At 72.0% G+C, this 57,119-nt stretch carries 55 protein-coding genes (2 of these 55 cut by a window edge); 20 read left to right on the forward strand and 35 right to left on the reverse strand.

Translation table 11 applies throughout. The features are described from left to right. The 8 genes in view from FBZ33_RS15605 to FBZ33_RS15640 are tightly spaced (at most 31 nt apart) and all read left to right on the forward strand, a layout consistent with a single transcriptional unit that may run on beyond the window. Positions 1 to 1,452, forward strand: partial view of a contractile injection system protein, VgrG/Pvc8 family gene (locus tag FBZ33_RS15605; protein WP_141909610.1) — the 3' portion only. It extends 135 nt beyond the left edge of the window; the window shows 1,452 of its 1,587 coding nt (coding positions 136-1,587); its start codon lies off the left edge, out of view; its stop codon occupies positions 1,450 to 1,452. Further along, positions 1,452 to 1,790 (forward strand): hypothetical protein, encoded by a 339-nt coding sequence (locus FBZ33_RS15610; protein ID WP_141909611.1) that lies wholly within the window; start codon positions 1,452 to 1,454, stop codon positions 1,788 to 1,790. Before FBZ33_RS15605 ends, FBZ33_RS15610 begins: the two co-directional genes overlap by 1 nt. Next, entirely contained in the window at positions 1,787 to 2,221 is a 435-nt protein-coding gene (locus FBZ33_RS15615; protein WP_088948415.1) for a GPW/gp25 family protein, read from the forward strand. The genes FBZ33_RS15610 and FBZ33_RS15615 overlap by 4 nt, the downstream gene beginning before the upstream one ends. Beyond that, positions 2,218 to 4,860: a putative baseplate assembly protein gene (locus FBZ33_RS15620; RefSeq protein ID WP_141909612.1), complete on the forward strand. Its 2,643-nt coding sequence runs from the start codon at positions 2,218 to 2,220 to the stop codon at positions 4,858 to 4,860. The genes FBZ33_RS15615 and FBZ33_RS15620 overlap by 4 nt, the downstream gene beginning before the upstream one ends. Continuing rightward, on the forward strand, positions 4,841 to 5,356 hold the full coding sequence (locus tag FBZ33_RS15625) for a phage tail protein (RefSeq protein ID WP_088948417.1): 516 nt from the start codon (positions 4,841 to 4,843) through the stop codon (positions 5,354 to 5,356). Before FBZ33_RS15620 ends, FBZ33_RS15625 begins: the two co-directional genes overlap by 20 nt. Next, positions 5,353 to 6,282, forward strand: a complete 930-nt coding sequence (locus FBZ33_RS15630) for a hypothetical protein (RefSeq protein ID WP_088948418.1) — start codon at positions 5,353 to 5,355, stop codon at positions 6,280 to 6,282. The genes FBZ33_RS15625 and FBZ33_RS15630 overlap by 4 nt, the downstream gene beginning before the upstream one ends. Next, complete coding sequence (locus tag FBZ33_RS15635; RefSeq protein WP_141909613.1) at positions 6,279 to 6,740, forward strand: hypothetical protein; 462 nt, start codon at positions 6,279 to 6,281, stop codon at positions 6,738 to 6,740. The genes FBZ33_RS15630 and FBZ33_RS15635 overlap by 4 nt, the downstream gene beginning before the upstream one ends. A gap of 31 nt (positions 6,741 to 6,771) precedes the next feature. Next, a complete protein-coding gene (locus FBZ33_RS15640; RefSeq protein ID WP_141909614.1) occupies positions 6,772 to 7,542 on the forward strand; it encodes a hypothetical protein in 771 nt (256 codons plus the stop codon). A gap of 54 nt (positions 7,543 to 7,596) precedes the next feature. On the opposite strand, the gene FBZ33_RS15645 is transcribed toward FBZ33_RS15640, so the two are convergent. The 7 genes from FBZ33_RS15645 to FBZ33_RS15675 form a co-directional block, all read right to left on the reverse strand. Next, positions 7,597 to 8,097 carry a hypothetical protein gene (locus FBZ33_RS15645; protein ID WP_141909615.1) on the reverse strand — a complete coding sequence of 167 codons (501 nt, stop codon included), beginning with the start codon at positions 8,095 to 8,097 and terminating at the stop codon, positions 7,597 to 7,599. A 223-nt stretch (positions 8,098 to 8,320) separates the two neighbouring features. Further along, positions 8,321 to 9,223: a PmoA family protein gene (locus FBZ33_RS15650; protein ID WP_141909616.1), complete on the reverse strand. Its 903-nt coding sequence runs from the start codon at positions 9,221 to 9,223 to the stop codon at positions 8,321 to 8,323. After that, the gene (locus FBZ33_RS15655; RefSeq protein ID WP_141909617.1) at positions 9,220 to 9,870 is read right to left on the reverse strand and encodes a hypothetical protein; all 651 of its coding nucleotides are present in this window, start codon (positions 9,868 to 9,870) and stop codon (positions 9,220 to 9,222) included. Before FBZ33_RS15655 ends, FBZ33_RS15650 begins: the two co-directional genes overlap by 4 nt. Next, positions 9,854 to 10,753 (reverse strand): carbohydrate ABC transporter permease, encoded by a 900-nt coding sequence (locus FBZ33_RS15660; RefSeq protein WP_141909618.1) that lies wholly within the window; start codon positions 10,751 to 10,753, stop codon positions 9,854 to 9,856. The genes FBZ33_RS15655 and FBZ33_RS15660 overlap by 17 nt, the downstream gene beginning before the upstream one ends. Next, positions 10,753 to 11,736, reverse strand: coding sequence for a carbohydrate ABC transporter permease (locus tag FBZ33_RS15665; protein ID WP_141909619.1), 984 nt, complete (start codon positions 11,734 to 11,736; stop codon positions 10,753 to 10,755). The genes FBZ33_RS15660 and FBZ33_RS15665 overlap by 1 nt, the downstream gene beginning before the upstream one ends. Before the next feature lie 31 nt (positions 11,737 to 11,767). Then, positions 11,768 to 13,120: an ABC transporter substrate-binding protein gene (locus FBZ33_RS15670; protein WP_141909620.1), complete on the reverse strand. Its 1,353-nt coding sequence runs from the start codon at positions 13,118 to 13,120 to the stop codon at positions 11,768 to 11,770. 19 nt (positions 13,121 to 13,139) lie between these two features. Then, positions 13,140 to 14,270, reverse strand: a complete 1,131-nt coding sequence (locus tag FBZ33_RS15675) for a LacI family DNA-binding transcriptional regulator (protein WP_141909621.1) — start codon at positions 14,268 to 14,270, stop codon at positions 13,140 to 13,142. Between the two features lie 237 nt (positions 14,271 to 14,507). Here FBZ33_RS15675 and FBZ33_RS15680 point away from each other — a divergent pair, with 237 nt between their 5' ends. From FBZ33_RS15680 to FBZ33_RS15715, 8 genes are all read left to right on the forward strand, one after another. Next, positions 14,508 to 15,836, forward strand: coding sequence for a Gfo/Idh/MocA family protein (locus FBZ33_RS15680; RefSeq protein WP_141909622.1), 1,329 nt, complete (start codon positions 14,508 to 14,510; stop codon positions 15,834 to 15,836). A 24-nt stretch (positions 15,837 to 15,860) separates the two neighbouring features. Beyond that, entirely contained in the window at positions 15,861 to 17,294 is a 1,434-nt protein-coding gene (gene uxaC, locus FBZ33_RS15685) for a glucuronate isomerase (RefSeq protein ID WP_141909623.1), read from the forward strand. Further along, a complete protein-coding gene (locus FBZ33_RS15690; protein WP_185755313.1) occupies positions 17,291 to 18,595 on the forward strand; it encodes an enolase C-terminal domain-like protein in 1,305 nt (434 codons plus the stop codon). The genes uxaC and FBZ33_RS15690 overlap by 4 nt, the downstream gene beginning before the upstream one ends. Continuing rightward, positions 18,586 to 20,079, forward strand: a complete 1,494-nt coding sequence (locus tag FBZ33_RS15695) for a mannitol dehydrogenase family protein (RefSeq protein ID WP_141909625.1) — start codon at positions 18,586 to 18,588, stop codon at positions 20,077 to 20,079. Before FBZ33_RS15690 ends, FBZ33_RS15695 begins: the two co-directional genes overlap by 10 nt. A gap of 63 nt (positions 20,080 to 20,142) precedes the next feature. Then, on the forward strand, positions 20,143 to 21,309 hold the full coding sequence (locus FBZ33_RS15700; protein ID WP_255508887.1) for a Gfo/Idh/MocA family protein: 1,167 nt from the start codon (positions 20,143 to 20,145) through the stop codon (positions 21,307 to 21,309). Positions 21,310 to 21,422: 113 nt separating this feature from the next. Further along, positions 21,423 to 22,778, forward strand: coding sequence for a polysaccharide lyase family 1 protein (locus FBZ33_RS15705; RefSeq protein WP_141909626.1), 1,356 nt, complete (start codon positions 21,423 to 21,425; stop codon positions 22,776 to 22,778). Between the two features lie 82 nt (positions 22,779 to 22,860). Then, positions 22,861 to 23,586, forward strand: a complete 726-nt coding sequence (locus FBZ33_RS15710; protein ID WP_088948431.1) for an HD domain-containing protein — start codon at positions 22,861 to 22,863, stop codon at positions 23,584 to 23,586. A gap of 185 nt (positions 23,587 to 23,771) precedes the next feature. Next, positions 23,772 to 25,265, forward strand: a complete 1,494-nt coding sequence (locus FBZ33_RS15715) for an FAD-binding oxidoreductase (protein ID WP_141909627.1) — start codon at positions 23,772 to 23,774, stop codon at positions 25,263 to 25,265. Between the two features lie 293 nt (positions 25,266 to 25,558). On the opposite strand, the gene FBZ33_RS15720 is transcribed toward FBZ33_RS15715, so the two are convergent. From FBZ33_RS15720 to FBZ33_RS15800, 17 genes are all read right to left on the reverse strand, one after another. Then, complete coding sequence (locus FBZ33_RS15720; protein WP_141909628.1) at positions 25,559 to 26,323, reverse strand: BTAD domain-containing putative transcriptional regulator; 765 nt, start codon at positions 26,321 to 26,323, stop codon at positions 25,559 to 25,561. A gap of 136 nt (positions 26,324 to 26,459) precedes the next feature. Continuing rightward, positions 26,460 to 27,587 carry a hypothetical protein gene (locus tag FBZ33_RS15725; RefSeq protein WP_088948433.1) on the reverse strand — a complete coding sequence of 376 codons (1,128 nt, stop codon included), beginning with the start codon at positions 27,585 to 27,587 and terminating at the stop codon, positions 26,460 to 26,462. 13 nt (positions 27,588 to 27,600) lie between these two features. After that, entirely contained in the window at positions 27,601 to 29,946 is a 2,346-nt protein-coding gene (locus FBZ33_RS15730; protein ID WP_141909629.1) for a hypothetical protein, read from the reverse strand. Positions 29,947 to 29,957: 11 nt separating this feature from the next. Then, positions 29,958 to 31,394 (reverse strand): baseplate J/gp47 family protein, encoded by a 1,437-nt coding sequence (locus FBZ33_RS15735; protein ID WP_185755314.1) that lies wholly within the window; start codon positions 31,392 to 31,394, stop codon positions 29,958 to 29,960. Continuing rightward, complete coding sequence (locus FBZ33_RS15740) at positions 31,387 to 31,890, reverse strand: hypothetical protein (protein ID WP_088948436.1); 504 nt, start codon at positions 31,888 to 31,890, stop codon at positions 31,387 to 31,389. The genes FBZ33_RS15735 and FBZ33_RS15740 overlap by 8 nt, the downstream gene beginning before the upstream one ends. 1 nt (position 31,891) lies before the next feature. After that, positions 31,892 to 32,215, reverse strand: a complete 324-nt coding sequence (locus FBZ33_RS15745) for a hypothetical protein (RefSeq protein WP_141909631.1) — start codon at positions 32,213 to 32,215, stop codon at positions 31,892 to 31,894. Positions 32,216 to 32,225: 10 nt separating this feature from the next. After that, positions 32,226 to 34,253, reverse strand: coding sequence for a hypothetical protein (locus tag FBZ33_RS15750; protein ID WP_141909632.1), 2,028 nt, complete (start codon positions 34,251 to 34,253; stop codon positions 32,226 to 32,228). Then, positions 34,250 to 34,915, reverse strand: a complete 666-nt coding sequence (locus tag FBZ33_RS15755; protein ID WP_141909633.1) for a hypothetical protein — start codon at positions 34,913 to 34,915, stop codon at positions 34,250 to 34,252. Before FBZ33_RS15755 ends, FBZ33_RS15750 begins: the two co-directional genes overlap by 4 nt. After that, complete coding sequence (locus tag FBZ33_RS15760; protein WP_053659787.1) at positions 34,915 to 35,415, reverse strand: hypothetical protein; 501 nt, start codon at positions 35,413 to 35,415, stop codon at positions 34,915 to 34,917. Before FBZ33_RS15760 ends, FBZ33_RS15755 begins: the two co-directional genes overlap by 1 nt. Positions 35,416 to 35,417: 2 nt before the next feature. Then, positions 35,418 to 36,902: a hypothetical protein gene (locus tag FBZ33_RS15765; protein ID WP_141909634.1), complete on the reverse strand. Its 1,485-nt coding sequence runs from the start codon at positions 36,900 to 36,902 to the stop codon at positions 35,418 to 35,420. Further along, a complete protein-coding gene (locus FBZ33_RS15770) occupies positions 36,899 to 40,132 on the reverse strand; it encodes a hypothetical protein (RefSeq protein WP_141909635.1) in 3,234 nt (1,077 codons plus the stop codon). The genes FBZ33_RS15765 and FBZ33_RS15770 overlap by 4 nt, the downstream gene beginning before the upstream one ends. Before the next feature lie 2 nt (positions 40,133 to 40,134). Next, positions 40,135 to 40,389, reverse strand: a complete 255-nt coding sequence (locus FBZ33_RS15775) for a hypothetical protein (protein WP_141909636.1) — start codon at positions 40,387 to 40,389, stop codon at positions 40,135 to 40,137. Positions 40,390 to 40,435: 46 nt separating this feature from the next. Continuing rightward, a complete protein-coding gene (locus tag FBZ33_RS15780) occupies positions 40,436 to 40,864 on the reverse strand; it encodes a hypothetical protein (protein WP_099854053.1) in 429 nt (142 codons plus the stop codon). Between the two features lie 17 nt (positions 40,865 to 40,881). After that, positions 40,882 to 42,051 (reverse strand): hypothetical protein, encoded by a 1,170-nt coding sequence (locus FBZ33_RS15785; protein WP_088948445.1) that lies wholly within the window; start codon positions 42,049 to 42,051, stop codon positions 40,882 to 40,884. Between the two features lie 39 nt (positions 42,052 to 42,090). Next, entirely contained in the window at positions 42,091 to 43,032 is a 942-nt protein-coding gene (locus FBZ33_RS15790; RefSeq protein WP_141909637.1) for a hypothetical protein, read from the reverse strand. Between the two features lie 322 nt (positions 43,033 to 43,354). Further along, on the reverse strand, positions 43,355 to 43,726 hold the full coding sequence (locus FBZ33_RS15795; protein WP_141909638.1) for a barstar family protein: 372 nt from the start codon (positions 43,724 to 43,726) through the stop codon (positions 43,355 to 43,357). A 72-nt stretch (positions 43,727 to 43,798) separates the two neighbouring features. Continuing rightward, entirely contained in the window at positions 43,799 to 44,248 is a 450-nt protein-coding gene (locus FBZ33_RS15800; RefSeq protein WP_255508889.1) for a ribonuclease domain-containing protein, read from the reverse strand. A 226-nt stretch (positions 44,249 to 44,474) separates the two neighbouring features. Between FBZ33_RS15800 and FBZ33_RS15805 the strand changes: the two genes are divergently transcribed. Then, positions 44,475 to 45,302 (forward strand): hypothetical protein, encoded by an 828-nt coding sequence (locus FBZ33_RS15805; protein ID WP_141909639.1) that lies wholly within the window; start codon positions 44,475 to 44,477, stop codon positions 45,300 to 45,302. A gap of 83 nt (positions 45,303 to 45,385) precedes the next feature. On the opposite strand, the gene FBZ33_RS15810 is transcribed toward FBZ33_RS15805, so the two are convergent. From FBZ33_RS15810 to FBZ33_RS15830, 5 genes are all read right to left on the reverse strand, one after another. After that, entirely contained in the window at positions 45,386 to 45,955 is a 570-nt protein-coding gene (locus tag FBZ33_RS15810) for a peroxidase (RefSeq protein ID WP_141909640.1), read from the reverse strand. Positions 45,956 to 46,273: 318 nt separating this feature from the next. After that, positions 46,274 to 46,603, reverse strand: coding sequence for a hypothetical protein (locus FBZ33_RS15815; protein ID WP_141909641.1), 330 nt, complete (start codon positions 46,601 to 46,603; stop codon positions 46,274 to 46,276). Positions 46,604 to 46,647: 44 nt separating this feature from the next. Beyond that, positions 46,648 to 47,883, reverse strand: coding sequence for a WXG100 family type VII secretion target (locus FBZ33_RS15820; protein WP_141909642.1), 1,236 nt, complete (start codon positions 47,881 to 47,883; stop codon positions 46,648 to 46,650). Next, complete coding sequence (locus FBZ33_RS15825) at positions 47,880 to 48,188, reverse strand: type VII secretion target (RefSeq protein ID WP_185755315.1); 309 nt, start codon at positions 48,186 to 48,188, stop codon at positions 47,880 to 47,882. Before FBZ33_RS15825 ends, FBZ33_RS15820 begins: the two co-directional genes overlap by 4 nt. Further along, a complete protein-coding gene (locus FBZ33_RS15830; RefSeq protein WP_370453089.1) occupies positions 48,185 to 48,517 on the reverse strand; it encodes a hypothetical protein in 333 nt (110 codons plus the stop codon). Before FBZ33_RS15830 ends, FBZ33_RS15825 begins: the two co-directional genes overlap by 4 nt. On the opposite strand from FBZ33_RS15830, the gene FBZ33_RS15835 reads away from it, so the two are divergent. Then, positions 48,429 to 48,746: a hypothetical protein gene (locus tag FBZ33_RS15835; protein WP_141909645.1), complete on the forward strand. Its 318-nt coding sequence runs from the start codon at positions 48,429 to 48,431 to the stop codon at positions 48,744 to 48,746. The genes FBZ33_RS15830 and FBZ33_RS15835 overlap by 89 nt on opposite strands. Positions 48,747 to 49,207: 461 nt before the next feature. Here the strand turns inward: FBZ33_RS15835 and FBZ33_RS15840 are convergent, their stop codons facing one another. The 5 genes from FBZ33_RS15840 to FBZ33_RS15860 form a co-directional block, all read right to left on the reverse strand. Further along, positions 49,208 to 49,756, reverse strand: a complete 549-nt coding sequence (locus FBZ33_RS15840) for a hypothetical protein (RefSeq protein WP_141909646.1) — start codon at positions 49,754 to 49,756, stop codon at positions 49,208 to 49,210. Positions 49,757 to 49,838: 82 nt separating this feature from the next. Continuing rightward, on the reverse strand, positions 49,839 to 50,156 hold the full coding sequence (locus tag FBZ33_RS15845; protein WP_221629469.1) for a DUF3024 domain-containing protein: 318 nt from the start codon (positions 50,154 to 50,156) through the stop codon (positions 49,839 to 49,841). Positions 50,157 to 50,176: 20 nt separating this feature from the next. Continuing rightward, positions 50,177 to 51,154: an endonuclease domain-containing protein gene (locus FBZ33_RS15850; protein WP_141909647.1), complete on the reverse strand. Its 978-nt coding sequence runs from the start codon at positions 51,152 to 51,154 to the stop codon at positions 50,177 to 50,179. Between the two features lie 196 nt (positions 51,155 to 51,350). Then, positions 51,351 to 52,976, reverse strand: a complete 1,626-nt coding sequence (locus tag FBZ33_RS15855; RefSeq protein WP_141909648.1) for an ABC transporter permease — start codon at positions 52,974 to 52,976, stop codon at positions 51,351 to 51,353. Continuing rightward, entirely contained in the window at positions 52,973 to 53,917 is a 945-nt protein-coding gene (locus FBZ33_RS15860) for an ABC transporter ATP-binding protein (protein ID WP_141909649.1), read from the reverse strand. The genes FBZ33_RS15855 and FBZ33_RS15860 overlap by 4 nt, the downstream gene beginning before the upstream one ends. A 109-nt stretch (positions 53,918 to 54,026) precedes the next feature. Here FBZ33_RS15860 and FBZ33_RS15865 point away from each other — a divergent pair, with 109 nt between their 5' ends. Further along, a complete protein-coding gene (locus FBZ33_RS15865) occupies positions 54,027 to 54,854 on the forward strand; it encodes a TetR family transcriptional regulator (RefSeq protein ID WP_141909650.1) in 828 nt (275 codons plus the stop codon). 44 nt (positions 54,855 to 54,898) lie between these two features. On the opposite strand, the gene FBZ33_RS15870 is transcribed toward FBZ33_RS15865, so the two are convergent. Further along, complete coding sequence (locus tag FBZ33_RS15870) at positions 54,899 to 56,677, reverse strand: ABC transporter ATP-binding protein (protein ID WP_185755497.1); 1,779 nt, start codon at positions 56,675 to 56,677, stop codon at positions 54,899 to 54,901. Between the two features lie 99 nt (positions 56,678 to 56,776). Here FBZ33_RS15870 and FBZ33_RS15875 point away from each other — a divergent pair, with 99 nt between their 5' ends. After that, positions 56,777 to 57,119 carry the 5' portion of a MarR family winged helix-turn-helix transcriptional regulator gene (locus FBZ33_RS15875; protein ID WP_088948460.1) on the forward strand. Its footprint extends 89 nt past the window's final position, so the window shows 343 of its 432 coding nt (coding positions 1-343); it begins with the start codon at positions 56,777 to 56,779; its stop codon lies off the right edge, out of view.

Below are 57,119 nucleotides of genomic sequence, written 5' to 3' on the forward strand. Positions count from 1 at the left end.
GCCACCAGCGCCGGGACCGGCGCGTTCGACCCGGCGGTCCGCCCTGGGACGACCCTCGACGTACGGCTGACCGATCACGCCGACGCCCTGTTCGGCGGAGAGGTGACCGCCGTGGAGGTCGAGTACGCCGCCGACGGCGCGGCGGTGCTGCGGCTGCGGGCGTACGACCCGCTGCACCGGTTGCGCAAGCGGCAGGGATTGCGGGTCTTCACCTCGGTGACCGCCGCCGAGCTGGCCCGGGAGCTGTGCGGCGACGTGGGGCTGGAGGTGACGGCCGAGGTCGACGGCCCACGGCTGGAGCGGCTGTTGCAGCACCGGCACAGCGATCTGGACCTGCTGCGCGAGGTGGCCGGTCGGGCCGGGCTGCACCTGGCCGCCGATGGTGACGGGGTGCGGCTGGTCACCCTCGCCGGTTACGGGGAGCCGGTCGCGTTGACCCTCGGCGCGGGCGTGCACACCCTGCGCCTGTCCACCAACGCCGACCAGGCCAGCGGTGCCAGCGTGGCCCTGGGCTGGCACCCGCAGCGGGCCGAGGTGATCAGCCAGCAGGCCGACGACGCGCGCTGCGGTCGACCCGCCGGCGACCGCCCGGACCCGGCCGACGTGGGTGCCGACGGGGTGCGCACCGCCGTCGACCAGCCCGGTCGCAGCGACGACGAGTTGGCGGCGCTGGCCCAGGCGCGACTGGACACCCGGGCGGCGGCGCTGGTCACTGCCGAGGGGGTGGCCGAGGGCGATCCAACGCTGCGGCCGGGCCGGCGGATCGCCCTGACCGGTGTGCCCGATCCGGTCGCCGGGGCGTACGTGCTGACCGAGGTGGTGCACACGGTGGACGGCAACGGGCACCTGACCCGGTTCTCCACAGTGCCGCCGGTCGCCCCACCGACCCCGGCCGGCGGCGCTGTGGTCACCCTGGGCACCGTCACCGACGTCGGTGACCCGGACGGGCTGGGCCGGGTCCGCCTGACCCTGCCGGCGTACGGGGACCTGGACGCCGGCTGGCTCGCCGTGCTCTGCCCCGGCGCGGGCCGGGGAAAGGGCCTGGTGGCGCTCCCCGACCCGGACGACACCGTGCTGGTGGTGCTGCCCGGAGGCGAGCCGGCCTCGGGCATCGTGCTGGGTTCGCTGTTCGGCGCCGTCGAGCCGTACGACGCGGGCATCGACGATGGCCGGGCGCGGCGCTGGACGCTACGCACCGCCGGCGGGCAGTCGATCGTCGTCGACGACGTGCAGCGCAGCCTGCGGCTGACCACCGAGGGCGGCAGCTATCTGGAACTGACTCCCGACCTGGCCACCCTGCACGCCGCGTCCGACCTGGTGATCTCCGCACCCGGTCGGGCCATGGTGGTGCGCGCCCGCAGCGTGGACTTCCTGCACGCCGAGTCGACCGAGGACCCGACGACCGCGGCGAGGCAGGCCCGTTCCCTCGCCCACCACGAAGGAGGCAGCTGATGCGCTGGATCCACAGTGACTCCGTGATCACCTGCGACCACGACGGCCGGGTCGAAAACCGGCCCTCGCAGCAGTGGGTGACAGTGACCGCCGTACCCGTGCTCGTGGACGACGACCCGGAGGGCCGCGACATCGTGGCCTGCCCCAACTACGGCCCGACGATCAAGCCGTGCGGCAAGACGGTGAACGTCCGCGTCGGCTACAGCGACTGGCTACGGGTCGACGGGCACCGGGTGGTGCTGTCACACCTGGAGGGGTTCACCGACGGCACGCCGCCGGGGCTGGTCCACCACACGGTGCGGGACCCGCGCCAGCGGTTCCTGGGGGCGGACCGATGAGGGCCTTCCGCTTCGTCGGCGCCGGCTTCGACGCCGGCCGGAGCGGCGGGTTGGCGCTCACCGCGGCCGGCGGCCTGGCGATGACCGAGGGCGACGAGAGCGTACGGCAGGCGTTGTTCCTGCTCCTGTCGACCACACCCGGCGAGCGGCTGATGCGACCCGGGTACGGCTCCCGGCTGCACCGGTTGGTCTTCGCGCCCAACGACGACACCACGGCCGGCCTGGCCATCCACTACGTCCGGCAGGCCATCGCCCGCTGGGAGCCGCGGGTCGAGGTGATCGACGTGGACGCCGGGCCGGATCCGGACGACGCGTGGCGGTTGGTGATCCGACTGGACTACCGGGTGCGGGCCAGCCTGACCCCCGGGCAGCTGGTGTTCTCCGTGGATCTGCTTCCGGTCGACGAACCCGCGCAGGGAGGACCCTCATGACGCTGCCCGTGCCGCACCTGGACGATCGCGGCTTTCTCGACCTGGTCACCGAGGCCCGGGAACGGATCCGGCAGTCCTGCCCGGAGTGGACCGACCTGTCGGCGCACGACCCCGGCATGGCGCTGGTGGAGGCGTTCGCGCACCTCACCGAGGTGATGATCTACCGGTTAAACCAGTTGCCGGAGAAGGCGTACGTCTCGTTTCTGAACCTGCTCGGGGTCTCCCGGCACGCGCCCACCGCGGCCTGGGCGGACGTCCGGTTCACCCGCAGCGGCACCGACCGCGGCGCGGTGCGGGTCCCGGCCGGTCTGCGGGTCGCGGCGGCCCGGGGTGCCGACCCCCGGCCGGTCGTGTTCGTCACCACCGAACCGGCGCTGCTGCCCGCCGACGAGGAGTCGGTGACGGTCCGGATGCACCACTGCGAGCCGGTCGAGGCGGAGCTGCTCGGCGTGGGCACCGGCCAGCCGGGTCAGGTGCTGCGGGCCGCCCACGCTCCATTGACGCACACCGCCGAGGCGCTGGACCTGCTGCTCGGTGTGGAGGTGCCGTCCGGCACTGTGGAGCTGGGCGCGGCGGCCCGCGAACACGATGGCCGCACGTTCGAGATCTGGCGACCGGTGGACAGCTTCGCCGGGCTCGGGCCGCAGTCCAAGGCGTACCTGGTGGACCGCTGCTCGGGGACCGTCACCTTCGCCCCGGCCCTCGACCTGCGACCCCCCGCCGCGCCCGGCCAGCTCCCGGCGAGCGGGGCGACGGCGGTGACAGTGGCGGCCGTGCCGCCGGCCGGGCGACAGATCCGACTCTGGTACCGCGCCGGTGGCGGGCCCACCGGCAACGTGGCGTCGGGCACCCTGACCAGCCTGCGCGATCCGCTACCCGGGGTACGCGTCGACAACCCCACGCCGGCAGCCGGCGGCCGGGAGATGGAGGCGCTGGAATCGGTGCTGCTGCGCGGCCCGTACGAGTTCTTCGCGCAGCAGCGGGCCGTCACCGCCCGCGATTTCGAGGTGCTCGCCACCAGCTCCGGCGCGGTGGCGAGGGCCCGGGCGTTCACCCGCGCGGCGGTGTACAGCTTCGCCCGGCCCGGCGAGGTCGAGGTGGTGCTGGTCCCGTACGTGCCGCCGACGGCCCGCCCCGGTGGCCGGCTGCCGGTGGCGGTGCTGCGCGAGCACGAGGTGCCCGAGGCGCGGCATCGGGTCGAGGCGGACCTGGAGGAACGCCGGATGGTCGGGATCCGGTCCCGGGCGACCTGGGCGCGCTTCAAGGCCGTGTCGGTACGGGCCCGGGTGGTGGTCCGGCGCGAGGAGGACGTGGACGCGGTCCGCAGCCGGATCCACGACCGGCTGCACCAGACGTTGAGCCCGCTGCCGACCGCGCTCAACCCGACCGGCTGGCCGTTCGGGGAGCCGCTGCGGGCGTCCAACGTCTACCGGCTGCTGGAGCACGCCGAGCCGGGCGTGCGCTACGTCGAGTCGGTGCGGTTCGTGGTCGACGAGGCGCCCGACGCGGAGGTCCGCGCCCTCGCCGTCGACCAGTACCAGCCCCGCACCTGGTACGCCGGTCGCGGCCCGGTGCTGTTCCGTTCCAGCAACGGCGGCGCGGGGTGGGAGCCGGCCGGCCGCTTCGACGGCGAGACGGTGCTGCGGGTGGCGCCCGCGCCCGCGCCGGTGCGGCCGGGCATCGTCGCGCGCCCCGGCTCGGTGGCCGTGGTGACGCTGCGCGCGTCCGGTGGCTCCCGGGTGCACCTGAGCACCGATCTGGGCGAGACCTGGTCGCTGCTCACCGACCTGGACTCGCGGATCTCCGACGTGGCCTGGCTGGACCGCGACGGCGCGGGCGCGCTGCTGGTGGCCACCGACACCGGCCTGTACGAGGTGTCGTTGCTGCCCGGTGCGGTGCCGTTGCAGATCCTGGTCGACCCGTCGGACGCCGACCGGGGGTTCTACGCGGTGCGCGCGTTCGTCTCGGAGCGCGGCGCGCCGGGTGTGGCGGTGGCGGCGCAGGCCAGTTTCGGGGTCTACCTGTCGACAGCGGGTGGCCGACCCGGCAGCTTTACCCACGTCGGCCTGTCCAACGTGGACAACCGGGTCCTCGCCGTGCAGTACGACGGTCCGGCGACCCTGCTGTGGAGCGGCGCCGGCGAGCCGGACCCGAAGAAGCCCGGCCAGGGCTGCCACCGCACCCGGCTGTTCGAGTCCGACGTGAAGTGGCAGAGCATGCAGGCCGGCTGGATCGGCGGCACCTGCCGGGACCTGGCGTTCGCCGGGCCACTGGCGGTGGCGGCCACGCAGAGCGGCGGGGTGCTGCGGTTGGACACCCTGGCCGCGCAGCCGCAGTGGCAGTCGGTGTCGGTCAACTGCGGGCTGCCGCTGCGCGACCGGACCCGCTTCGTACCCGTCGACGCCATCGCCGTGAGCGGCCCGACGGCCGGCGGCGCGGCCGGCGGGCCCGGTGCGGCGGAACGGCTGACCCTGGCCGGCGGCGAACGCGGCGTGTACCGCAGCGCCGGGGCCGTCGACTGGACGCCCAGCGCCAACCAGGCCACCGCCGACGTGGTGACCGTCCCGGATACCTGGCTGCTCTGCTCCGGCGAGCACGACATCGAGGTGGTGCGCCAGGATGCGACGCTCGGCGATTGAACGGCTGCTGCCCGCCGCCTACCAGCGGGCCTGTGTGCCCGGCAGCGTGCTCTGGACGCTGCTGGACGTGATGGAGGCGCTGCACGCCCCGGACGAGGCGATCCTCGCCGAGGTGGACGCCCTGTTCGACCCGTACCGGGCGCCGGACGGGCTGGTCGTGCGCCTGACGCGGTGGGTGGCGATGGACCACGTGGTTGCCTCGCCCCGGCCGGACACCCCCCTGCCGCTGCCCGTGGGTCGGCTCCGTGACCTGGTGGCCAACGCCGCTCTGCTGGCCCGGTGGCGCGGCACCCCGTACGGAATGCGCAGAGCCCTCGAACTGGCCACCGGGTTGCCGGGCTTCGCGATCGACGAACCCGACGAACAGCCCTTCCACGTCGTGGTGCGGGTGCCGGCGGCCGCCGCCGGCCAGCTCACCGTGATCACCCGCATCGTCGAGGCGGAGAAGCCCGCCTCGACCACCGTCGAGATCGTTCTCGAAGAGGAGTCGTCATGACCACCGAGTGGGCGGTCGTCGCCGCCGCCGAGCAGTTCACCCTCGACCCGCGCAACAGCGGCGAGCTGACATTCACCGTCTCCAACCCGGGCACCGCACCGGACACCGTGGTGTTCGACGTGGCCCCCGGCGACGGCTCCCAGCGGGCGTGGTTCACCGTCGCCGAGCCGCAGCGGGTGGTCCCCGGGCAGGGTTCGGTGTCGTTCCTGGTCAAGCTCGCCGTGCCCGCCGGCACCCCGCCCCGGCGCTACGACATGACCGGCTTCGCGTACTCGGCGAACACCGCTCCGGAGGAGAGCTCCCGCTCCAGCGGTCGGGTCACCTACGAGGTGCGGGCGGTCGCGCCGCCACGGCGTACCCCGTGGTTGTGGATCGCCGCGGCGGTCGCGTTGGTGCTGGTGGTGGTGACAGTGGGGGTCGTCCTGCTGACCCGTGACGGCGAGCCGGCCCCCGGCGAGCCGCGGGTGGTCACCGTCGAGGCGGAGAGCCTGGTGGACGCCGCGGTGCTCAAGTCGCCGCAGAACAGCAAGGCGGCAGTGGGTGCGCAGCCCAACTGCTGCGGGGTGACCTGGTCCGGCGACAAGCAGCTGTTCTTCACGGGGCTGGCGATCGGCGATCAGGTCACCGTGACGGTGCAGATCCCGGCCGACGGCACCTGGCGGTTCGCCACGGTGCGGACCACGGCCCCGGATTACGCCAACACCGTCTTCACCATCGACGGCAGCCAGGTCGGCGACACGTTCCTCGGCTTCACGCCGAAGGTGCAGAAGACGGAGTTCCTGGACGTGGGAACGATCCGGCTGGCCAGGGGGCCGCACCAGGTCACGCTGCTGGTGATTGGCAAGACACAGGGCACGAACTTCTACTTCGCCGGGGTGGACACGATCCGGTTCACCGAGGTCGTGGCGCAGGCCGTGACGCGATGAGCGGTCGGCAGAAGGCACTGCTGGGGCTGTTCGCCGTCCTGCTGGTGGCGTTGTTCGTGGTCGCGGTCGGCGCGGGCGGTGGCGACCGGGGTGACCCGGGCGCCCGGCACGGGTTGGTCGACCGGTTGGGTGTGCTGGGCGCCGAGCGTGCCTCGGTGGACCCGGCCACGGTCAGCGCCGACTGCCTTGCCGAGGTCGGCCGGCTGGTCTTCTCCGGCGGTTGCGTGCTGCGGGTCGCCGACCCCGGCGGGTTACGCACCCTGGTGCTGCGTAGCGCGGCGCGGTTCACGGTCGTCGCGCCCGCTCCGGGCGACGCCGACCTGACCATCCGCGACGAGGTGGAGCCGGCACCGGACGGCACCGGCGCGGTGGCGAAGGTCGCCGTGGACCAGGCCACCGAGGTCGGCGTGCGCTGTCCCGGCCTGGGTTCCTGCACGGTCGTCGTGGCCGCATCCTGACCGGCTCGTTCCGATTCGAGAGGAGGCCGCCGTGGGTGACCTGCGCAAGCCGTTCCTGCTGCTGGCCATGCTCGCCATCGTCCTGGCGATCGGCGTGGAGCTGGGCGCCGGGCTGCTGCTCGGCGGCGCCGACGCCGGCGCGGCCCTCGCGGACAGCGCCGGAGCGCTGGACGTCGAACTCGACGACGTGTCCGGGGTCAGCGAGCCGTCCGGTCGGGGCACCGGCTATCTCGCGTTGATCGACGCGGTGGCGGTCTGGAGCACCGGGCTGTTCTGCCTGGCCCTGCTGCTGCCCGAACGCGTCCAGGGCCGGGTGCAGGGCGTCGCCGGCCTGATCTTCTCGATCATCCTGATCATCGTCGGGCTGGTCGCGCTGGTCGTCGCGTTCGTCGAGCTGACGATCATGGTGTCGCTGTTCCTGGCCGCCCCGTTCGGCACACTGGCGTACCTGGCCCTGTGGGGGTTCTTCCCGGTCGGCGAGGCGGCGGTGCTGCTCGGGCTGGTGCTGCTGCTCAAGCTCGTCTGGGCGGGGCTGCTGGTGGCAGCCCAGCCGCGATTCCTGCAGAACAAGGGTCTCGTCCTGCTGATCCTCACCACACTGCTGTGCACTGTCGTGCTGGAGTTCCTGCACAACCTGGTGCCGGTGATCCTGGTCAGCATCGTCGACGACGTGGCGGCACTGGTCTTCGCGATCATCGCGATCATCTGGGGGCTGGTGCTGCTGATCGGCTCGATCCCGGCGATCGTCAAGGCCATCCGGGTTACCGCCGCCCTGCCAGCCCGGACCGGCGGCCGTCAGTGACGGCCGACGGCTCTCGGTACGGGTCGTGCCACGGATGCCTGGTCGCCGCGAAGATCAGCTCGGCTGGTCCGTCACGTCGGACAGGTCGAGCACGGCGATCGCCTCCAGGGTGTAGGTCTCCAGTTCGTCGAACCAGTGGGGATACGACCCCCGCTGGCTGAAGAAGCGGATCGTGGCACCCTGGAGGGCGAAGTCCTCGTCGTCCACGTCCACATGTATGGCGACGACCGCCAGGAGCGTTTCCGAGCCCGACAGGCCGTGCGCCCCCGCCAGCATCCGTCGCGCGAAATGCAGACCACGGGACGCTGCCCTGGGTAGGAAGTCACTTCTCTCCCTGTCCAGGTCGTCGAGCGAGACATGGACGTCGTTGATCTCGTACTCACCGTCGCCCAGGGCGGTCGCCGGGATGTCGCGCAGGCGCTTCGGCCGGTGTGAGACCAGGAGGAGCGCGCCACTCGGCTCCACCACCCAGCCAGCATCGACCGTGTCCTGCTCCAACTCTGGCACCGTCGGCTGGTCGGCGGCGAACGCCGCATTGCGGAGCAGGCTCCGCATGGCGGCATTGGTCCTCATCACGGACGTGGGATCTCCATGCACTTGAATGCCCTGGTGGCAGCTCTCTCCGGATTGTAGTGATACCTCCGGGGCCGGCGGTTCTCCTCGGACACCGCCACGGCTCGGTGCTCGCCGCCGCCACCCTCCTGCAACTACCCCCGCCCGTGCTGGCCAGGGTCTCGCTGTTGACCTGTGGCCCGCCGCTGCGCAACACCTACGCCGGTCACCGACCTGCCGGCACCGCCGCGACCAGGTTGGCGACCCGGCCGCGGTCGAGCGTCCCGTCGGCCACCCAGACCCGGTACCGGCCGTTCCGCGTCTCGCCGGCGGGCACCACGGCCGGTCGGTCGAACGCGAACGCCACGCAGACCCCCGGGTACATCCCGGTCCGCACGAACCACCGGTCGCCCGGCCCGAGACCGGCGAAGACCAGGGTGTACGCCCCGCCGCCCGGCCCGGTCCCGGTCAGCGCGAGCCACGGTGCCGCGCTGCCGTTGACAGTCTCCTCCCCCGCCGCGTCGACGGTGAACACCGCTGGTTCCCCGTCGGCGGCGGCCCGCCAGAAGAACCCGCCGTAGCCGGCCCCGCCGGGGCGACCGTTGGTGGCCGGGCTTCCCAGGCGCACCTCCCGGTCGGCCGGGGCGGTGAGGGCGGAGTCGAGGTCGAGCCGCCAGACGTCCGACGTTGCCGCCGACACGGCGAGCCGTCTCCGCTCGCTCAACAGGGTCCGGCCGGCCGGGTCGCGCCACCGGAGGTCGTGCGCGTACCGGTCCGGGGACCGCTCGGCGTCGCCGACGTGCGCGATCCGTCCGTGGTCGTCGCGCCAGGTGTAGCCGACGTCACGCACGTAGGTGCGCCCACCCCAGAGGTTGGTGCCGTTGACGTCCTGCACGGCCAGGGAGGCCCCGAGGTGCCACACGTGGTCGGCGGGCAGCGCGTCGGTGACCACCGTGCCGGCCAGGGTGCGTACCGGGTGCAGGTACGGCCGGGGCCCGTGCCGCGCGTCCAACGCCGGGTCGAGCACGTACCGGGCCACCTCCGTCCCACCGACCAGCAACCCGATCTGCTCGTCGGTCGTGGTGGCGTCGGCGGGCCCGGCGGCCCGGGCCGGACGATCGGCGGTCATGGCAGCTCCGGGTGGGCGGGAACCGGTGCGGCGCCCGTCGCGAACCGCTGACGGCCGGCGACGGCGTGCAGGGCGGCCACTGTGTAACCAGCGAGGATCGGCACCGCGACCGGGGTGACCAGCACCGCGAGCAACCCGGCCAACGCGGTGACGCCGGTGAGCGCGGCCCAGCGGGTGGGCGCGTCGAGGCAGGCGCGGGCGGCGGACCGGGTCGCCGCCCGCCACCGCCCGCCCCCGTTGCCGCCCACCTCGACCACGACCAACCCGGCGTACCCGGCCAGGCCGGCCGCGACCAGTGCCGTCACCAGCAGCGCCACCGGGCCGCCCGGCACCCGGCCGGTGGCCAGTGCCGCCAGGTCGGCGGCGAGGAGCCCGGCCACGGTGAGCGCGAGCAGACTGACCGGCGCGCCGGGCAGCACCGAGCGCCCGAACCGACGCACTGTCGTCCGCGCCGACGGCCAGCTGCCGGTACGCGTCCAGTCGTGCACCGCCGCGCTGGCCGTGCCGACCGCCGCCGCGGCGGTGACCAGTGGAACCGCCGCCAGCACCAGCAGGATGCCGAGCAGCGCCAGGTCGGCGGCGTCGCGAGCGACGTCGCGCCAGTCCCGCCGCTCGCCGGCCTCCTCGGGTTCAGCCCTTGATGCCACTGGTGTTGATCCCCTCGACGAGCATTCGCTGGAACGCGACGAAGAACAGGAACACCGGCAGCAGCGACAGCACCGACATGGCGAACATCGGCCCCACCGCGCTCTGGCTGGTCGAGTCGATGAACAGCGTCAACGCGACCGGCACCGTGTAGTCCTCCAGTTGGGACAGGAAGACCAACTGCCGGAAGAAGTCGTTCCAGGTCCAGATGAACGAGAAGATCGCCGTGGTGACCAGCGCCGGGCGGCTCAGCGGCAGGATGATGTGCCGGAAGATGCCGTACGGACCGGCGCCGTCGATGCGGGCCGCCTCGTCCAGCTCGCGCGGAACGCCGCGCATGAACTGCACCATCAGGAAGACGAAGAACGCCTCGGTGGCCAGGAACTGCGGGATGAGCAGTGGCAGGTAGGGCCAGTCGCCACCGACCAGCCCCAACGTCCGGAACAGGATGTACTGCGGCACGATCAGGACGTGCTGCGGCAGCAGCAGTGTGCCGATCATGACGGCGAACCACATGCCGCGCAGCCGGAACCGCAGCCGCGCGAAGGCGTACGCGGCCAGCAGGCAGGAGAGCCCGTTGCCGACGACGGTGAGCAGGCTGACCATCGCGCTGTTGAGGAAGAACCGGCCGAAGCTGACGTCGAAGTTGGACCACCCGGCGGTGTAGTTGCCCGGGCTGAACCGCTCGGGCAGCAGCCCGAGGTTGTTGACGATCTCCTCCTGGGACTTCACCGAGGTCCCGATCATCCAGAACAGCGGGTAGAGCACCACGGCGACGATCACCACCAGGATGAGCAGCCGCAGCACCGGCCGGCCGCCGGGCTTTCGGCGCGCGTTCGGCGGCGCTGTGGTCGGCGCCGCGCTCGTCGGGGTCACCGTCACCATCACCGGTCCTCGCCGTCGGAGTAGTGCACCCAGAACCGCCCGGTGCTGAAGAAGATCGCGGTGATCACCGCGATGGCGAGCAGGAACACCCAGGCCATCGCGGAGGCGTAGCCCATGTCGAGCTCGGTGAAGCCGGTGATGTAGAGGTTCAACGTGTACATCAGTGTGGAGTCGACCGGGCCGCCGGTGCCGTTGCTGAGCACGAACGCCGCGGTGAAGCCCTGGAAGCCGTTGATGGTCTCCAGCACCAGGTTGAAGAAGATCACCGGGGAGAGCATCGGCAGGGTGACGTTGCGGAACTGGCGGAACCGGCCGGCGCCGTCGACGGAGGCGGCCTCGTACAGCTCGGTGGGCACCTGCTTGAGCCCGGCCAGGAAGATCACCATCGGCGCGCCGAACTGCCAGATGGCCAGCACCATCAACGTCTCAAGGGCCCAGTCCGGGTCGTTGACCCACGGCTTGCCCTGGATGCCGAAGAGGCTCAGCAGTGAGTTGAACGCGCCGTCGCGGTTGAACATGTTGACCCAGACGATGGCCAACGCGACGCTGCCGCCGAGCAGCGACGGCAGGTAGAACAGCCCGCGGAACAGGCCTACGCCGCGCCAGGCGCGGTTGAGCAGCAGCGCCACACCGAGCGCCGCGGCCAGCTTCAGCGGCACGGCGATCAGCGCGAAGGTCAGTGTCACCCGCACCGCGTGCCAGTACGACGGGTCGGCGGTGAACATCCGTTCGTAGTTGGCCAGCCCCACCCACTGGACCTCGGAGAAGGGGGTGAGGATGTCGTAGTTGGTGAAGCTCAGGTACAGCGACAGCAGCATGGGGACCGCCGTGACACCCATCAAGCCGATGAGCCACGGCGACAGGAAGACGTACCCCGCCAGACCTTCGCTGTGCCGGAAGCGCCCGGGCCCACGCCTTGCGGTGTGGGCCCGAACGGATCCGGGGCCGCGTCGGGTCGGGTCGGGCGCCGTGGTCAACGCCACGAACAGCTCCTCTCCTAGCCTGGTGAGGCGGTCAGGCGATGGCGGACTTGCACGCCTCGATGAACTGGGCGGCGGCCTCGGCGGTGGTGGCCCGGCCGTACTGCGCGTTCTCGGCAGCCTTGATCAGCTCGGAGCGCACCTTGCTGTGTCCCTTGATCGGCACCTGCGGTGACTTGCCGAACTTCTGGGTCAGCTCCGCCTCGACGGCGATGGACTGCTTCATCGCGGGGTCGGTGGTGTCCTCGCTGACCGCGCGGCGCAGGTCCTGGTTGGACGGCAGGCCGCGGTCGGTGCCGAGCAGCTTGACCGCCTCCTGGTCGTTGTTCAGGAAATTGATCACATCGACCGCGATGTCCTTGTTCTTGCTGCCCTTGAACACCGACCAGTACATCGAGGCCCTGGCCCACTGCGCGCTCGGGTCACCGGGGTAGGCGACCACGCCCAGCTCGTCCTTGGTGTTCTTCTTCAGGTCCGGCATCTGGTTGGCCCACACCCAGGAGGTGGCCGACTTACCGGTGACCACCAGCTGCTTGGTGATGTCGCTGGAGTTGCCCTCGTGGATGACGTCGGCGCTCGGGGTGGCCTTGCGGTCCCGGGCGCCCTTCCACAGGTCGAACCACCTGGTCACGTCCTCGGCGGTGAAGCCCAGCTCGGAGCCCTTGTAGAGGTCCTTGCCCTGCTGCCGGAGCCAGACCCAGAACGCCTTGTAGTCGGCGCTCGGGTCCTGCGTGCCGGGCACCTTGGTCTTGGCGGTGACCTGCTCGGCCCAGGCGATGTGCTCCTCCCACGACATTCCGGTGGTGGGCTCGGGCAGGTTGTTCCTGGTCAGCAGCGTCTTGTTGTAGACCAGACCCTGGGTGTTCTCCCCGGCGGCCAGACCGGCGAGCTTGCCGTCGACCACGCCGTACTGCCAGAGGCTCTCGGGGAACTTGGAGGTGTCCAGCTTTCCGGACTTCTGGTAGGAGGTCAGGTCGAGCGTGGTGTTGCGGGACGCGTACTCGGCCAGGTAGTTGTCGTCGATCTGGAACAGGTCCGGCGGGTTGCCGCCGGCGGTGAGGGTGGCCAGCTTGTCGAAGTAGCCCTGGTTGGCCTGCCAGGTCTTCTCGAACGTCACGTTCGGGTGCTTCTTGGTGTAGAGCGCGAGGGCGTCCTCGGTCAGCTTGGCCCGGGCGTCGCCGCCCCACCAGAAGATGGAGAGCTTGACCGGGGCGTTCGGGTCGGCCGCGCCGCCGCCGTCGTCGTCTCCGCAGGCGGCGGCTCCGAACATCAGCGGCGCGGCGACCGTCACGGCGAGCAGGCCGCGCAGCAGGCGCCGCCGAGGCAGCGCGGTACGGTGATTGCGCCCGGCAGGCGCGTTAGTGGTGGGGGGCGTTGCGGGGTGCATGTGCGCTCACTCCTCGGCATTAGGAGGCGACGGTGTCACCGGTGGCCGCGGTCGGGATGCCCGGGCCCGCAGGGCAATGCGGGTCCGGGCCAGGCGGCGCGGCCAGGGGACGTGCCGGTCGGGCGTACGGGCCCGGGCCGGTCGAGTCGCGGATGACCAGGTCGGTCTGGAGCATTACCTGTGCGGTGGTACGACGGACGCCGAGCGCCGTGCCGGCACCGAGCCCTCGCGCGCCGCGCGGTGATTCGGTGTCCTGTTGCAGCAGCATGTCGACGGCCGTCCGGCCGGCGGCCCCGGTGGGTGTGGCCACCGTCGTCAGTTTGGGGCGGGTGAGCCGGCTCAGGGCGATGTCGTCGACCCCGACGACGCTCACCTCCTGCGGCACCCGCACCCCGAGCGCGTCCAGCCCCTCGATGAGGCCGATCGCCATCAGGTCGTTGTAGGCGAGCACGGCCGACACACCGCTGCGCCGCACCTGCTCGGCGATGGCGGAGCCGCCGGTCTCGGTGGGCGCGTTCGGGCCGAGCACTGTCAGCTCCGCACCACCCGCCCGGGCGGCAGTGCCGGCGGCGCGGCGCATCTCCCGGTTGGTCCACGAGCTGCGCGGGCCACCGAGCAACGCGATGCTGCGGTGCCCCAGGCCGATCAGGTGCTCGATCGCCGCCCGGGCACCCTGGCCGACGTCCATCAGCACGCAGGGCAGGCCGGTCACCTGTCGGTTGACGACCACCAGCGGCACCTCACGGCTGAGCTGTTCGATCAGGCTGTTGCTCATCCGAGGACTGCACAGCAGCACCCCGTCCACCTGCTTGGCCAGCGCGTGGACCAGCTCCTCCTCGACGGTCGGATCCTCGTTGGTGTCGGCCACGAAGACGTGGTAGTCGCGGTGCCGGGCCTGACTCTCCGCCGCCTTGATCAGTGGCGGGAAGAACGGGTTCGCGATGTCCGCGATGATCAGCCCGATGTTGTGGGTACGCCCGGTGATCAGCGCCCGGGCGGCCCGGTTCGGCCGGTAGCCCAGATCCTCCGCGCAGGCCAGCACCCGGACCCGGGTCTCCGGGTTGACCAGGTGCGGAGCGGAGAAGGTGCGGGACACGGTGGAGATGTGCACACCGGACGCACGAGCGACGTCCCGGATGGTGACTGGCACGGCGGCCCCTTCGTCCGATGTGGTGGTGGTCACGTGGGTGTGGCCATTAATGCAAACGGTTGCGCCAGTGTCAACGGTGGATGGTTACGGCTTTGTTGCGCCCACACTCCCCTTGGTGACTCGCTGCCCCGCAAACACGGATATTTGCCGCCGATTGCGTCACAGTCGTTGACGCAATCGGATCGATCGTGGTTACTTCACTGCAAACGTTTGCAGGATCACCGGGGAGGCGACCGCATGTCACCGAGAGTCGACGGCCGGGTCCGGTACGCCGTCGTGGGCACCGGCGCCCGAGCGGAGATGTTCGTCCGCGCTCTGGTGCTCGACCACGCCGACACCACCGAGCTGGTCGCGTTCGCCGACGTCAACCAGGCCCGGATGGACGCGCACAACCGCTGGCTGGCCGAGCTGGGCCACCGCCCGGTGCCCACGTACCCGGCCGGTGACTTCGCGGCCATGCTGGACAAGGAGCGCGTCGACGTCGTCCTGGTCACCAGCGTGGACGTCACCCACGACGAGTACGTGGTGACCGCGCTGCGCGCCGGGCGGGAGGTCGTCACCGAGAAGCCGATGACCGTGGACGCGCCGCGCTGCCGGCGCATCCTGGACGCGGTCACCGAGACCGGCGGTCGGGTGACTGTCGCGTTCAACTACCGCTACAACCCGCTGCACGAACAGGTGCGCCGGCTGCTCGCCGAGGGCGCGGTCGGCGAGATCGGCTCGGTGCACTTCGAGTGGCTGCTGGACGTACGCCACGGCGCCGACTACTTCCGCCGCTGGCACCGCGACAAGGCCACCTCCGGCGGGTTGATGGTGCACAAGGCCAGCCACCACTTCGACCTGGTCAACTGGTGGCTGGCCGCCACCCCCGTCGAGGTGTACGCGGCGGGCCGGCTGTTCTTCTACGGCGAGGACGGCCGCCGGCACGGCTACGCCCGCGACTACGACCGGGCACACGGCTCCCCCGCCGCCGTCGACGACCCGTTCGCGCTGCGACTCGACGCCCACCCCCGGCTGCGTGAGCTGTACCTCGACGCCGAGGCCGAGGACGGCTACCAGCGCGACCGCAACGTCTTCGCCCCCGGCGTCAGCATCGAGGACGACATGGCGGTGCTCGCCCGCTACTCCACCGGCGCCACGATGACCTACCACCTCACCGCCTACGCGCCCTGGGAGGGTTACCGGGTGATGGTCAACGGCAGCCGGGGCCGGCTGGAGCTGGAGGTCACCGAGAACGACTTCGTCGACCGGGGCACCGCCGGTGCCGTCAAGGGCGCCGCCCTGCACGGCACCGAGGCGCCGGCCGAGGGCGGTGGTGCGACCCTCACCCTGCGCCCGTTCTGGCAACCGCCCCGACAGATCCCCGTCGAGGGTCGCAGCCGGCACGGGCACGGTGGCGCGGACGCGCGGATGACCGCTGTGCTCTTCGGGGGTCAACCCGACCCCCTGGACCGCGCCGCGACCGCCGACGACGGCGCGTTGGCCCTGCTCACCGGCCTGGCGGCCAACCGGTCCTTCGAGACCGGTCAACCGGTCCGGGTCGCCGACCTGCTCACCCCCCGCTGACCTGGAGACGAGGAGCCCTTCCCCGTGCCGACGTTCGACCACAACGACCTGCTCCTGCCGCCCGAAACGGGCCAGCGCGCGCTGGCCCGCGAGCTCTACGCCCTCGCGGCGGAGCAGCCCATCATCTCGCCGCACGGGCACGTCGACCCGGCCCTGCTGGCCGAGGACCGGCCCTTCCCGGACCCGGCGCAGCTGCTCATCGTGCCCGACCACTACCTGACCCGGATGCTGCTCAGTCAGGGCGTACCCCCGTCGGACCTGGGTGTGCCCACCCGTGACGGCAGCCCGGTGGAGACCGACGGCCGGGTGATCTGGCGACGCTTCGCCGCGCACTGGCACCTGTTCCGGGGCACCCCCTCGCGGCTCTGGTTGGAGCAGACCTTCCGCACCGTGTTCGGGGTGCACACCCCGCTCGGCCCGGCCACCGCCGACACCCTCTACGACGAGATCGCGGCCCGGCTCGCCGAACCGGACTTCCGGCCCCGGGCGCTGTTCGAGCGGTTCAACATCGAGGTGCTCGCCACCACCGAGTCGCCGCTGGACGACCTCGGCCAGCACGCCAAGCTCGCCGCCGACGGCTGGGGCGGGCCGGGCGGCCGGGTCGTCACCACCTTCCGCCCGGACGATGTGGTGGACATGGAGTTCGACGGCTGGTCGACCAACGTGGAGCGGCTCGGTGAGCGGGCCGGCGAGGACACCGGCACGTACGCCGGTTACCTGGCCGCGCTGCGCGCCCGGCGCGCCGCGTTCATCGCCGTCGGCGCGACGTCCTCCGACCACGGCCACCCCACCGCGCGCACGCTGGACCTGACGCCGGCAGAGGCCGAGCGGCTGTACGACCGGGGCCGGCGCGGCGAGGCCGACGCCGCCGACGCCGAGGCGTTCCGGGCGCACATGCTTGTGGAGTTCGCCCGAATGTCACTCGACGACGGCCTGGTCATGCAGCTGCACCCCGGCGCGGTGCGCAACCACAACCGTTGGCTGCACGCCCGGCACGGCCGCGACGTCGGCGGCGACATCCCGCAGGCCACCGAGTACGTGCACGCGCTCGCCCCGCTGCTGGAGCGCTACGGCAACGACCCGCGGCTGCGGGTGGTGCTCTACACCCTCGACGAGGACACGTTCACCCGGGAGCTGGCGCCCCTCGCGGGCGGGTACGCCGCCTTGCTGCTCGGCGCGCCCTGGTGGTTCCTGGACTCCCCCGAGGTGCTGCGCCGGTTCCGGGAGACGGTCACCGAAACCGCGGGCTTCTACAACACCACCGGGTTCGTCGACGACACCCGGGCGTTCTGCTCCATCCCGGTACGCCACGACGTCGCCCGTCGGGTCGACGCCGGCTTCCTGGCCCGGCTGGTCGCCGAGCACCGGCTGCCGATGGACGAGGCCGCCGAGACCATCGTCGACCTGGCGTACCGGCTGCCCAAGCGGGCCTTCAACTTCGGAAAGGCCGACCAGTGACGGTGACCATCACCTCCGTCGAGGTGCACGACGTACGGTTCCCGACCGCCGCCCGGGGCGACGGCTCCGACGCGATCAACCGCGGCGACTACTCGGCGACGTACGTGGAGCTGGGCACCGACGCCGGCCCGACCGGCGCGGGGTTCACCTTCACCAACGGCCGGGGCAACGAGATCACCTGTGCGGCGGTCCGCGCGCTCGCCCACCACGTGCGGGGGCGCACGATCGAGGAGATCGAGGCCGAGCCGGTCGCGTTCTGGCGCTCGCTCAGCGCCGACGTGCAACTGCGCTGGCTGGGCCCGGAGAAGGGCGTCATCCACATGGCGACCGGGGCGCTGGTCAACGCGGTGTGGGACCTGCGGGCCACGTTGGCCGGCAAGCCGATGTGGCGGTTCCTCGCCGAGCTGCCCACCGACGAGCTCGTGGCCAGCGTCGACTTCCGGCACATCACCGACGCGATCACCCCGGACGAGGCGGCAGCCATCCTGGACAAGGGATTAATCGGAGGGGATGGCCGGCTCGCGGAACTCAAGCAGAGTGGTTTCCCTTCGTATACCACCTCGGTCGGCTGGCTCGGCTACCCCGACGACAAGGTGCGGGCGCTGACCCGGCAGGCGTACCAGGACGGCTGGCGGGCGATGAAGATGAAGGTCGGCGGCCCGCTCGCCGACGACCTGCGGCGGGCCCGGATCATCCGGGAGGAGATCGGCCCGGACGCGCTGCTGATGATGGACGCCAACCAGGTCTGGGACGTCGACGAGGCGATCACCGCGATGGCCACGCTGGCCGAGGTCGACCCGTACTGGATCGAGGAGCCCACCCACGCCGACGACATCCTCGGCCATGCCCGGATCGCCCGGGCGGTGACCGAGCTGACCGGCGGCCGGTGCCGGGTGGCCACCGGTGAGGTGGCCGCCAACCGGGTGATCTTCAAGCAGTTGTTGCAGGCCGACGCGATCGGCGTGATGCAGATCGACGCGTGCCGGGTCGGCGGCGTCAACGAGGTCCTCGCCGAGCTGCTGCTGGCGGCGAAGTTCGGGGTGCCGGTCTGCCCGCACGCCGGCGGTGTCGGCCTCTGCGAGTACGTCCAGCACCTGGCGATCTTCGACTACCTGCGGGTCGGCACCGGCCTGGACGGTCGGATGGTCGAGTACGTCGACCACCTGCACGAGCACTTCGTCGATCCGGTCCGGACCCGCGGTGGCCGCTACCTGCTGCCCGAGCGACCGGGATACAGCGCCACCATGAAGCCGGCGTCGATCGCCGAGTTCCGCTTCCCGGACGGCCCGGCATGGCGGTGACCGTCGGCGCCTCCCGGCTCGGCCTGGGCATGCTGCGCCACCTCCCCGCCGAGGCCCGCCCCCTGATCCGGCCGGGCACCGTGCCAACAGGCATCGTGCACCTGGGCCTGGGCGCGTTCCACCGGGCACACCAGGCCGTCTTCACCGAGGCGGCGGTCGGCGCGGCCGGCGGCGACTGGGGCATCATGGCCGTCGCCCCCCGCAGCACCGCGATGGTCGAGGCGATCGCCGCCCAGGACAACCTGTTCAGCGTCAGCGCCCTCTCCGCCGCCGGCAGCGCCACCCGGGTGGTGGGCGCCCTGAGCGGCGTACGGCACGCTCCCCGCGACCCGGACGCCGTGGTGGCGCTGCTCGCCGACCCGGCGGTGCGCGTGGTGACCCTGACCGTCACCGAGAAGGCGTACCAACTCGACCCGGTGACCGGCGAGCTGTCCCCGGACGCGGCGCTCGCCGCGGACCTGGCCGGCGGCCGACCACCGACCACGGTGCCGGGGCTGCTGCTGCGCGGGCTGGCCGCGCGGGCCGCCGCGGACGCCGGGCCGGTGGCCCTGGTGAGCTGCGACAACCTCCCGGCCAACGGCCGGCGACTGCGCGGAATGCTCGACCAGGCGGTCGGGCGTGCCGACGGGGTGCCCGCCGGGCTGGTCGAGTGGGTGGCCGCCAACGTCACCTGCCCGGGGACGATGGTGGACCGGATCGTGCCGGCCAGCACCCCGGAGACGATCGAGGCGGCACGGCGGGTGCTCGGCGTGACCGACCTGGCAGCGGTCGCCGCCGAACCGTACGCGCAGTGGGTGATCGAGGACGACTTCCCCGGCGGGCGGCCCGGCTGGGAGCACGCCGGGGCGGTGCTCACCGACGACGCCGGCCCGTGGGAGCGGCTGAAACTGCGCACCCTCAACGGCGTGCACTCGGCCATCGCATACCTGGGTGCGCTGGCCGGTCGGGAGACCATCGCCGAGGCGCTGGAGATCCCGCACCTGGCCGACGTGCTGCGCCGGCTGATCGCCGAGGACGTCGCGGCCAGCTTCACGCCACCGGAGGGGGTCCGGGTGGTCGACTACGGCGAGCAGGTCCTCGCCCGGTTCGGCAACCCGGCAATCCATCACCGCACCCTCCAGGTCGCGTTGGACGGCTCGCAGAAGCTGCCGCAACGCGTCCTGCACACCATCGCCGACCTGCGCGCGGCCGGCCGGTCCGCGCGCTGGGGCGCGCTGGTCGTGGCGTCCTGGTTGCGCTTCGCGCTGGGGTACGCCGACGACGGGCACCCGTTGCCGTTCCAGGACCCCCTCGCCGGGCCGATCCGCGCCGCGCTGGACGCCGGTGCGCAGAGCCCGGCGGGTGCCGTCGACGCGCTCTTCGCGCTGCGCGAGGTCATCCCGGTCGAGGTCGCCGAGGACGACGAGGTCCGCGCCGACGTGATCGCCTGGTTGACCGCGCTGCAACGACACGGCGTCGAGGCCACACTGGCCGGTGCCCGGTGAACGGGCCGACACTGGCCGGTGCCCGGTGAACGGGCCGACACCGGCCGGTCGGTGGTGAGCGCTGTGACGCCGCCCCGAGTGGCGGTGATCGGGGCGAACGGGCACGGCCGGTGGCACCGGCGGGTGATCGCCCCGCTGCACGCCGCCGGCCGGTTGCGGCTGGTCGCCCTGGTCGACGTCCGACCGGTGGAGGACGATCCGGCGGCGCCGGTGCCACCCGGGGTCGAGGTGTTCACCGACCACCGGGCGATGCTCGCTGCCACCCGGCCGGAGGTGGTGGTGATCTGCACGCCGCCGCACACCCACCTGGCGATCGCCCGGGACGCCCTGGCCACCGGCGCGGACCTGCTGTTGGAGAAACCGCCGGTGTTGTCGCTGGCCGAGCACGAGGAGCTGGCCTGGGCGCTGACCGCCGCCGGCCGGGTGGCTCAGGTCGGCTTCCAGGCGCTCGGCTCGGCGGCCCTGACCGCGCTGACCGACGCGCTGGCGGCAGGCCGGCTGGGCACGGTCACCGGCATCTCCACCGTCGCCGCGTGGCAACGGCCGGACGCCTACTACGCCCGCTCCTCGTGGGCCGGTCGGCGAAGCCTCGACGGCCGGCCGGTGCTGGACGGCGCGTTGGCCAATCCGCTCGCGCACGCGGTGATGCAGTGCCTGGCGGTCGCCGAGGCGCTCGGTGGGGCGACGCCCTGGCCGGTGGCGATCGAGGTGGAACGCTACCGGGTCCGCCCGATCGAGGTAGAGGACACCGCCGTGCTGCGGGTCCTGTTCCGCGCCGGTCCGCCGGTGCTGGTGGCGGTGACCCTGGCCGCCGAGGAGTTCGTGGCGGGTGAGGTGGTGGTGACCGGCACGGCGGGTCAGGCGGTGCTGGAGTACCCGACGGACCGCTTGCGGCTGCCCGGGGACGTGGTGACCCGCCGCGTCCCGGGGCGGGTGGGGTTGCTGGAGAACCTGCTGGCGCACCGGGACGACCCGGCGGCGGTGCCGCTGATCGCGCCGCTGGCCCGCACCGCGCCGTTCACCGCGCTGCTGGACGCGCTGCGGGTCGCCCCCGAGCCCCGGCTGCTCGACGGCGACCTGGTGACCGTCGTCGGTGAGGGCGGGGAACGGGTACGCCACCTGCGGGGCGTCGTCGACGTGCTGCGTCGGGCGGCGGAGCGGGGGGCGCTTCCGAGCGAACTGGCGGTGCCGTGGGCGGCGGCCGCGTACCGCGCCGAGTTGACCGGATAGGGGGCCCACGGCAACCGGAGTGCAGACATCGCCCGCACGCGGGGCGGTCACATCGGACACATCCCCGAATATCCGACTGCCCCACCACCACCATCAGCGAATGGGAAGAGTCGATGCGCAGAATCCTCACCGGCGTTACGGTGATCGCCCTCCTGCTCGGTGCCAGCCCGGCCGCCGCCGCTGCGCGCCCCGACACCCCGGCCACCGACGGGCTCTCCTGGCTGGCCGGCCATCTCGGACGGCAGACCCTGCCCGAGCGGGACGGCTGGGCGGCCGAGGGCACCGGCACCACCGGCGGTTCGACGGCCGCTCCCGACCGGACCCGGGTGGTGCACAGCCGGGCCGAGCTGGTCGCCGCCCTGGGCGGTGACAACGCCAGCAACGCCACCGACGCCACGCCGAAGCTCATCTACGTCGACGGCGCCATCGACGGTTTCGAAGGGCCGAACGGCACCGAACTGAGCTGCGCCGACCTGGCCGACCCGGCGTACCGGTTGGACGCCTACCTGGCCGCGTACGACCCGGCGGTGTGGGGACGGGTGCCCCCGAGCGGGCCACTGGAGGAGGCCCGGATGCGCTCGGTGACCAACCAGACCCGACAGACACAGATCAACATCGGCCCGAACACGACGATCGTCGGGCTGCGCGGTGCCCGCCTGACCGGGCTCACCCTCATGATCGACCGGGCGTCGAACGTCATCGTCCGCAACCTGACCCTCGTCGACGCCCGGGACTGCTTCCCCGCCTGGTCACCGACCGACGGCGAGGCCGGCAACTGGAACAGCCAGTACGACCAGATCTCGGTACGCCGCAGCGAAAACGTCTGGGTCGACCACAACACCTTCACCGACGGCGACAACCCGGACAACGCTCAGCCCGTCCACTTCGGACGGCCCTACCAGGTGCACGACGGGTCACTGGACGTCACGCACACCGCCAGCCTCGTCACCGCGTCGTGGAACCGCTTCACCGGACGGGACAAGCTGCTGCTGATCGGCTCGTCCAACACAGTCGGCCCGGACGTGGGCCGGTTGAAGGTCACCCTGCACCACAACCTCTTCGACGGCGTCCTGCAACGGCTGCCCCGGGTGCGCTTCGGCCAGGTCGACATCTACAACAACCACTACCGGCTCGGTGGGGACGACTTCCAGTACGCGCTCGGCGTCGGCGTCCAGTCGGCGATCTACGCGCAGAACAACTTCTTCACACTGGACGCGCCGGTCGACCCGGCCGACCTGCTCTACGACTGGGGCGGCACCGCGCTGACCGAGCGGGGTTCCTGGGTGCGCCAGAGCGGCGGCGCGGCCCGGCCGGTCGACCTGCTGGCGGCGTACAACGCGACCCATGACCCGGATCTGGCCGCCGACGCGGGCTGGACGCCCACCCTGCGCCGCGACCCCGTCCTGCCGGCACCACTGGTCCCCCTCCTGGTGGGCCCCCTCGCCGGTGCCGACCGGCTGCCGATCTGACGGCTCGGCGCGCCCGCAACTCGCGGTCGGGTCGGCGACGTAGGGGCCCATCGATGTGGTGAAGATCGGCTATAAGTGACGCATGGACTTCCCGCCGCACCTGGGCAGTATGCCGATGCACGCGATCACCGAGATCCACGGCGAACCGGGCCTGCTGGAACGCTTCCGGTTGGAGGTCCAGCAGTTCGACGACGACGCCCGGGAGCGGCTGAACGCCGCGCTGGACCTCGCCGCCGAGCTGCACCGCGACGACCGACGGGTCCGCGAGCCGTACCTGAATCACCTGCTGCGGGTGGCGATCCGGTTGATGCATCACTACCAGGTGCGCGACGTGGAGGTGATCGTCGCCGGCCTGCTGCACGACGCGGTGGAGGACCACCCGGCCGAGCTGGCCGGCGGTGAGCCGGGGGCCGACCCGACCGCTGCGGCGCTGGTCGCGCTCGCCGCGCGGTTCGGGCCGCGGGTGGCCACCCTGGTCGCCGCCGTCACCAACCCCGGGTACGACCCGGAGCGGGACCGCAACGCGCAGTACCGGGAGCACCTGGCGGTCAGCCTGGACCGGGAGCCCTGGGCCCGGGTGATCAAGGTGTCGGACTTCACCGACAACGGCGTGGGGGTGATCCACACGGTTGGGCCGAAGGTCGTCTCGTCGGCCCGGAAGTACCGGCCGCTGGTGCCACTCTTCCGGGACCTGATCGGCCGGCCGGACACCCCGTTGTCGCCGGCGGTGAAGCGGCACATCTTCGGCCAGCTCGACCTTGCCGAGGAGCGGTTCAGCGCCATCCTCGACCAGCCCGCCCCGAACTGACGGCCCGCTCCCGAGCTGACCGCCGCCTCTGAGCTGACGGTCGCCGCATCACCCGACCGGGTTCCGCGACAAGTTCTCGGATCTTCGGCGAACCTCTCGCATTACGGTGAGTTTGCGCCAGATGAGAGGCATCGGCCCTCTTGGTCCTAATTTCTGGTGTGACCCCGATCGAGAGGATTCGGACCATGCGCGACCTTTCTCGTCGTGATCTGCTCAAGGCGACGGCCGTCGGCGCCGGAGCGGTCGCTCTTCCAAGCGTGATCGCCGGCAGCTCGGCGATCGCGGCCGACGGTCCCGGGTCGTCCTCCGGCGCCACGTACCCACCGGCGGAACTGACCGGGCGCATCGTCCGCCCCCAGAACCCGAACTATGCGGAGGCCAGCCTCGGCTGGGACGAGCTGTTCGTGCGCTATCCCCTGGTCATCGTGTTCGCCCAGGAGACCCAGGACGTGGTCAACGCCCTCACCTGGGCGCGGCAGCACGACGTCGCGCTGCGGGTGCGCAGCGGTCGGCACAGCCTCGAAGGCTGGTCGAACGTCGACAACGGCATCGTGATCGACGTCAGCGAGCTGAAGGACGTCCACATCGACGCCGCCGCTCGCGTGGCGAAGCTCGGCGCGGGGCTCAACCAGTCGGAGGCGATCACCGCACTCGGCGAGTACGACTTCGCAGCGACGACCGGAACGGAGGGGACCGTCGGCCTGTCCGGCGCGACCCTCGGTGGCGGCTTCGGGTTCCTCACCCGCTATCTCGGCATGGCCTGCGACAACCTGATCGGCGCGGAGATCGTCGTCGCGGCCGGCGCCAACGGCGCGAAGGTGCTCGAGGTGGACCCGTGGAATTACCCGGACCTGCTCTGGGCCCTGCGCGGGGCCGGAAACGGCAACTTCGGGATCGTCACGTCGCTGACCTACAAGGTGGCCCCGCTGAAGAGCGTCGCCTACCTTCAGGCGACCTGGCCGGGCCTCGACAACCTGCACGAGGTCTTCGAAAACTGGCAGCGCACCGCGCCCTTCAGCGACCCCCGCCTCGGCACCCAGGTCGAGGTGCACCCGAACGAGATCCTGCTGTTCGCGGTGCTCGCCGAGGGATCGCAGGCCGAGACGAGGAAGCTGCTGGCACCCATCCTCTCGATCGGCGACCCCGAGGTCACAGTGCAGATCGGCGGCTGGAGCGAGACCTACTCCGGCTTCCAGATCCCGAGCGACGAAGAGCCGGCGAAGTGGAAGTTCTTCTCGCAGTTCACCAGGGAGCCGTTCCCGAGGAAGGCGATCAGTATCGTCCGCGAGTTCATGGAGAACTCCCCGTCGCCGGACAGCAACTTCTTCACCCAGGCCTTCGGGTCCGGAGCCCAACGACAGGAACCCTTCGGCGGCGCGGCCTTCCCGCACCGCGACGCGCTCTTCTACTCCGAGCCCGGCGCGGGCTGGGGCACCCGCGGCGAGCCCGACAGCGATGACGCCGTCACTCCGATCGCCCAGGCCTGGATCGCCGAGTTCAGCCAGGCGCTGCGGCCCTACGTGGACGGCGCCTACGTCAACGTGCCGAACATCGGCATGGCGGAGTGGGAGGAGGCCTACTGGGGCCGCAACTTCCCGCGGCTGCGCAAGATCAAGGCAAAGTACGACCCGCACAACGTCTTCCAGTACGAGCAGAGCATCCCGCCCGCGACACACTGACCAACCTGACCGGTCAGACCAGCCGGACTGGTAAGACCAGCCGGACTGGCCTGACCAGCGACGCGCGAGGCACACCACCCGCTCGGCTGGATCTCCTCCCACCCCACCCACCCCAGCCGCCCCCTTTGCTCTGCACCCGTGGACGCACCACTTACAGACCGTGAGCGTCGCATCCGTGGGTGCAGAGCAAAGGACGGATGTCCGGGGGTGCCGGGAGGCCGGCCTGGGCGGAGTGTGGGCTGGTGGGACGCCGGGATGACCCCTACGGCCGGCCGGTCACGGAAAGGGGACGGTCACGCTGGGTGCAGGCCGGCGCGAACAAGACGCTCCAGCCACGGGGTCGGTGCGACCCCCAACTCGCGGCCCAGGTCGGCGCGGAACAGCTCGAACCGCCGTACCGCCTCGTTGATGTTGCGCTCCGCCAGGTGCACCGCGATCAGCGTGCGGGTGGCGCTCTCCCGCAGCGGTTCCAACTGCACAGCGGTCAACGCCACCTGCACCGCCTCGCTGTACCGGCCCTGCGAGGTGAGCCGCTCGGCGAGCGCCTCCAACGCGTACAGCTGGGTCTGGCGCAACCGTTCCCGCTCGGTCAGCACCCAGTCGTCGTACCAGCCGGGCAGCAGCTCACCGGTCGCCAGCGCCGGCACACCGGGGCCGACGTCGACAGGTGACCCGCCGGCCAGCAGGGCGGTGGCCGCCGCGACCAGGGTGGCCACGTCGCTGGTCACCCCGGCGGCCAGGGCCAGCCGGTCGTCCTCGTCCACCAGGGGGTCGGGAGTCACCCGGTGCAGCCGCCAGAGCATCGTGCGCAGGTTGGCCCGGGCCCGGTCCTCGTGCGATCCGGGCCAGAGCGTGCCGGCGGCCTCCGAGCGGGCACACCGCTGGCGTACGCCGAGGTAGGCCAGCAGCCGGCGGGCACCCTGCGGCACCGTCACCACCCGCCCGTCGCGTTCCAACCCGAACCCACCGAGCAGCCGCAACGCGTACCGGGGAGGCCGCCCCGCCTCGATCTCGGGTGCCGCGGTGCGAAGGTCGTGCGTAACCTCGTGAACAGCCATTCCTGCGCCTCTCGCACCCGATCGCCCCGTGGGACTTCACGGTCGGGTGTGGACGATCGCCGCGCCAGCGCAGTGTCGTCACACCGACCCGGCGAGCGGCGTGGATCAACCGTTCGCCGGATCCGGCACCGACCGTTCAGCGCAGCTTGCTCAGCGTCCGGGCGTACCCGGTCCACTCCGCGGCGTCGCCGACGTTCGCGCGCACCTGTGCCTCCTTCATGATGGCGAGCACCTGCTCGGTCGGGGCCTCGGCCAACTTGCCGAGCGTGCTGATCCCGGCGCGGGCCAGCGCCGCCCGGGCCTTGGTCGGCACCCCGCTGAGCATGGCGATGTCGGCGTCGCCGACGTTCTCCAACTCACCCTCGATGCCGAGCGCCGCGGCGACCGCCGACTGGGCGCCAACGGTGGTCCGGACGATCACCGCCTCCCGCTCGCTCACCTCGCCGAGCATCGCGTCCACGCTCGGGTAGCTGGTGTCCGCCGGCAGCACCTTGAGCACGTCGCGGATCAGCCGACCGTCGGCCACCTCCTCCTCGCCGAACGCGCGGATGAACTCCGACAGCTTCACCTCGCGCGGGAAGCGCTGCCGGACGTCACCGTTCTCGGCGGCGTACCGCTGCAGGTAGGCCGCGCCCCGGACCTTCGGCCCGACGACCACGTCGACGCCGAGGGTCTCCACGGCGGGCAGCACGATGGTGCCGGCCTTGGTCTGCCAGATGCTGACCTTCTTGTCCATGAACATCGTGGTGCCCATGTACTTGCCGAAGTCCAGCGCGCCGATGTAGTTGGGGATCTGCTCGATCGCGTACGGGCCCGGGCTGACCTTGTTCTCGTGCACCGTCGAGTGCAGCCGGTTGATCTCCGCGCGGATCTCGTCGAGCAGCCGCCGCAGGCTGACCCGCATCGCCGCCATGCAGGAGAACGCCTTGGCCAGGTCGGTGCCGAGGTGGTCCAGGTCGTGTTCGATGCGGTGGAACCGCTCGTTGAAGCCCTGCTCCCCCGGGGTCTGCCCGGCCTGCACCACGTCCTCGCCGTCGACCCAGTCGCTGTGGGCGAAGGTGCGCGCGAACGGCGGCGGCGCGCAGCCCGGCTCCACTGCGGGGAACGACTCGGCGTAGCTGAACACCCGCTTCGCGGTGCCCACGTTCTCGTAGATCCAGGATGAGACCAGCACACTGGCGTCCGAGGCCGGAATGCCGTGCTTGGTGAACGCCTCGTACAGCTCGGTGACGGTCACCCCGTCGTAATTGATCTCGCTCGCCATTGTGGTGTCCCTCTCAGAGCTGGTCGTACACGCCGCGGTGCCGGCGCTGCTGGAAGGTGCGGAAGGTCCGGGCCACCGTCGGGCGCAGCGGCTCGGCGGTGCCGTCGGCGTCGAGGTCGACGTGGTCGCGGCGAATGCCGAACGTGTTGATCTCCACGCCGAGCGGGCATACCCGGGTCAGCGCGTTCATCAGGCGCTCGTACTGCGCCAGGGTCAACGTCACCCCGTCGGGCAGCTCCACCCGGAACTCGTACGGGTCGGTCCGGCCGGTCCGCACGTAGGAGAGCGCCACCACGGCGACCAACCCGGCGTGGGTGGGCCGCAGCGCGGTCCGCGCGCCGACCGCCTTGATCTCCGCGGTGCCGCCGCCGAGCCCCACGGTGTACCAGCGGAACCCGGTGGCCCGGCGTTCGGCCAGGTTCAGCCCGGCCTGCGGCAGCCCGATCACGCTGCACACCAGCAGGATCCGGTTGCCCGTCTCGACCAGCGGCAGCGCGGCAGCGAGGTGCTGCTCACGCAGCAGCCCGACCAGGCGGGCCAGCCGGTCGCCGGCAGCCGGCTGGCCGGCGATCAGCGCGCTGGCCAACGCGGCCGGCAGCTCGATGGTCTCCACCAGCTCGTCGGGGAGGCGGTTCAGCGCGGCGACCACCGGGGCCGGGTCCCGTACCGCGGGAAGGCCGGCGGCGGCCAGCACCTGGTCCACCGGCTGCCCGGCCGGCCGGGTCGGCACCGCCGCCCACCGGGTCCGGGCCGCCGCGTCGGTCAGCGGCGTCCACGCCGGCTCCCCCGCGCCGGTCCAGGCCGACGCGGCGGCGACCAGACCGGCGAGGAGCAGCGCGTTGCCGCCCGGGTCGCCCGGCGCGTGGAACTTCACCTCGACCGGCGTGTCGGCCCCGACCGCGGCGCTCAGCGGCGCGGTCACCGCCAGCCCTCGCGTGGGCAGGTGCGACAAATACATCCTGGTGGTGCTGACCCGGTGCGTCGTCGGCAACCCGCACACCCGCCACAGCCAGGCCAGCTCCCCGTCGGCTGCCACAGTGGGCACGCCCTGCGCACGGGCGGCGGCGATCAGCGCCTCGGCGGTCCGGTCGGCGGTGACCGCTCGGGCGGTGTCCAGCACCCGGTTGCGCAGGTCGGTGGCCTGCGCCGGGGTCGGCCAGCTCACGTCGACGCCGAGGCCCAGCTCGTAGCGGCTGCCACCGGCGTCGTCCTGGGCCCGGGTCACCTGCCAGACGATGGACGAGCCGAGCGCCCGGCAGACCCGACCGGCCCGGTCCAGGGCGGCTGCCAGCGGCGGTGCGACGCCGTGCGCGCTGTCGAAGGCGTACGACTGGCGCAGGCTGGCCCGCAGCGCGGTGACCTCGGCCAGCCGACCGGCCGGCAACGCCCGGCCGGCGTGCACTGTGTTGTTCGGCGGGGTGTTCGCGGGCAGCACCAGCCGGTCGCGGCGCAGTTGCGCGAGGAAGTTCGTGCGGTGCTGCGGATCGCCGGCGGCCACCAGCCGGATCGCCACCGCGAACCGGTCGTCGTCCTCGCGCACTGTGAACCGCGCGCCGCCGGGCAGGTCGGCGAAGAGCCCGGTGTTCGGGTCGGTGTCCGTGCCGGACCCGTTGAGCAGCCGGCGCACCGCACCAGGGGTGGGCAGCAGGAACCGCCGGTAGAGACCGAGCCGGTGGGCATACGCGGCGTCCGGCTCGCGGGCCGGTGGGGCCAGCCTGCGGGCGTACACCTCACCGGAGGCCGGCTCGTGCACCAGCTCGTCGACGAAGCGGGCCACCCCGACGTCCGCGCCGATCCGGTCCAGCGCGTCGCGCCGGGCGTGCGCGAGGGTCCGGTACGCGTGCACCTCCCGGGCCGCGCGGCGCAGCCGGTGCTTCTCGTACGACATCAGGTAGAGCAGCCGGCCCAGGTTGCCCTCCAGCACGGCCAGCTCGACCAGCCCGGTGAGCGCGGCACCGGTGACCGCCGTGGCGGCGGCGCCGTCGACGGCCCGCTCGGCCGTCACGGCGACGGGGAACGACGCGACCAACGGCTCGTCGGCAGTGTCCGGGGCGTACGCCGGCACCGACGCCCCGGCGGCCGACCAGGGCGCGAAGACCACCGGCGGCAGTACCCGCTGGCCCGCGCCGCCCGGGTCCACAGTGACGGTCACCCGCACGGTCTCCTCGGCCAGGTCGCGGCGCAGCACGACGGTGAGCAGCGGGTGGCGGCTGGTCCAGTCCACGACGGCGGCGCCGGTGCCGGCGAGTGGCACCACCACCCGCCGGACGGTGCCCGGGTACGGGCCTTCCAGCTGGTCGACGAGGTTACGTTCGACGGACGGGTCAGCGCCGTCCACGGGTACCCGGATGTCGGTCATCGGTCCCCCGCTCAGACGATCCGGAACGGCCGGGGGTCGTCCCGGTCGACGTAGACGGGCACCTGGTTCGCGGCGAGCACCGCGTTGTCGCCGACCGGCAGGCGCTGCACCCCGTCGCCGGTGGGCGCGCTGCCGGTCACCACCACCGCCGAGTCGGCCGGGAAGCGGACCAGCCGCAGTGCGCGGACGTCCGCGACGCCCGGCTCGTTCATCAGCGTCCAGATCACCTCGGCGGCGCGGACCGGCTCGCCGAAGGGCAGCTCGTCGACGTAGCGGCGCATCCGGGCGTGCAGGCGGGCCCGCAGCTCGGTGGCCGCTGTGGACGCGTTCACCGTCTCCTTCGAGCCGGTGGGCAGGGGCAGGCCCCGGATCACCAGATCGGCCTCGACACCGATTCCCACCTCGTCGGCACGGTCCACCGAGGCGAAGATGCCCACCGGGCGCAGGTCCTCGATGACCGACTCGACTGCGGCGTGCAGCCCGTCCGGGCCGTCCCAGATGGCCGCGGCGGTGGGCGCGACCAGCACCGTGACGTAGTACGGGTTGCCGAGGTCGCGTTCGGTGCTGAAGACCCGCTCGATGAAGTTGAAGTTGCCGAAGATGGACTGGTTGAGGTCCAGCCCGCCCCGACCGTCGAAGACCTGCACCTGACGTACGCCGGGCACTGTCGCCACGGCCAGACCGATCGCCTCGGCCGTCCAGATGGAGCGGGGCGCGGCCAGCAGCAGCTGCCGGTAGCGCGCGTCGGGGACCTGCTGTTCGCCCCCGGTCAGCGCGACGGTGTGGGTGATCTCCACCAGTTCCTTGCCGGCGGCCTGCTCGGCGTCGTCCAGGTCGGCCAGCAGGGTGTCGGCCCGGTTCCAGCGGTCGATCTTCTGGCTGGGTTGCGCGGGGTCGAGGTTGTGCGCCGGGCCGGGATAGAACGCGGCGACGGCCGGCACCCGTTCGCCCACGGCGGCGGAGAGCACCACCGTCTCGTCCAGCGCCACGTGGTGCCCGCCGGGTGTGGACAGCCGCGCTCCCCGGGGCAGTGTGAGCTGGGTGCGCCCGGTGGGCAGGGCGGCCTTCAGCTTCAGCTTCACCGTGCCCTTCGCCGGCAGGTACGGGCGGGGTATGCCGAGTTCCTCGCCGAGGCGGGTCAACGCGTCGGCGCTCGCCGACACCACGTACGAGTTGTCGTAGACGGCACCGAGCGCCGCCCACAGTCGGGCGTCCTCCAGCGCGGCCAGTTCCAGGACCTTTCGGAGCACCGCTCCGCTGGTCAGGTCGATGTCGTCGCCGAAGAGCAGCCGGGCGGTGGCCAGCTTCTCGGCGAGCAACCGGGCGAAGGACTTCGGCACGAAGCCGCTCTCGACGATGCCGAAGCCGGTCGAGCCGGTGGCCCGCAGTGCGGCGGCGTCAACGGCCAGGACGTCGGCCAGCTCGGCCGGGAGGGTGTGATCAGACACTGGGCAGCTCCCCGAGATGCACCGAGAGCCGGTCGTCGGTGATGGTTTCGAACTGGACCTGCACCTGGAGGGTGCGGGACGCGCGCAGCGCGGCCTTCGCCGCGTCGTCGGTGCCGTTCGCGCCGAGTCGACCGTCGTCGAGGTTCACGTCGACGATCTTGCGGACGCGGGGGTCGCGGTCGAGCAGCGTGATGATGCCGATGCGCACCTGCTCGCGGATCAGGTTCGGCTCAATCTGCTCGGCGAGGGCGTTGAGACCGTCGAAGCCGAAGGTGGCGTCGAAGACGTTCGAGCCGCGCAGGGTGGTCAGGGCCACCGCGAGGCTCTGGGCCACGTTGTCGGTGCCGGCGACGAGGGCCAGCACCCGGCCGTTCGGGCCGTCGTCGAAGACGATGTCGCGGGCCAGGTCCACGCCGGGCATGGTGGGTTCGAAGGCGAGGCCCCAGCCGAGGTAGCGGCGCTGGGCGGCCTGCCGTTCCCGCTCGGTCCGGTCCATCTCAGACCGCCTTCAGCTTGCTCTGCCCGGCGCTGGCGGACAGGCCGGGGGTGCTGCCGTCGGTGGCGCCGCTGAGCGAGTCCAGGGCCACTGCGACGTTGCCGACCTTGAGCTTCCCGGCGGCTCCGGTCGCCGAGGTCACCGTGCTGCACAGCTTGGTGGAGTTGCTGGTGGTGATGGTGCACCCTGCCACCGACTTGCCACTGATGCCGTCCAGCCGGACCACCGGCGCGTGGCTGACAGTCAGCTTGCCCTGCCCGGCCGGGGTGACCGCGCCCTGGTTGGGGCAGTGCACGTTGCTCGACGTGGTGAGCACGAAAGCCATGTCGCTCTCCTCAGTGGACGTTCATCGCGTTGCTGACCTGGACGTCGACGTCGTCGGCGGCGATGTTGACGGTGCCGCCGCTGATGTTCACCGCGCCGTTGCCCGCGTCCAGGTCGATCTGGGTGGCGGTGATGGTGATCGAGCCGTCCTGCTTCATCACGATCGACGACCCGCCGGCGGCGTGCTCGATGGTGATGCTGTCGGCCTCGTCGGCGCGGGCCGGGCGCTGGCCGCGCCCCCGCAGTTGGGCCCGGCCCACCCGCACGGTCAGCTCACCCAGCTCGATGACCCGGTTGCCGTCGCCGTCGGTGAGGTCGTGCGCCACCTTGCCGTCGTGGTCGGCCGGCACCACCGTGTCGCCGACCGACGAGCGACTGTTGGTGGCCACCCCGACAGGCAGGGACAGCCACCAGTCCCCCGGCTGGGAGACCGGGGCGTGCCCGGTGGGCCAGAGCGCACCGATCTCCACCGGGTCGTCCGGCGCGCCGTTGCGGTAGGCCAGCGCCACCCGGGTGCCCGGGTAGCGGGGCAGGATGAGCCCGCAGCCACCCCAGGCGAACGGGGTCAGGTAGGTCACCCCGGGCAGCGGCGCGGGCTGCTCCCGGCGGACCGGCAGGCGGCGGGCGCCGTTCGGGCGGCCGTCCGGGCGGGCCAGCCCCTCCCACACCGTCTCGGTCTGCGCCGGCGGTTCGACCGCGCCGGTGGCGTTGGTGGCCGCCGCGCGTACCTCGCCGATCTCCAGGCCACGCGTCTCGCCCCGGGCGGCGCGGGCGGCCCGGCGCACCGCCTCGGCGGCGGCCACCCCGGGCGAGGACGCCGGACCGGCCGGCTCGGCCGCGCCCACGCCGGAGGCGTCACTCCAGCTGTCCCAGGCCTGGGCGCCCGAGGTGACCTCGACGCCCTGCACCACGGTGACGAAACCGGCGGTACGCGACAGGGTGTGCCGGGCCGCGCTGAGGTAGAGCAGCTTCGCCCCAGCGCCCAACTCCCCGGTCGACGGGGCGAACGGGGCCGCGAACGAGCCGAGCAGTGCCGCTCCGACGCTGCCCAGCGTGGTGGCCTCGTCCACCGCCGGCGGGTCGAAGCGCACCAGGTCGCCGGGCTTCAGGTCGGGGCGGCCCTTGAGGGTCAGTGTCCACGCCCGACGGCGCGGAGCGGCGGTGCCGCCGGCCTCGGTGGCCGCGTACGGGTCGGTGTCCTGGCTGCCGTTCTCGGTGCAGGCGAGCAGGCCGGTGGCGAGGGTCAGCGGCTTGGGCTCCCCCTCCGGGTAGGGGATCGGCCGCTTGCCGACGTGCACGGTGCCGTCCCGGATCAGCAGCATCCCCCGCCCGTACGCGTTGAGCGACTGCTGCAACGCGCCACCGATCCGCTCCAGCGCGGCACGGTGGAGCAGCCCGGCGCCGAAGGCGACCCGCTCGTCGCCGGCCGCCTCGGTGGCGCCCCTGGTCATCGTGCCGTCCGGGTTCGCGCCCCAGGTGGCGATGTCCACTCTGGTCCGCTCGGCGACGGCGCGGATCGCGGCGCTGAAGGTCGCCGCCTCGAACCGCTCGGCGACCCGCTGACCGAGCCGGGCGTACGCCTGCTCGACGAGGGTCAGCTCGGTGTCGTACGTCCGCTCGCCGGTGAGCCGGCGCACCTTCGTCACCCGCAGCACGGCGACCAGCGCCTGGGTCAGCTCGGCCGGGGTGGGCCCGGCGTTGACGCCGACCAGGTTGGTGAAGAAGGCGCCGACCGAGGTGTTGGCGTCGCGCCAGTACAGGTGCAGTTTCGCCACCAGCGGTGGTTGGCCCTCGGCGGTGCGCAAGAGGGCGAAGTGCTCGTCGATCAGCCCCTGCACGGTGATCGTGTACGCGCCGGGGCCCAGCCCGTCGGGCAGCGCGGCGTCGATGGCCGCGTAGTAGTCGGCGCTGGACAGCGTGAGCGCCGCGTCCTGGCTCAGCCCGGTCGGGGTCTCCCGGTGGAAGGTCAGGGTCCAACCGGCGTCGTTGCCAACCGCGCCCTGGCGGACCTGACCGGTCTGGAACGGCGTGAGCGTCATCGCAGCACCCTCCGCAGCTTCTTGTCGAGCAGGTAGCGGTAGCGCAGCCGGCCGGGGCCCAGCTCGGATTCGACGCGCTGGGCGGGTGGGCGGCGACGCCAGACGAACTCGTTGATCGGTGGCGGCCCGAACTGGTCCGCCGCGCGGTCGGCGCGCCGCCAGGCCAGGGCGATGGACGAGCCGTAGTCGCCGGAGCCGCGTACCGTCCCGGCGTGCAGCAGCCAGCCGAGCACCACCACCTCGACGACGATCGGGGTGGCGGCGCGAGCGGGCTGCGCGGTGGCGGCGACCGCCGGGCCGGCGTCGGGGCAGACCCGGCGCAGACCGGCGGCGAGCGGCACCGAGCCGAGGATCCGGGTGCCCTGACGGACCACCAGTCGCAGCGGCACCCGCCCGACCAGCGCCGGTGGCGGGGGCACGGCCGGGGGCGCGGGTCGGGGCGCCAGGTCGTCGGCGGAGCTGCTGACCACCGCGAGGGGGTCGGTGTTCAGCCACTGCCGGGCCAGGCCGGTGGGCAGGATCAGCACCGCGTGGACACCGGCGCCCAGCTCGACGCGGTGCGGGAGGCCGGCGGTGAGGCTCTGCCGCACCTCGGTGAACCCGTCGGGCACCTCGACAGGTGTCTCCGGCAGCAGATAGCGGTCGATCGGGAACGGTGGCATCAGTTGCCCAACCCGTCGGCGAGCGCGCCGACTCCGATGCTGGCCACGTCGAGCAGCTTGCCGAGCAGGCTGGGACGGGGCACGTGGACGAGGGTGATGGTGGTGTCCAGGACGTCGCGGCGGGCGGCGGACGCGTTGAAGGTCAGCGACTGCACCTGCATGTCGGTGCGGATGGTCATCGAGGTGACCAGGATCAGCCCGCCGAACTTTCCCCCGGAGTACGCGGCGAGGGCGGTGCCGCGTTTGCTCGCCTCGGCCATCGTTTCCAGGGCGAACTTCCAGGCGTAGCGTTCCGCGCCGACGAGGACCCCGGTCAGGGTGATGGTGTCGTCGTGGGTGGCCACGATGGCCTTGTGCGCGGTGGAGCCGATCGGCGGCAGGTGGTAGGTCTGCGCGAGGGAGATGGCGGTGACGGCCCAGAGCGGGATCGGCAGCACCCCGTCGCTGATGATCGCCGACGGCACCGTGCCGTACCGCATGAAGCTGCTGGTGATGGCCATGCTCAGCGCCCTCCGATGGGTGGCAGCGACACCGGCGTACCGGTGGGTTCGACGGCCAGGCCCAGTGCGCGCAGCGCCTGGGTGATCTCGCGGACCTCGCCGGCGGCGCTGGTGACGCGCAGCCGCAGCCGGCGGTCCTCCAGTGCCCGGCTGATCCGCGCGGGCCGGGTGGACGCGGAGCCGCGCCGGTTGATCCGGTCGATCTCGGCTGCGGCGTCCTCCATCCGGGAGATCGCGTCGAGGATCCGCGGGTCGGGGGTGAAACCGGGGTCGTCGCGTTGCAGCCGGGCGATGGCGTCGCGGAAGTCGGAGGCGTCGCGGCGCAGGTTGGTGACGAGGTTGTCGGTGAGCGCGCTGACTCCGCTGACACTCCTGGCCCGGTGCGACTTGTCGTCGATCAGCCACACCCAACCGTCGTGGCCGATGCCGACCAGGTCGGTGCCGGCGACCTTGACGTTGGCGTCGGGGCCCTTGAGGAACAGCTCGATGCTGCTCAGCGAGAACGCGGCGCCGTACTCGCCGAGCACGCCGCGGCCGTAGGTGACCATGTCGTGGCGCAGGTAGGCGCGGAAGCCGGGGCCGTCGTCGGCGCGGCCGCCCCGGTCGCGGAAGCGTCGCCACAGGGTCGCCAGGGCCTCGGGGTTGTGCACGGCCAACTGCTGGGTGAGCCAGATGTCGCCGCTGGCCACCACCGCGCGCAGCTCCGGGTCGGCGGTGCGGGCCAGAGCCTCGGTGAGCCGGGCGTCGTTCATGTGCAGGCCCTTGGAGCGGGCCTTGCCGAGTTCACCCACTGCGGTCCGCAACCGGGCGACGTCGTCGGGGGTGAACCGGCCACCGAGCCGGGTCTCCAGGTCCGTGACGGCGGCCCGGCTGCCGCTCTCGGTTTCGGCGGCCACCGCCCGCCACAGCGCCTCCGGTTCCAGCTCGGCGGCGCGGCGCAACGCGGCCTGCTGGTCCGCCGGCATGGCCCGGAACGCTTCCTGGACCACTGCGGCGGGCTCGACGTGCCAGCCGGCCGCACTGGTACCGCCGGCGACCTCGAATTCGCGCAGCAGCGAGTCGGCGTACTGGGCTGCGTCGTCGGCCAGCCGAAGCGGCGCGTCCCCGACGATGCCCTCGCGCGGGCGGCTGAGTTCGCGCATCTCGGTGTTGAGCTGGTCGAAGCGCTCGCCGAGCGTCTCCAGCCGCACCCCCTCGGGCAGGGTGCCGCCCTCCAGCACGTGGTCGAGGATCGCGGCGATGTTGTCGCGCAGCACGGCGATGCGTTCCAGCCGGTTGAGCGCGTTGTTCAGGTGCAGGTCGCCGACGTCGTCGACGACGCGGCGGATGAGGTGCTCCAGCAGCCGCCGGGAACGCACGTCGCCGGCCTCGCTGTGCGCGGCGATGGTTCGCATGAAGCGTTGCAGTCGTGGGTTGGCGTCGGCGGCGGCGTGCACGGCGGCGGCGTCGAGGAACCGGCCGGCACGGAACCGGCGTGGCCCGGTCACGGCCGCACCACCGGGACGCGCGGACCCGCGGCGGCGCCACCGGGCTGTGAGTCCAGCACCATGAGGATGAACCGGGCGCCCTCCGGACCACCGACAGCGCCGCTGAGCATCGCCTCGCGCTCCACGTACGCGAGCACCGGCTCCATCAGCTTCTGCACCACCCGTTCCAGCACCTCGTTGAGCAGGATCTCGGTGAGGAACCCCTGGAGCAGGTCACGGGACGCGGCTTCGACGATCTGCCGGGTGACCCGGCGTACCACGTACCCTCGGGCGGTGCGCAGCCCGGCGCGGACACCGAAACGCAGGGCGACCCGGCCTCCGCGCACGGCCGCGCCGCCGATGGTGCCGGCCTCCGGGATCAGCGACAGCGCGAGTCCGAGGTACGCGGCGAACAGCTCGACCTCAACCTCGGTGCGGGTGAGGACCAGCTCCGGGTCGAGCATCGATCCGTAGAGGCGCTCGCGCTGGTGTGCGTGTGCCACGTCGACGGCGGCGACGGCCACCCCGACCACGAAGCCCAGCGGCGGGCAGAGCAGCGACAGCGCGATGATCCCCACCATGACGCCGAACGCGCTCAGCGCCTCCCGGCCCAGCTCGGTGTGGAACAGGCTGTCGACGCCGGTGGCGTAGTAGAGGTCGCCGCCGAAGAACTCGCCGATCTGCTGGTGGGTGACCAGGTGGATGCCCTGCAGCGCGAACTGTCCTCCGGGGATGGTGGCCGACGGGATGTGCTCGCTGATCCGGCTGGACCGGAACGCGAAGCGGGCGTCCGTGCGGGCACGGCCGAGCATCTCGGTGTTGTTGCGCCGCATGTCCTGCAGCACCCGCCACAGCTCGTCGCGGATCGCCGACCGGTTGCCGGCGAAGCGGGCCAGCACGTCGGGCAGGTCGGTGATCTGCTTGACCAGCGGGTCGATGCCCTCGGCCTCGCCGCGTTGGATGACCAGGGCCTGCTCGATCTCGGCGAGGGTCCAGAGCACCGCGTGCGAGTCGCGGATCCGGGTGGTGCCGTCACGTTCGACGATCTCGCCGGCCGCGCCGGGGCTGCTCAGCGCGGCCTCGGTGGCGAGGAACGCGCTGGAGATGGCGCGGGCGGCCCCGTACCAGGCGGTGGACGGGTTGGCCATGCTGACCGTGGCGAGGGTGCCGCCGCCGGCGTCGGTGTGTTCGGCCGTCCACCGGGCGGCCTCGTGGCGACGCAGCCGCTCGCGCAGGCCCTGGAGTTCGGCGTAGTCGGTGAGCTGGGACACGATCAACCGCTCGAAGATCGGCGCGTACCTGTCGAAGTGGGTGATCCGCGCCTCGATGCCGGTGCGCGAGCTGAGCAGCAGTTGCACGAGCATCGCCTGGCTGCCGACGACGAAGAGCTGCCCGACGGCGTCCTTGACCGCGCCGCTGAGCGCCTGGACGAAGTGCAGATTCCAGGACGCGGACGTGTCGATCCAGCCGCCCTGGATGCGGGCGAAGTGCTCGGGCTGGCTGTAGCGGCGCATCACCAGTTGGGCGAGGTGATCCAGGCGGGGCACGACCCCGGCCAGGTGGCGCAGGAACTGCACGGCGGGCGAGGCGACCGGCCGGAAGTCCAGCGGGCCGAGCCCTCCGGAACCCTGCGGCACAGGTCGGGTGAACGCCTCGCGTTCCGAGGCGCCGACCAGCAGGCTGATCGCCGCGGCCCGGCCGCGCAGCATGGCGGCGGCCTGGAGGCAGAAGTTCGCCGGGTAGCGGCAGGCCTCGCCCATCTGGAGCCGGAACGCGATGTCGTCCATCAGCCGGCGCAGCTCGTCGCCGTCCGGGCCGAGCGCGGCCAGCTCCGGTTCGCCGTTGAACGGGGCGCAGGCCCGCATCTCGGAGTGTTCGCCGGTGACGGCCGGGAACCGTCGACCCTCGCCGCCGGGCGGGGCGCTGGGGCTGCTCGGGTCGAAGACGAACCCGCCCCGGCGGGCCCCGCCGCTGCCGTCCCCACCAGTGCCACCGCCGCCCGGCCCGGTGCCGGTGCCGGTGGGATCGCCCGGGCCACTGCCGGTTCCCGCGCCGGTGCCACTGCCCGCGCCCGTTGCGCCGCCCACGCCGGAGCCGCTCCCGGTACCCGTCCCCGAACCGGTGCCGTCGCCGATGCCGCCACCGGGGGGTGCGTTCGGGTCCGGTGGCGCCGCCGGTCGCTGCTCGACACTGATCGGCAGGAGGTTGGCGGTGCCGGTCCAGTGCAGCGTCTTGTCGGTCTCCTCGGTGCCCACCAGCAGCAGCGAGACCCCACCGATGCTGATCACCACGAGGCAGGTCGGCACCGCGCCGCCCACCGAGGCGAGGATCGCGTCGACCCGCCGGGTCACCTCGGCGTCGACGGCCCGCTCGATCTGCGCCTGGTACTCGTCCACACTGGTGGTCTCGCCGCGCGGCTGGGCGGTCCGCAACCGCTGCCGGATGTCGGCACTGAGCTCCTCGTCCACCATCGCGACCAGGGCGCTCCGGTCGGCGACCAGCCGCCGCTGCACCGTGCCGGGCTGCGGGCTGGGCACCCGCTCCTCCACCTCGAAGTGCGGCTGCGGAGCGGCCCGGAACACCGTCTCGCCGAACCGCTCGAACGTGAGGACCGACCACGGGGTGGTGTTCACCATGACGACCCAGACCGGGCGACCGTCCGAGCCGACCACCCGGGCGATCACACCCTGCGGCGTGCCCGACGGCAGGCCGCCGTGCTGACGTACCGCCTCACGGCCCAGCTCGGCGAAGTGGCTGGCCAGGTACGTGACCGGCCGCAGCAGCCACTGGTAGGTCACCGAGGGCGGCTCGTCGCCGTCCACCGGCACCTCGGCGGCGTCCCCACCGTCGTCGTAGGACGGCACCCGGTAGACGGCCAGCAGGTGACGCATCCGCTGCCTGTCGAACACCTCGGCCGCCGGTCGGCTCAGCGGCGCGGCCACCCCGGCCGGAAGCCCCGGGTCCAACCGCGCCGCCGTGATCACCTCGTCGATGCGCCGGCGCAGCCGGGCCTCGAAGGCCCGCCGATCGTCCGGGGACACCCGCTCGCCGCCCGCGCCGGTCCAGCGGAACTCCGGCGGGTTGGGGCGTACCTCCAGGTAGCCGCCGCGGGGCGCGACCACCTCGCGGCGGGAGCGTTCCAGCGCGCGGGCCAGGGCCGCACCGAGCGCGTCGGTCACCGCCGCCGGCCGCTCGGTCACCGACCGGACGTCCAGCCGGATCCGCACCGGGACGTGCACCGAGATGGCCACCGTCAGACCTGCCCGTCCAGGTGGTCGGCGAGGCGGGCCAGCGCGAGGTCGGCGAGCGCGTCGGTGTCGACCGCGCCGCCGGCCACGACCACCTCGATCTCCACCGGGAAGTGGTACGCGATGACAGCGCGGTCGTCCTCGGCCACCTGCGCGGCCTCCGCCTCGCTGCCGGCCGCCGGCAGCACCAACTCACCCGCGTGCACCAGGGCCAGCCCGGTACGGGTGACCCGGGCGGCACGGCCAGCACCGGTCGTCATCTGCTACCTCCGGTTGATCGTTGGCGGGCTGTCACGTCCTGCCCGGTCAGGGCAGCACGGACTGGTCGCCGGTCTTCGGGTCGACGGTGGCGGCCAGGCTGAAGCCGCTGAAGGTCGCGGCCGGGGCGCCGGAGATGGTGGCGGTGGTCGGCGTGGCGCTGGTGATCATGCAGTCGCGCAGGACGAAGGACGAGAACGCCCAGTCGTCGCCGGTGTGCTCCAGCAGCGCGATGTCGAACAGGTCGCCGTCGAGGGCCAGCTTGGTGAGCCGGCCGGCGACGTCCCCGATCGCCTTGACGGTCATCGTGAAGTTCATCGACACCGGCGCGTGGATGACACCCAGGTGGGTGACCTCGCACGAGTGCAGGGCCTCGACGTTGAGCGAGAAGGATGGGCTGAACGAGTCGATGGGGCTGATCAGCACCGTCTCGGTGCCCTTGGTGTACTGCACCGCGAGGCGGGTCTTCCACTCCATGGTCTGGTTCCTCCGGGTCAGAACTTGGCCACGAGCGTGACCAGCAGGCGGCTCACGGCCGGGCCGTACGTGACGGTGACGACCAGGTCGACTGTGCGGTCGGCCCGGGCGGCGGTGACGATCGAGGTGTCGGTGGCGGTACGCGCGACCTCGGGGATGGTGAGGATGTCCAGCACCGGGATCTCGATGCGGTAGTCGTCGATCACCGACTGCCGCTTGAGTGGGCCGAGGATGCCGTCGACCTGGGTCTTCAGCAGCGTCATGCCCGGCTTGGTGATCCGCGCGTCGCCGACCAGCCCGATCAGGCCGGCGCGCAGCATGAACTCGATCGCATCGAGGGTGCGCACCAGGTCGACGTGCAGCAGGCTCGCGTCGGAGGTGAACAGGCGCCCGTCGGCGAAGTGCAGACTCTCCCCGGTGATCAGCGTCGGGTCGATGATCGGCGTGAGGTTGGCCTCGGACAGGCCCTTGATCTCAGCCGGGCTGTACTGCTTGGCCACCGGGATGGCGACCCCGCGGATCTTCTTCAGCACGATGCTGTGGTGCACCGGCAGTCCGGCCACGGCGGCCATCGCGGCGGTGGCCGCGTCACCGTCCGCGCCCCGGGCGGCGATCATCACCATCCGGCTGGTGCTGCTCTTGAGCGGGTTCGCGGCTGTCGTGATGTCCGCGACGTAGGTGGGGCCCTTCTCGGTGGCCGGGTTGACCATGGCGAACCCGAGCCGCCGCTGGCCGGCCGCGGACATCGTCTCCACGTGCGCCTTGAGCGCGTGCAGCCCGGTGGGGGCGCCCGCACCGGCGGGGTTGCCGACGCCCGACTCGTTGGCCAGCGACACCATGGTCACGTCGTCGGCGGCCTCCAGACCGCCGAGCGCGGCGGCGTAGTCGTCGCCGGCGACCTTGACCCCGTACACCTTGGCCGGACGCGGGTCCTGCAGGAACGCCAGCTCCAGGGAGTTGTAGAGGGCGTTGCGCACCACGTTGCCGGCCTGCCGGCGGGCGAAGTTGGTGACCGCGTCGTCGAGAGTCTCGATCCGGACCGGCGTGTTCGCCGGCGCCGAGCCGCCGTCGGCCGTGGCCGGCGCCTTACCCACCACGGCAATGACGCCCGGTGAGCGCTGGGCCAGCGGTGCCGGTGGCGGCACGATCCGGACCTCGATGAACGGGAATGCTGCTGTCGGTGCCACGGGTCCTCCCGGACGAAGTTGCTGTTGCGGTCTGGGGTCTCAGGTCGTCACGGCGGCGAGGCCGATGCCGCTGCGGGCGAGCCACTGGCCGGCCCGGGCGAACCGGGCGGCCCGCTTCTGTGCGTCGGTGCCGGTGTCGCCGCCGGGCCAGCCGTCGTCGTCGAACGTCTCGACGGGGACCACCCAGACGGCGACCACCCGATGTCGTCGCCGGACGTCGTCCGGTGCAGGCACGTCCAGGCCCAACTCCTCGGCGCGGGTCCGCACGAGGCGGGTCTCGACGAGCAGGTCGGCCAGGGAGAAGCCCTGGTCGCGGATCAGCACGGCGGCGGCGAACGGCAGCGGACGCGGGGTCGGTGGGGCGGCTGGCGGCGCCGCGTAGCGCAGCTTCACCGTGGCCCCCGCGGCCTGCCCGCGCATCCGCGTCACCAGGTCGCCGGCGTTCGCCGCGCCGACACCCGCGAGCAACCGGTCCAGGTGCGCGTCGGTGAACGCGGCCGGCTGGTGCAACCCGGCCCGCAGGCGGGCCACCAGCCGGCTCCGGCGCTCGGTCTCCAGTTGCGCCGGGTCGGCCGGCAACGCGCCCAGGTCGGCGACGATCTGCGGATCCACGTCGAAGGCGGGCACCGCCACGTCGAGGTCCTCAACCCGGTCCCGGGCGGCGCTGGTCCGCACCACCAGGCTGCCCCGCCACAACGCGTCGATCCGCAGCGCCGCACCGCCGAGCCCGTGCAGGCGCACCCGCAGCTCGGTGCGGGTGGTGCCAGCGGAGCCCAGCCACTCCCCCTCGGCCACAGTGACGGGAGCGGCGGCGAAGCCGAGGGTCAGCTCGTCGAAGACCGCCGCGTACGGTGGCGCGACCGGCATCGCCTCGGTGTCGTACGCGGCCTCGACCAGGTGCGCCAGGGACGCGTCATCGAAGAGCGCGGCGCGGCTGCCCGGATCGGCCAACCGCACCAGCACCCCGTCGACGAAGTCCACCGCACGGCCTCCCCGCTGCCCGCGCCGGTGCACAGTGCCCGGCTCGGCACGAGGATCGCGAAGGGCCCGTCACCGGACCGTCACCGCCACCGTCACCGTTGCCCGCCGCCGCCGCGACTGTCGGAAACTGAGCACCCGCACAGCTCTCCGCAGCCCTTGCCGTCCGTCCTCAACGGCGGCAGGGCGCGGCGCGGCTGGAGGCGGCCTCACCCATGAGCGTGATACCTCACAGTCATATTGATGCCTCACAGTCATCACGCTCATCCGCACATGCGCCTCCGACTGCCCTCACCCACCGTGAGACACCCTCCGCGCGAGCCGGTTAGCGATCGGCGGGCGAAGCTCCGTGCAGGACCACACGGAGAGGATGTGGGGCGCTGGTGGCGAGATCGCCGAACACGGCGAGCAGCAGGGCGTACTGACCGGCCGGCTCGTCAACGAGCAACTCGCCAACGTCAGTGACCAACAGCGTGAGCGGGCCGGCGGCCAGCCGGTCCCGGAGCACGTCGGCGAGGGCGTCCCAGGTGCTCCCCAGGTGCGCCGGCAGGGCCAGCGCACCGGCCAACGCGGCGAAGAGCGCGGGCCGGGTTCGAGCTGCTCCACCGGACAGCACCACCGCGCCGGGCAGCTCCGGGACGGCGCCGCGACAGACCGTCAACCAGTCGGGCAGCCGACCGTCGTCCTCGTCGTACATCAGGTTTCTCCTGGTCTGGCCTGGGCGACAATGCCGGGGCCGGCCGGACGCAGCCGGCCGGCCCCCGGTCGGTCAGAGCCGGTAGAAGTCGGTGTAGTGGTTGGGTGAGAACCAGGTGACCCCGGTGCTGCGGTTCACCACGATCCGGTACGCGTCCCGGGCGGCGCCCTGGGTGCGCGGGTAGACGTCGTACTCGTAGTAGGTCGCGTTGGTGGGTAGTTGACCCTCGTAGTTGTAGAACCGGCCGCCGGCGAAGTTGGATTTGCCGCCGCTCCAGGAATACCAGCCGCGGCTGGTCGGGAAGCCCTTGGCGGACCAACCCGAGCGGGCGGTACGGGCGTCCGCACAGCGGCTGACATTGCAGGAGCTGTAGACCGCCGCCGAGGCGGAGTCGGTCAACCGCGGGGCCACCACGGACGGGCCGACCAGCGCGGCGGCGACCATGGCGAGGAGCAGGGCGAGAGTGGTGGTACGCCGGCGGATCGCGCCGAGCGTGGCCAACGGGGACACGAGGGTGGACACAGGCTGCCTCCAGACCATCCAGTCGATCGATCCGCGTCACTGTCGGATCGAGCCCAGTCTCACCGTTGTCGGTCGATGGCGACAGCCCGGTCACCCCAACTGCGCCACAATGCTCGGTGAACCCCGCACGACCCTCCGCCCTCGTGGGCCCTGACGGCGTGGCTACGGGCATTTCGGTCATCGGTTGTTAGCGTGAAACGCGGATCCGCGACCGTGGAGGGGTGCCATGACGGACGCCCCCGATGGGAGGCCGAGGCCCGCGGACCAGTGGCGACACCGGGGCGTTCGGGGGCTGACCATCGCCCGCGACGCGAGCGTCCGCGGTTGGCGGTGGTGGGCGCGGCACTGGGATCGACTGGTCGCGGCCCTCCAGGACGAGGCGCCCGTCGGCCCCGGCGCGGCCCCGTCGCCCTCCGGCCCCCTCGTGGAGCAACGCGACGCGCCCCGGCTGATCGCGGTCCCGGCACGCGGATACGTGTACTCGTTCCACATCCGCGCCACCTTTGCCTGGTCATCGTCGACGAGCCTGCGCTCCGAGGTGCTGAGCTGGTACGTGCAGTACTTCCAGCCCAACGCGATCCAACGGCTGACCCGGCTCGCCGCCGACGCCGCCCGGAATCTCCCGCCGCATCGCGCGGGTGACCTGGAGGTGGCGTTGCGGCAGGCGCTCGCCGACGAGCCGGAGTGGTCCTACCAGCGGGGTGACATCGTCATCACCTGCCGCCCCGACGCCGCCGTCCGGCTCGACGAGCGGATCATGCCGGCGCTCCAACCACACGTCGACCGACTGCTCGAACTGGAGTACCAGTTCGACGAGCAGGTGCGCAAAGCCCGGTACGCCGAGGAGCTGAGCCGCCAGTGGGCGACGCTCCTGAACAGCCACGCCGACGACCAGGACGTCGCCGACGCCCGCGACCACATGCTCACCACTCAGCGGGAAGCCGCCCGCTGGATCACCGAACTCCTACGCCGCCACGCCGAACACCCGCAGGAAGCGACCGCGTCCCCAATCCCGCCCCAGAGCCGCCCTTCAAGATCATTTGATGGTGAGTAGCGATTCAGGGCTACAAACAGCTACAGAGCATCAAGTGATCATGCGTCGGGGAGACGGAGTCTGGTTGGTGCGTTTTCGCTGGTCTAACCGCCAAAGCTCAGCGCCTGCCGCAGATCCACATCCAGGCTCTCGTTGTACTGCGGGTCGGGCTCAGCCCCGCCAGCGCTGAGGACGGTGCTGAAGAAGCATCTGGCGCCAACGGCGAGGATCACGCGAAAGATGTCCGTGTCATCGAGACCATGAGCGCGCAGGCCCGCGACGTCGGCCTCGGTGATGGAGTTCGCGTCGGCCGCGGCCTTCCCGGCGAAGTTGACGACTGCGACCTCCTGCGCGGAGAGACCGGCGTCACCGTGGTCTGACGCGATGGCGGCGACGGTAGGCGCGTCGAAGAACTTGTCGCGTAGGACCTTTCCATGAGCCAGGCCGCAGTAGGAGGATTTCAAAGCCCGGGCCGCGGCGAGGGTCGCCAACTCATAGCGGCGCAACTCCATCCCGGCCTTCACCGCACCGTTGAGCTGCTGCCATGCCAGGTACGCCGCCGGGCTGTGGGCGAACAACCTGGTGTAGTTGGGCAGGTAGCCCATCGCCTTCGTGTCCGCATCGAACATCCGCTCGGCGTCCGGCGACTGCTCTGCCTGCTGCAGGAAACTCATCCGACTCCTCCCCATTCTTGACCCGGGACGGTACGCCCATTGGGACTGCGGATGCTGTCGGGAAATCGGCCGTACACGGGCGCTCGACGATCTGGCGGCTCGGCCCGCCCTAGCTCTTCAAAGTCCCGCCAGGATGAGCAGACACTTTCAGCACCAGCCGGACTACCTGGGCAGCAAGAACGCCTGTACTGCAGAGAGCACGCAGGTCTTGCCGTCCCGATGAAGCGCCTTCTCCAACAACCGCGCGAGGTCGCGGCCCATGGGCCCGGACAAAGGCTCGTGAGCCCATGCCTGCCCCTACGTTCAGAGCTCCGTCGGTCAGATTCGGGGATGCGCGTCCTCGATGCGTTCCGCTTGAACGTACGCGAGGAAGTCCATCTGTTCGCTGGGGCCCAGTGCCTCGAACGCGGCGTAGGCGCTCGCCCGCGCATGCACAGTCTCCGCCGCCAACAAGCCGATGATCGCGGCCCAGGCGAGGGAGACAAGGTGGAATGCGCGGTCTTCACGCAGGGTCGTCAGCCGGCTCAACTGTTCAAGCCGACTGGCGGCCTCGTCGTCGGAGCGCGCCCGGTCGACCAGCTCGAACACCGCTTTGCCCCGGTACGGACCCCCGCTCGCGGCCAGGTCCGCCAAGTCCGCGTTGGTCATTTGCCGCACCGGTGGGACCGGAAGGTTCGGCGGGGGTGGTGCGGTCACGGATCAACTCCGAAGATTCTCGAATACTCTTCGCGGATCGCCTGGTTCAGGCGTTCGACGGACTCGTGGTCACCAATCGAGTTGGCATAGTCAATCTCCCTCTGGTACGCCCGTACTTCGTTCTCATACCGCACGACCGGGTCTTCGAACCAGCCTCTCATGCCCGCCCAGCCGGCAGCCTGGTCGTCGCGCAGGTGCTGCATCTCGTGCAACAGCGCCCCGTACGACGCGTCCGGATCGAGGACGAGTTGGCCGGGGCGGCCCGGACCTGGGGCAGGACCGTAGGCGAGCGCACCCGGGCGGAAGGTGATCTCGACATCCAGGTTCCGGGCCTCCTGGATCGCCGCCTCCCACTCCTCGGGGTGGGTCTGTCGCGCCGGGCCCCACTTACGAAGCGGATCGGCGTCGGCGTGATAGAGATGGGTGCCGCGATCGAGCGCGCTTGGCGGCGCAGCTCCCCCGGGCGTGGTGCCGCGGACAAGGGCCTTCAGATCCGCGATGAGCTGCTCGAGGCGGCGCAGGATGGGTGCCAGCCGGCGCAGACTCTCGATCAATCCGTGTAGCAGACGGGTGATCCGGGCTACCCACTTACCGGCCAGAGCGGTCACCTGCGTGATCACCCAAGGGGTTGCCAGGCCCAGTGTCAGTCCCGCCTCGGCCAGCCACTCCCAGAGCCGCACCGCCAGCACTGATACGAACTCCGCGATGAGGTCACGAACCAGCCCACGGACCATGGCGACGAGCAACCCGGCGCCGGTGGTGATCTCCGCCATGGCATCCGCGGCCCTGGTGAGCGCGGTCATAGCGGCGACTTGACGGTCACTGTTCCTGCGGTACGCGTAGGCGGCGGCACCGCTCCAGCCCGCTGTCTGGCTGCCGACCATCGCGCTGAAGTTGGTGCCCGCCTCGCCCGCGGCCTTGGCGACATTGCGCCAGGTCTGCGCGTACGCGGCGATCTGATCTGGGTCGCCGGCCAGCTCGTCCAGCGCGTCGGACAAGGGCTTGACGTGCTCGATCAGCCAGCCCACTCCCCACGCGACCAGTTGCCCGAGCGGATCCGTGACGAAAGCGAGGGCATCCATGGAGGTCGCCACACCGCCGATCGCGACATCGATCCAGCCACCGGACGTGTAACCCGCCATCAGGGCGTCGATGTCCTCCGCGATGAAGACGCCGCTGAACGCGGTCGTGCTGTCCTGGCGGGCGGCGATCAACGGGGACGGCTGGTTCACCACGTGGCTCCATCGAACCGGGCGGCTGCGCGTTCGTCACCCCGCTCGTACCGGTCGGAAACCGTACGCAATTCGTCGGCCGCCTCCTGCAGCGCCCGTACCGTCTCGCCGAAGCTGTCGATAGCGGCCTCTTGCGTTGGGTTAAGCAGGCTCGGTATCAGTTGGCACAAACGACCGTACGCATCGCGGCCCAGCGCGATCGAGGACGCTGCTCGACGGCACTCGTCGATCGCGAGGGAGGTGTCGTCGACGGCCGAGGCGTGGACTCGCAGCGACTGGGCGTCGACTTCGAAGCCGTCGGTCACCAGCCATCCTGTCGCCGCCGCGAGCGATCATCTTCTGAACTCTCAGGCGGCTCGGGGAACCGCTCGGCGTAGCTGGCCACCACAGCACGGCCCGTCTCCGAGCCCTCGCCAACCGTCCGGGCCGCCACGTCAGCCACCGCCTCGGCGAGCCGGGCCTGCGCCAGCCGCATCGTGTTCATGATCTGCTCAGCGATCCGCGCAGCGGCCCAGCCCTGCACCCGATCACTCAACCGCAGCTCGGTGACCACCCCGGTGGCGGCGACGGTGACCCTGACCGCGCCGTCAGCGGTGGTTGCGGAGGCAGACAATGCCGCCACGAGTCTCGACATCTCCTGCGCCTGGGCGGCACGTTCGCTCACCGAGGCGGACCAGGATCGCACCCAGTTCTCGGCCGCGTCCGCATCCATCACGCTGCTCGCCCTCCCCGTGGACCTGTCCCGACTACCGCAGCGCCTCGCCCAACTTGGCGAGCCCATCTCGGGAGTGCAGGTCGTCGATCTCGCCGGGTCGGTCCTCAAGCTGCCGCTTGGCGGCACCGATTTCGCGGTCCCACTCTAGGACGTGCCACCTCACGGCCTCCGCCAGGAAGCGCTGCGGGTGTCCCGGCCCCATCGTCTGGTGTCCGACGTAAATGCGCTCGAAGCACCAAAGCAAGGTGAAGTATGCCTGCACCGCCTCGTGTTTCGCCGCCCCGCAATCCATCCTCGGGCGCACCCGCGCTTCGGCTAGCGCCCATCGATAGCGATGGGATATGCGCGAACCACGAGCCTGGTGACACTCGCTGTCGGGATGCCGCCACATTGCAAGATGCAGCGGGTCATTGTTCGGACAGGTCGGGTGACTCGACGCCCAGGGACGCATGCGTTCCGCGTACCGCGGATCAGCAGGTCGACGAGTTTCGCGAGCCCGGCGGCACCGTACGTGTCGTGCGCCTGCCGGGTGGTCTTCAGCAGCGGCGCCGCGCGGTCCAGAATCACGCCTTCCGGAGTCCGTGCGGGGAGATTCGCTTCCACGTTTTGTCAGCCGTCATCGGTGGAGAAGCGTTGCTGCAGGGCCGGCGACTGCTCCACCGAGCCACCCCGGACGCCGAGGCTGCGCCGGGCCGCCCAGTAGTAGCCGTCGCGGGACTCGTTGACAGACGTGAGCAGCCTCGAGACGTCCTGCGGCGGCTCGATGATCCCGCGTGCGAGCCGTTCGACCTGCCAGACCGCGTCCCGCCACACAGCGGCGGCTGCGACCGTGGTCTCATCGCCGAGCAGCAGCAGGTTCTCCCAGACGATGGTGCGCCGCGCGTCGGACGTGGCCAGCCGGGCCAGTCCGTCCTCCCGGTCGATCGGGTGGCTGTGCGATCCGGGCCGCAGGTCGGCGGTCATCCGTAGCGCCACCGCGTGACTCTCCTTGAGGGCGTGCGCGTAGTCGACGTACGCGTCGAGCCGCCGCTCGTCCCAGCGGACGCTCTGGCTGCGCCGCCACCGGGCGCGGTCGGCCAGCGAGGTGGCGAGGATCGTACCCAGTGTGCCGACCAGTACGCCGAGGAGCGCCGGAAGCTGCGTCAGAAGCGTGCTCACGCCGCCGAGGTTGCCAGCACCGAGCAACCCCGACCACCCCTACCCGACGTTCCCCGAGAAAGTCCTCGCCTGGCCGGGCAAGTCAGCCCCAGAAGATGCCGGTTGGGTCACGGCCTATCTCGTCGAGCAGGATGTTGACGGTGGCGGACTGCGGGGCAGCATCGTAACGGTGGAAGCGGAAGTCACGGCCTGGATAACACAAGTCCCACGTGCCGGTCTTTTTCGTGTACCGGAGCCGTGCGATCGGCAGGCCCTTCCACTCCGGGCCGGCATTTGCCCCCCACGGCGGCCGTCGTTCGACGATCGTGAGGTGCCGGGCAGCTTCCTCACACTCCACCCGCACCTGGTCTCGTACACCCTTCGGCACCCGCTGATCGCACCACGCCCGCACCTGCGCCACGTCCTGCTCGGGAAGTCCACTCACTGAGCCAGCATCTCATCAGCTCGGAACGTCGCTCCTGCCCGACGGGTTGCCAGGATGGCCAGGGTTTCCTGGCGTACCTGATCGGCCTCGTGCACCAGCCGTCGGTGGGCGAAGCGGACCACCAGGATCCCGATGCCTGCCAACAGAGCATCGCGGCGCAGGTCGATCTCACGCTGGCGTGGGTCGCCGTGGGTGGTGGCCCCGTCGAGTTCGATGTTGACCCGCTCCCGCTCGGCGAACATGTCGAGGTACACCGTGCGCGGCCCAACTCGGACCGGCATCTGTCGGCGGAACGCCGGCATCCCCGGGCCGGTGAACACGTGTTCGTGTCCCCAGATCTCCAGCGGGCTCCGGCAGCCGTCGGCGAGCCTCGTCAGGAGTGTCCGGAACGCCGCCCGGTCTGTCAGCTTGGGCACGATCTCCAGGGCCACTCCCAGTCGCTCGGGGGTCGTCAGCCATTCGTTGACCGCCCGGATCACGGGTGCCCGCCGCTCGGCGGGTGGCAGTGCCGGCCACGAGTCGACGAGCGCGTGTTCCAGCCGGGTGACCGTCAGGCCCTGTCTCACCACCACGTACGGCGGTGCGATGAGGAGGCCGCGCCGTCGATGCACGACCACCCCGGGTCGGGTGCGCAGATTGGCGGACGTCGGTGTGCTCAGGTGTACGAGGTCGCCCACAGCCGGCGGACGCAGCCCCCACGCGCCGAGCGCACTGACGTGACTGAGCGCGCCGCGGCCGCCCGCCCAGGCGAGGGCCGCGCGATGACCCAGAACCGGATCGAGCCGACTGAGGGCAGGGGCGCCGGGCCGGCCACCGACAAGATGTGCCGCCACGAACACCTCGGGCAGCACCCGCACCAACTCGCCGTTACGGCAAGCCGACTCCAACGTCCACGAGGACACCACCTGTCGGGCAGCTCCGAGCGTCACCAGCCCGCCGCCAAGCTCCACCAGATCCCGAAGCACCGAGTTCACACCACGGACCGTCCAGCTTCACCCCAACCCGAGGCAACCACGCCACCCACCCCTCTGTGGACAGCAGGCAACCTGTGGACAGCGCCCGGACGCGCCCGATCTGTGCTGGCCAAGATCGGTGGCAGTTCAGCAGTCTGGTGCGCGGCGTGTCGAACTGCTCAGCTGCCAACGATCACAAGGACGCCAACCGAGCACGTCACGACGGCACGTCGCGGCGGCGGAAGCCGGCCACGCCGACGGCGAGCAGGGCCGCGGCCACCGCCGTCAGCACCACCAGCGGCAGCGCCACCGGGTCGACCGCGGGCACGGACGGCACATGGGTGTACGGCGAGACGTTGAGCGCGGCCTGGGGCAGCTCGAGCACCGCGCCGAGTTGCCCGAGGAGCAGGAAGATCAGCAGGGCTGTCCAGGAGAGCACCACGGACCAGCGGGGCAGCAGCCCGAACAGGGTGGTCACCACCCCGGCGACCACGAGCAGGGCGGGCAGTCGCAGCAGCGCGGCGCCGCCCAGCTCGACAGCCTTGCCGAGCGGGTCGTCGGTGACGAGGCCGTAGCCGAGGCCGGTGGTCACGCCGGCGAGCAGCAGCAACGCGACCGCGCCGAGCGCCGCGGCGAGGACCTGGGTACCGAGCCAGCGGGTACGGCTGACCGCCGTGGCGAGGGCGGCTTCCAGGACGCCGTCGGTTTCGTCGCCGCGTACCCGGAGCAGGGCCTGTACCACGTACGCGCCGATGGTCAGCGCGAAGAGGCCGAGCATCGCGGCCAGGTACGCGTCGAGGAGGTTGGCTCCGCCGCCCATCGCGTTGATCGCCTCGGCGGCGGCCGGATTCTGGTCGATCATGGCGTTGAACTCGTCGCCGGCGATGCCCATGGAGAAGCCGAGTACGGCCACCCCGACCGCCCAGCCGAGGAGCGTGCCGCGTTGCATCCGCCAGGCCAGCCCGGCGGGGCTGAGCAGCCGTGGCGCGCCGCTCGCCGGTCCGCGTCGGGGCGCGATCAGCCCGGCGCCCAGGTCGCGGCGCTCCGCGAGGGCGTACGCGAGTGCCACACCGGCGAGCAGCAGCGCGACGGGTAGGGCGAGGACCCACCAGCGTTCGCCCTCGAAGGCCCGCACCTGGTTGCCCCACCCGAGCGGGGAGATCCATGAGGGCCAGGCGCTCTGCACCCGGGTGCCGTCGGCGCTCTGCTCGCCGAGCACGTCGCCGGCGGCGCGCAGCACGAAGGAGAGCCCGACGGTGGCGGCGGCGAGCGCGTTGGCGCCCCGGGAGGTGACGGAGAGCTGGGCGGTGACGGCGGCGATCGCCGTGAAGGCGACCCCGACACCGCCGATCGCGGCGGCTGCGGCGAGGGAGCCGGCCAGCGGTAGGCCGGCGCCGATGAGGGCGAGCGCGAGCAGCCCGGCGGCCAGCACGTTGGCGGCGACGATGACGAGCAGCGCGGCGGTCAGCGGCGCGTACCGGCCGACCACTGAGGCGCCGAGCAGCTCCGCCCGGCCGGTCTCCTCGTTCTGGCGGGTATGCCGGGTCACCGCGAAGGTGCTCAGCAGGGCGACGATCAGGGCCAGCGTCACGTACGTCTCGGCGACCACCACCGCGCCGAGCTCGGTGCCGGCGATGGGGCCGTTGAAGGCGCGGGCGACCAGGCTGGACGCCGAGGTGGTGGAGTATGCCTGGCGGGCCGCCTGGTCCGGGTAGATGCCGGTGACGCTGGCCGCGAGGGCGTAGCCGAGCAGGGGTGTGCCGAGGACCCAGATCGCGAGGCGGATCCGGTCGCGGCGCAGCACGAGCCGGGCCAGCAGCGCGGTGTTGGTCAGCGCGCTCACCGGGCACCGGCCTGCGGGGCGCCGGCATCCGAGGCGACGGCAGCGCTGGCGCCGGCGGCGCGGTCGTCGCCGTAGTGGCGCAGGAAGAGCTGCTCCAGGGTCGGTGGGGTGCTGGTGAGGGCGCGGACGCCGAAGCGGATGAGCTGGCCGAGCAGCGCGTCGAGGTGCGCGGGGTCGACCTCCAGGTGGGTACGCCCGTCGACCTCGTGCACGTCGTGCACGCCGGGCAGCGTGTCCAGGCCGGTGACCGGCCGGGCGGTCTCGACGGTCACCGCCGTGCGGGTGAGGTGGCGCAGCTCGGTGAGGGTGCCGGACTCGACGGTGCGGCCCTCGCGGATGATGCTGACCCGGTCGCAGAGGGCCTCGACCTCGGCGAGCACGTGGCTGGAGAGCAGCACTGTGGCGCCGGCCTGCTTGACCCGCCGGACCTCGTCCTGGAACACCGCCTCCATCAGCGGGTCGAGGCCGGAGGTCGGCTCGTCGAGCACGTACAGCTCCACGTTGGAGGCGAACGCGGCGACGATGGCGACCTTCTGCCGGTTGCCCTTGGAGTACGTGCGGCAGCGGCGGGTCGGGTCGAGGTCGAAGCGGTGCAACAGCTCGTCGCGACGACGCCGGTCGAGGCCTCCGCGCAGCTGACCGAGCAGGTCGATGGCCTCCCCGCCGGTGAGGTTGGGCCAGAGGTTGACGTCGCCGGGCACGTACGCCAGCCTGCGGTGCAGGCGGACCGCGTCGCGCCACGGGTCGGCGCCGAGCACCTGGGCGTCGCCGGAGTCGCTGTGGAGCAACCCGAGCAGGATTCGGATGGTGGTGGACTTTCCGGAGCCGTTGGGCCCGAGGAAGCCGTGCACCTCCCCCTGCTCAACCCGCAGATCCAGCCCGTCGAGTGCCCGGATCGCGCCGAACGTCTTGACCAGGTTGCCGATCGATATGACGGGCATCGCCCCTCCTGCCGTTGGCTGCGTCGATCGACCTCACTGTACTGACCAACGGTCAGTCGAATCAACGGTGATCGTGCCCACCGGTCAGGACGTCGCTAGGCTGGCCGGCATGACCGCCGATCCCGCGGACGACACCCGTACCCGGATCCTGCGCGCCGCGCTCGACCTGTTTGCCGAGCACGGCTACCAACGCACCTCGCTGCGCCAGATCGGCGAGCGGCTGCGGCTGACCAAGACCGCAATCCTGTACCACTTCCCGGCCAAGGAGCACCTGCTCGCCGCCCTGGTCGAGCCACTGCTGGCCGACCTGGAGAGGCTGCTCGACGCCGCGCAGACGCAACCCACCGAGCGGGCCCGGTGGACGGTGCTGGAGGGCTGGGTGGACGTCATACTCGCTCATCGTCGACCGCTCGGCATGCTCTACCACGACATCGCATTGGTCGGTCGGGGCGACACGTACCATCGGTTGATCACGATCGCGATGCGGGCCAACGACATCATCGCGGGGCCGGATGCCGGACGTCGGGAGCGGGTCCGGGCGGTGCAGGCGGTCGCCGCGTGCAGCGATCCGGTCGTCTTCTTCACCGACGTGTCCGACGAGGTGCTGCGCGCCGACATGCTCGACGGCGTACGCCGACTGCTGACCGCACCGACAGCGGACGCCGCAGGTCCGCCGGCAGCCGACCCGGCGGGCGCGGCCGTGCGCCCCACGGATCCGGCGGCCGCGGCTCTGGCCCACGCGAGCCCGCCGGACGCGGCGCCGGGCGGCGGGGCGGCTGCCCGTCGGCGGCAGCCCGGTCGACCGCCGGCGCTGGGTCGGGAGCAGGTCGAGGCGGCCCGGCGGATGCACGCGGCGGGCACCCACTCGGTGGACGCCATCGCCGCCACGTTGGGTGTCTCGCGGGCCACCGTCTACCGCCACCTGGACCGGCAATAATGAGACAGTTTTAGCGACGGTTTCGAGACGGTTGTGAGCGGCGCTCAGGCCGCCAGGGTGGCGTAGCGGCCGTTGCGGTCCAGCAGACTGTCGTGGGTGCCGGCCTCGACGATCCGGCCGTGGTCGAGCACCGCGATCTGGTCGGCGTCGCGCACCGTGGAGAGCCGGTGCGCGATGGTGATGGTCGTCCGCCCCTCGGCCAGCACGTCGAACGCGCGTTGCACGGCCCGCTCGGTCTCGGTGTCCAGCGCGCTGGTGGCCTCGTCGAGGACCAGGATGCGCGGGTCGCGCAGCAGCGTGCGGGCGATGGCGAGCCGCTGCTTCTCACCGCCGGAGAAGCGGTGGCCGCGGGAGCCGACAGTGGTGTCGTACCCGTCGGGCAGCCCGGCGATCAGGTCGTGGATCTGGGCGGCACGGGCGGCGTCCTCGATCTCGGCGTCGGTGGCGTCCGGTCGGGCGTAGCGCAGGTTCTCCCGGACGCTGGTGTGCAGCAGGTACGTCTCCTGGCTGACCACGCCGACAATCGCGGCCAGGTCGGCCAGTCGCAGGTCGCGGAGGTCGACGCCGTCGATGGTGACCCGGCCGGCGGTCGGGTCGTGCAGCCGGCTGACCAGTCCGGCGAGGGTGCTCTTGCCGGAGCCGGTCTCACCGACCAGGGCGAGGCTGGTGCCGGCGGGCACGTCCAGGGTGATCCCGGCAAGGGCCGCGGTGTCGCTGCCCGGGTAGCCGAAGGTGACGTCCTCCAGGCGCAGGTGGCCACGCACCCGGGCCGGGTCGAGGCGGACCGGCTCGGTGGGGTCGGCCACGTCGACGGGCAGGTCCAGGTATTCGAAGATCCGGGCGAACAGCGCCAGCGACGCGGTGAGCGAGACGCCCACGTTGAGCAGACCCATCAGCGGTCGGAACAGGCCGCCCTGCAGGGCGGTGAACGCCACCAGGGTGCCGATGCTCAGCGTGCCGGCGGTGCCGGGCAGGCCCGCGGCAAGGTAGATGACCGCCGGTACGGCGGCGAAGATGATGCTCATCGAGGCCATCCGCCAGCGACCGGCCAACTCGCTGCGCAGTTCCAGGTCGACCAGGCGGGCCGACGAGGCGGTGAACCGGTCGACCAGAGCGGGCCCGGTGCCGAGGGTCTTGGCCAGTTGCACGCCGCTGATCGAGAGCCCCTCCTCGACGGTGACGTTGAGGTCGGCGAGTTCGCGTTGCCGTTCGGCGGTGATCTCGCGGCGCATCCGGGCGACGCGGCGGGTCAGCCAGATGGCGGGCGGCAGCACCACGAGCGAGACCAGGGAGAGCTGCCAGGAGAGCGCGACCATGGCGACCGCTGTGGCGACCACAGTGGTGAGGTTGGACGCGACGGCGGTGGCGGTGGACGTGACCACCGACTGCATGCCGCCGATGTCGTTGGTGATCCGGGACTGCACCTCGCCGGTGCGGGTGCGGGTGAAGAAGCCGAGCGACTGGCGCTGGAGGTGGCTGAAGACGTCGGTGCGCAGCCGGTGCATGACCTGCTGGCCGACCTGGGTGGAGATCCAGGTCTGTACGACGCCGAGGGCGGAGGTCACCGCGGCCACGGCGACCATGCCGACGACCAGCCAGACCAGCAGGGTCACGTCGCCCTGGGGTAGGGCGCTGTCGATCACGGCACGCAGCAGGAACGGGCTGGCCATCGCGATGATCGAGGAGAGCACGATGATCGCGGTGACGGCGGCCAGCGCGGGCCGGTGGGGGGTGAACAGGCGGCCGATGCGACGCAGCGACACCTGGCGGGCCTGCGTCTTCTCTTCGGCGCTGACGGTGTGGTGGCCGCGGTCGCGGCCCATGGGGGTGCGTTCCAAGGGGCACTACCTTCCGGTCAGGGGAACAATGCTGAGGTTACCTCAACATGAGGGAACAACCGCATCGACTGCTACGGTATTCCGGTGATCGAGCACACGTCCGACGGCGCGGACGACGAGAGCCTGGCCGAGACGTTCTGGGCCGTGGCGTCCCGTCTGCGCCGACAGACCCGGGAGTCGTTGGCACCCTGGGACATCACCCCCAGCCAGTCCCGGGCGCTCGGTGTCCTGGGCCGGCACGGCGAGGTCCGCCCCGGCACGCTCGCCGAGCACCTGCACATCGCGCCCCGCTCGGCGACCGAGGTCGTCGACGACCTCCAGACCCGTGGGCTCGTCGAGCGCCGGCCCGACCCGGCCGACCGACGGGCGACCCTGGTCGCGCTCACCGAGGAGGGCAACCGGGTCAGCGCCGCCATCCGGGCCGCCC

Source organism: Micromonospora sp. A202 (genome assembly GCF_006715105.1).
In the GTDB taxonomy this organism is placed as follows: Bacteria; Actinomycetota; Actinomycetes; order Mycobacteriales; family Micromonosporaceae; genus Micromonospora; species Micromonospora zamorensis.

Coding starts and splice junctions, on each gene's coding strand:
- FBZ33_RS15610 (WP_141909611.1), top strand. CDS start 1,452: ATGCGCTGGATCCACAGTGACTCCGTGATCACCTGCGACCACGACGGC.
- FBZ33_RS15615 (WP_088948415.1), top strand. CDS start 1,787: ATGAGGGCCTTCCGCTTCGTCGGCGCCGGCTTCGACGCCGGCCGGAGC.
- FBZ33_RS15620 (WP_141909612.1), top strand. CDS start 2,218: ATGACGCTGCCCGTGCCGCACCTGGACGATCGCGGCTTTCTCGACCTG.
- FBZ33_RS15625 (WP_088948417.1), top strand. CDS start 4,841: ATGCGACGCTCGGCGATTGAACGGCTGCTGCCCGCCGCCTACCAGCGG.
- FBZ33_RS15630 (WP_088948418.1), top strand. CDS start 5,353: ATGACCACCGAGTGGGCGGTCGTCGCCGCCGCCGAGCAGTTCACCCTC.
- FBZ33_RS15635 (WP_141909613.1), top strand. CDS start 6,279: ATGAGCGGTCGGCAGAAGGCACTGCTGGGGCTGTTCGCCGTCCTGCTG.
- FBZ33_RS15645 (WP_141909615.1), bottom strand. CDS start 8,097: ATGCGGAGCCTGCTCCGCAATGCGGCGTTCGCCGCCGACCAGCCGACG.
- FBZ33_RS15650 (WP_141909616.1), bottom strand. CDS start 9,223: ATGACCGCCGATCGTCCGGCCCGGGCCGCCGGGCCCGCCGACGCCACC.
- FBZ33_RS15660 (WP_141909618.1), bottom strand. CDS start 10,753: ATGGTGACGGTGACCCCGACGAGCGCGGCGCCGACCACAGCGCCGCCG.
- FBZ33_RS15670 (WP_141909620.1), bottom strand. CDS start 13,120: ATGCACCCCGCAACGCCCCCCACCACTAACGCGCCTGCCGGGCGCAAT.
- FBZ33_RS15680 (WP_141909622.1), top strand. CDS start 14,508: ATGTCACCGAGAGTCGACGGCCGGGTCCGGTACGCCGTCGTGGGCACC.
- FBZ33_RS15695 (WP_141909625.1), top strand. CDS start 18,586: ATGGCGGTGACCGTCGGCGCCTCCCGGCTCGGCCTGGGCATGCTGCGC.
- FBZ33_RS15705 (WP_141909626.1), top strand. CDS start 21,423: ATGCGCAGAATCCTCACCGGCGTTACGGTGATCGCCCTCCTGCTCGGT.
- FBZ33_RS15710 (WP_088948431.1), top strand. CDS start 22,861: ATGGACTTCCCGCCGCACCTGGGCAGTATGCCGATGCACGCGATCACC.
- FBZ33_RS15715 (WP_141909627.1), top strand. CDS start 23,772: ATGCGCGACCTTTCTCGTCGTGATCTGCTCAAGGCGACGGCCGTCGGC.
- FBZ33_RS15720 (WP_141909628.1), bottom strand. CDS start 26,323: ATGGCTGTTCACGAGGTTACGCACGACCTTCGCACCGCGGCACCCGAG.
- FBZ33_RS15725 (WP_088948433.1), bottom strand. CDS start 27,587: ATGGCGAGCGAGATCAATTACGACGGGGTGACCGTCACCGAGCTGTAC.
- FBZ33_RS15730 (WP_141909629.1), bottom strand. CDS start 29,946: ATGACCGACATCCGGGTACCCGTGGACGGCGCTGACCCGTCCGTCGAA.
- FBZ33_RS15740 (WP_088948436.1), bottom strand. CDS start 31,890: ATGGACCGGACCGAGCGGGAACGGCAGGCCGCCCAGCGCCGCTACCTC.
- FBZ33_RS15745 (WP_141909631.1), bottom strand. CDS start 32,215: ATGGCTTTCGTGCTCACCACGTCGAGCAACGTGCACTGCCCCAACCAG.
- FBZ33_RS15750 (WP_141909632.1), bottom strand. CDS start 34,253: ATGACGCTCACGCCGTTCCAGACCGGTCAGGTCCGCCAGGGCGCGGTT.
- FBZ33_RS15755 (WP_141909633.1), bottom strand. CDS start 34,915: ATGCCACCGTTCCCGATCGACCGCTATCTGCTGCCGGAGACACCTGTC.
- FBZ33_RS15760 (WP_053659787.1), bottom strand. CDS start 35,415: ATGGCCATCACCAGCAGCTTCATGCGGTACGGCACGGTGCCGTCGGCG.
- FBZ33_RS15775 (WP_141909636.1), bottom strand. CDS start 40,389: ATGACGACCGGTGCTGGCCGTGCCGCCCGGGTCACCCGTACCGGGCTG.
- FBZ33_RS15780 (WP_099854053.1), bottom strand. CDS start 40,864: ATGGAGTGGAAGACCCGCCTCGCGGTGCAGTACACCAAGGGCACCGAG.
- FBZ33_RS15795 (WP_141909638.1), bottom strand. CDS start 43,726: ATGTACGACGAGGACGACGGTCGGCTGCCCGACTGGTTGACGGTCTGT.
- FBZ33_RS15805 (WP_141909639.1), top strand. CDS start 44,475: ATGACGGACGCCCCCGATGGGAGGCCGAGGCCCGCGGACCAGTGGCGA.
- FBZ33_RS15810 (WP_141909640.1), bottom strand. CDS start 45,955: ATGAGTTTCCTGCAGCAGGCAGAGCAGTCGCCGGACGCCGAGCGGATG.
- FBZ33_RS15815 (WP_141909641.1), bottom strand. CDS start 46,603: ATGACCAACGCGGACTTGGCGGACCTGGCCGCGAGCGGGGGTCCGTAC.
- FBZ33_RS15830 (WP_370453089.1), bottom strand. CDS start 48,517: ATGTCGAGACTCGTGGCGGCATTGTCTGCCTCCGCAACCACCGCTGAC.
- FBZ33_RS15860 (WP_141909649.1), bottom strand. CDS start 53,917: ATGCCCGTCATATCGATCGGCAACCTGGTCAAGACGTTCGGCGCGATC.
- FBZ33_RS15865 (WP_141909650.1), top strand. CDS start 54,027: ATGACCGCCGATCCCGCGGACGACACCCGTACCCGGATCCTGCGCGCC.
- FBZ33_RS15870 (WP_185755497.1), bottom strand. CDS start 56,677: ATGGGCCGCGACCGCGGCCACCACACCGTCAGCGCCGAAGAGAAGACG.